50 protein-coding genes, 2 tRNA genes and 1 pseudogene (2 of these 53 only partly in view) are annotated in these 56,897 nt (G+C 71.1%); 17 read left to right on the forward strand and 36 right to left on the reverse strand.

The features are described 5' to 3' along the window. Nucleotides 1–413 carry the beginning of a 3-isopropylmalate dehydratase large subunit gene (gene leuC / locus ASH01_RS00775; protein ID WP_056770159.1) on the reverse strand. Its footprint begins 1,033 nt before the window's first position, so only the first 413 of its 1,446 coding nucleotides appear in the window; the start codon lies at nt 411–413; its stop codon lies beyond the left edge, outside the window. Nucleotides 414–566: 153 nt separating this feature from the next. On the opposite strand from leuC, the gene ASH01_RS00780 reads away from it, so the two are divergent. The 3 genes from ASH01_RS00780 (at nt 567) to fgd (ending at nt 3,578) form a co-directional block, all read left to right on the forward strand. After that, on the forward strand, nt 567–1,319 hold the full coding sequence (locus ASH01_RS00780; RefSeq protein ID WP_020142814.1) for an IclR family transcriptional regulator: 753 nt from the start codon (nt 567–569) through the stop codon (nt 1,317–1,319). A 177-nt stretch (nt 1,320–1,496) separates the two neighbouring features. Beyond that, nucleotides 1,497–2,498, forward strand: a complete 1,002-nt coding sequence (locus ASH01_RS23520) for a L,D-transpeptidase family protein (RefSeq protein ID WP_082619417.1) — start codon at nt 1,497–1,499, stop codon at nt 2,496–2,498. Nucleotides 2,499–2,570: 72 nt separating this feature from the next. After that, on the forward strand, nt 2,571–3,578 hold the full coding sequence (gene fgd / locus ASH01_RS00790) for a glucose-6-phosphate dehydrogenase (coenzyme-F420) (protein WP_056770161.1): 1,008 nt from the start codon (nt 2,571–2,573) through the stop codon (nt 3,576–3,578). Here fgd and ASH01_RS00795 read toward each other — a convergent pair. Then, the gene (locus tag ASH01_RS00795; protein ID WP_056770164.1) at nt 3,571–4,107 is read right to left on the reverse strand and encodes a DUF4188 domain-containing protein; all 537 of its coding nucleotides are present in this window, start codon (nt 4,105–4,107) and stop codon (nt 3,571–3,573) included. The genes fgd and ASH01_RS00795 overlap by 8 nt on opposite strands. A 71-nt stretch (nt 4,108–4,178) precedes the next feature. Between ASH01_RS00795 and ASH01_RS00800 the strand changes: the two genes are divergently transcribed. After that, on the forward strand, nt 4,179–4,835 hold the full coding sequence (locus ASH01_RS00800) for a MerR family transcriptional regulator (RefSeq protein ID WP_056770167.1): 657 nt from the start codon (nt 4,179–4,181) through the stop codon (nt 4,833–4,835). Between the two features lie 50 nt (nt 4,836–4,885). Continuing rightward, nucleotides 4,886–7,057 (forward strand): bifunctional lysylphosphatidylglycerol flippase/synthetase MprF, encoded by a 2,172-nt coding sequence (locus tag ASH01_RS00805; RefSeq protein ID WP_200961738.1) that lies wholly within the window; start codon nt 4,886–4,888, stop codon nt 7,055–7,057. Here ASH01_RS00805 and ASH01_RS23810 read toward each other — a convergent pair. From ASH01_RS23810 to ASH01_RS00850, 9 genes are all read right to left on the reverse strand, one after another. Continuing rightward, nucleotides 7,042–7,527, reverse strand: a complete 486-nt coding sequence (locus ASH01_RS23810) for an alpha/beta-hydrolase family protein (protein WP_056770171.1) — start codon at nt 7,525–7,527, stop codon at nt 7,042–7,044. The two genes, ASH01_RS00805 and ASH01_RS23810, sit on opposite strands and share 16 nt — an antisense overlap. Continuing rightward, nucleotides 7,527–8,768, reverse strand: coding sequence for an alpha/beta-hydrolase N-terminal domain-containing protein (locus ASH01_RS23815; RefSeq protein WP_056770174.1), 1,242 nt, complete (start codon nt 8,766–8,768; stop codon nt 7,527–7,529). The genes ASH01_RS23810 and ASH01_RS23815 overlap by 1 nt, the downstream gene beginning before the upstream one ends. A gap of 132 nt (nt 8,769–8,900) precedes the next feature. Further along, nucleotides 8,901–8,973: transfer RNA gene (locus ASH01_RS00820), tRNA-Glu, on the reverse strand. 91 nt (nt 8,974–9,064) lie between these two features. Further along, nucleotides 9,065–9,136, reverse strand: a tRNA-Gln gene (locus ASH01_RS00825). A gap of 57 nt (nt 9,137–9,193) precedes the next feature. Beyond that, complete coding sequence (locus ASH01_RS00830) at nt 9,194–9,949, reverse strand: HAD family hydrolase (RefSeq protein ID WP_056770178.1); 756 nt, start codon at nt 9,947–9,949, stop codon at nt 9,194–9,196. Nucleotides 9,950–9,962: 13 nt separating this feature from the next. Then, nucleotides 9,963–10,610, reverse strand: a complete 648-nt coding sequence (locus ASH01_RS00835) for a GNAT family N-acetyltransferase (RefSeq protein WP_056770181.1) — start codon at nt 10,608–10,610, stop codon at nt 9,963–9,965. A gap of 10 nt (nt 10,611–10,620) precedes the next feature. Then, nucleotides 10,621–12,060 (reverse strand): glutamate--tRNA ligase, encoded by a 1,440-nt coding sequence (gene gltX, locus ASH01_RS00840; protein ID WP_056772468.1) that lies wholly within the window; start codon nt 12,058–12,060, stop codon nt 10,621–10,623. 210 nt (nt 12,061–12,270) lie between these two features. Continuing rightward, nucleotides 12,271–13,050 carry a fumarylacetoacetate hydrolase family protein gene (locus ASH01_RS00845; protein WP_056770184.1) on the reverse strand — a complete coding sequence of 260 codons (780 nt, stop codon included), beginning with the start codon at nt 13,048–13,050 and terminating at the stop codon, nt 12,271–12,273. Between the two features lie 42 nt (nt 13,051–13,092). Further along, entirely contained in the window at nt 13,093–14,553 is a 1,461-nt protein-coding gene (locus tag ASH01_RS00850) for a hypothetical protein (RefSeq protein ID WP_056770187.1), read from the reverse strand. Nucleotides 14,554–14,632: 79 nt separating this feature from the next. Here ASH01_RS00850 and ASH01_RS00855 point away from each other — a divergent pair, with 79 nt between their 5' ends. From ASH01_RS00855 to ASH01_RS23530, 3 genes and pseudogenes are all read left to right on the forward strand, one after another. After that, nucleotides 14,633–15,469 (forward strand): hypothetical protein, encoded by an 837-nt coding sequence (locus tag ASH01_RS00855; RefSeq protein ID WP_056772471.1) that lies wholly within the window; start codon nt 14,633–14,635, stop codon nt 15,467–15,469. Nucleotides 15,470–15,867: 398 nt separating this feature from the next. Beyond that, a complete protein-coding gene (locus tag ASH01_RS00860) occupies nt 15,868–18,258 on the forward strand; it encodes a heavy metal translocating P-type ATPase (RefSeq protein ID WP_056770189.1) in 2,391 nt (796 codons plus the stop codon). 154 nt (nt 18,259–18,412) lie between these two features. Next, a pseudogene (locus ASH01_RS23530) lies at nt 18,413–18,665 on the forward strand (3-methyladenine DNA glycosylase); the annotation flags it as partial. On the opposite strand, the gene ASH01_RS22785 reads toward ASH01_RS23530, so the two are convergent. The 5 genes from ASH01_RS22785 to ASH01_RS00885 form a co-directional block, all read right to left on the reverse strand. After that, on the reverse strand, nt 18,593–19,057 hold the full coding sequence (locus ASH01_RS22785) for an HNH endonuclease (RefSeq protein WP_156415357.1): 465 nt from the start codon (nt 19,055–19,057) through the stop codon (nt 18,593–18,595). The pseudogene ASH01_RS23530 and the gene ASH01_RS22785 overlap by 73 nt on opposite strands. Continuing rightward, nucleotides 19,054–20,115: a DUF222 domain-containing protein gene (locus tag ASH01_RS00870; RefSeq protein WP_156415359.1), complete on the reverse strand. Its 1,062-nt coding sequence runs from the start codon at nt 20,113–20,115 to the stop codon at nt 19,054–19,056. The genes ASH01_RS22785 and ASH01_RS00870 overlap by 4 nt, the downstream gene beginning before the upstream one ends. 17 nt (nt 20,116–20,132) lie before the next feature. Then, a complete protein-coding gene (locus ASH01_RS00875; protein ID WP_056770199.1) occupies nt 20,133–21,089 on the reverse strand; it encodes an IS1595 family transposase in 957 nt (318 codons plus the stop codon). Between the two features lie 119 nt (nt 21,090–21,208). Continuing rightward, nucleotides 21,209–21,598: a VOC family protein gene (locus ASH01_RS00880; RefSeq protein ID WP_056770203.1), complete on the reverse strand. Its 390-nt coding sequence runs from the start codon at nt 21,596–21,598 to the stop codon at nt 21,209–21,211. 176 nt (nt 21,599–21,774) lie between these two features. Beyond that, nucleotides 21,775–22,350: a TetR family transcriptional regulator gene (locus ASH01_RS00885; RefSeq protein WP_056770206.1), complete on the reverse strand. Its 576-nt coding sequence runs from the start codon at nt 22,348–22,350 to the stop codon at nt 21,775–21,777. A gap of 122 nt (nt 22,351–22,472) precedes the next feature. Between ASH01_RS00885 and bioB the strand changes: the two genes are divergently transcribed. Genes bioB through bioD form a run of 4 tightly spaced genes read left to right on the forward strand, consistent with a single transcriptional unit; the run spans nt 22,473 to nt 26,874 of the window. Continuing rightward, a complete protein-coding gene (gene bioB, locus ASH01_RS00890) occupies nt 22,473–23,549 on the forward strand; it encodes a biotin synthase BioB (protein WP_056770210.1) in 1,077 nt (358 codons plus the stop codon). Further along, nucleotides 23,542–24,882, forward strand: coding sequence for an adenosylmethionine--8-amino-7-oxononanoate transaminase (gene bioA / locus ASH01_RS00895; RefSeq protein WP_056770216.1), 1,341 nt, complete (start codon nt 23,542–23,544; stop codon nt 24,880–24,882). Before bioB ends, bioA begins: the two co-directional genes overlap by 8 nt. Continuing rightward, nucleotides 24,879–26,177, forward strand: a complete 1,299-nt coding sequence (locus ASH01_RS00900; protein ID WP_056770219.1) for an 8-amino-7-oxononanoate synthase — start codon at nt 24,879–24,881, stop codon at nt 26,175–26,177. The genes bioA and ASH01_RS00900 overlap by 4 nt, the downstream gene beginning before the upstream one ends. Further along, nucleotides 26,170–26,874, forward strand: a complete 705-nt coding sequence (bioD, locus tag ASH01_RS00905; RefSeq protein WP_056770222.1) for a dethiobiotin synthase — start codon at nt 26,170–26,172, stop codon at nt 26,872–26,874. Before ASH01_RS00900 ends, bioD begins: the two co-directional genes overlap by 8 nt. Here the strand turns inward: bioD and cimA are convergent. The 13 genes from cimA to ASH01_RS00970 all read right to left on the reverse strand — a co-directional run bounded on the left by cimA (nt 26,853) and on the right by ASH01_RS00970 (nt 42,527). Then, nucleotides 26,853–28,433 (reverse strand): citramalate synthase, encoded by a 1,581-nt coding sequence (gene cimA / locus ASH01_RS00910; RefSeq protein ID WP_056824490.1) that lies wholly within the window; start codon nt 28,431–28,433, stop codon nt 26,853–26,855. The two genes, bioD and cimA, sit on opposite strands and share 22 nt — an antisense overlap. Nucleotides 28,434–28,820: 387 nt before the next feature. After that, entirely contained in the window at nt 28,821–29,534 is a 714-nt protein-coding gene (locus ASH01_RS00915; protein WP_056770227.1) for a gamma-glutamyl-gamma-aminobutyrate hydrolase family protein, read from the reverse strand. A 31-nt stretch (nt 29,535–29,565) separates the two neighbouring features. Further along, nucleotides 29,566–30,333 carry a 3-oxoacyl-ACP reductase gene (locus ASH01_RS00920; RefSeq protein WP_056770230.1) on the reverse strand — a complete coding sequence of 256 codons (768 nt, stop codon included), beginning with the start codon at nt 30,331–30,333 and terminating at the stop codon, nt 29,566–29,568. A gap of 48 nt (nt 30,334–30,381) precedes the next feature. Beyond that, complete coding sequence (locus tag ASH01_RS00925; protein WP_056770234.1) at nt 30,382–31,755, reverse strand: aldehyde dehydrogenase family protein; 1,374 nt, start codon at nt 31,753–31,755, stop codon at nt 30,382–30,384. Then, nucleotides 31,752–33,119, reverse strand: coding sequence for a glutamine synthetase family protein (locus tag ASH01_RS00930; protein ID WP_056770237.1), 1,368 nt, complete (start codon nt 33,117–33,119; stop codon nt 31,752–31,754). The genes ASH01_RS00925 and ASH01_RS00930 overlap by 4 nt, the downstream gene beginning before the upstream one ends. Before the next feature lie 19 nt (nt 33,120–33,138). Beyond that, nucleotides 33,139–33,867, reverse strand: coding sequence for a FadR/GntR family transcriptional regulator (locus ASH01_RS00935; protein ID WP_255358388.1), 729 nt, complete (start codon nt 33,865–33,867; stop codon nt 33,139–33,141). Nucleotides 33,868–33,920: 53 nt separating this feature from the next. Next, nucleotides 33,921–36,392, reverse strand: coding sequence for a GcvT family protein (locus tag ASH01_RS00940; RefSeq protein WP_056770240.1), 2,472 nt, complete (start codon nt 36,390–36,392; stop codon nt 33,921–33,923). Then, a complete protein-coding gene (locus ASH01_RS00945; protein ID WP_056770242.1) occupies nt 36,389–37,345 on the reverse strand; it encodes a choline/ethanolamine kinase family protein in 957 nt (318 codons plus the stop codon). Before ASH01_RS00945 ends, ASH01_RS00940 begins: the two co-directional genes overlap by 4 nt. Then, nucleotides 37,342–38,934 carry an amino acid permease gene (locus ASH01_RS00950; protein ID WP_056772476.1) on the reverse strand — a complete coding sequence of 531 codons (1,593 nt, stop codon included), beginning with the start codon at nt 38,932–38,934 and terminating at the stop codon, nt 37,342–37,344. The genes ASH01_RS00945 and ASH01_RS00950 overlap by 4 nt, the downstream gene beginning before the upstream one ends. A 200-nt stretch (nt 38,935–39,134) precedes the next feature. Next, nucleotides 39,135–39,953, reverse strand: a complete 819-nt coding sequence (locus ASH01_RS00955; protein ID WP_235509489.1) for an HAD family hydrolase — start codon at nt 39,951–39,953, stop codon at nt 39,135–39,137. A gap of 17 nt (nt 39,954–39,970) precedes the next feature. Next, nucleotides 39,971–41,068 carry a branched-chain amino acid aminotransferase gene (locus ASH01_RS00960; RefSeq protein WP_056770244.1) on the reverse strand — a complete coding sequence of 366 codons (1,098 nt, stop codon included), beginning with the start codon at nt 41,066–41,068 and terminating at the stop codon, nt 39,971–39,973. Nucleotides 41,069–41,247: 179 nt separating this feature from the next. Continuing rightward, nucleotides 41,248–42,312 carry a 3-isopropylmalate dehydrogenase gene (locus ASH01_RS00965; RefSeq protein ID WP_056770247.1) on the reverse strand — a complete coding sequence of 355 codons (1,065 nt, stop codon included), beginning with the start codon at nt 42,310–42,312 and terminating at the stop codon, nt 41,248–41,250. Between the two features lie 134 nt (nt 42,313–42,446). Then, nucleotides 42,447–42,527, reverse strand: coding sequence for a 3-isopropylmalate dehydrogenase (locus tag ASH01_RS00970; protein WP_081633825.1), 81 nt, complete (start codon nt 42,525–42,527; stop codon nt 42,447–42,449). A 305-nt stretch (nt 42,528–42,832) separates the two neighbouring features. On the opposite strand from ASH01_RS00970, the gene ASH01_RS00975 reads away from it, so the two are divergent. After that, nucleotides 42,833–44,152 carry an AI-2E family transporter gene (locus tag ASH01_RS00975; protein ID WP_056770250.1) on the forward strand — a complete coding sequence of 440 codons (1,320 nt, stop codon included), beginning with the start codon at nt 42,833–42,835 and terminating at the stop codon, nt 44,150–44,152. Nucleotides 44,153–44,202: 50 nt separating this feature from the next. On the opposite strand, the gene serA is transcribed toward ASH01_RS00975, so the two are convergent. Further along, on the reverse strand, nt 44,203–45,786 hold the full coding sequence (gene serA / locus ASH01_RS00980) for a phosphoglycerate dehydrogenase (protein ID WP_056770252.1): 1,584 nt from the start codon (nt 45,784–45,786) through the stop codon (nt 44,203–44,205). Between the two features lie 258 nt (nt 45,787–46,044). Between serA and ASH01_RS00985 the strand changes: the two genes are divergently transcribed. Continuing rightward, on the forward strand, nt 46,045–46,809 hold the full coding sequence (locus ASH01_RS00985; protein WP_056770254.1) for an SDR family oxidoreductase: 765 nt from the start codon (nt 46,045–46,047) through the stop codon (nt 46,807–46,809). A gap of 69 nt (nt 46,810–46,878) precedes the next feature. On the opposite strand, the gene ilvC is transcribed toward ASH01_RS00985, so the two are convergent. From ilvC to ASH01_RS01000, 3 genes are all read right to left on the reverse strand, one after another. Next, complete coding sequence (ilvC, locus tag ASH01_RS00990) at nt 46,879–47,907, reverse strand: ketol-acid reductoisomerase (RefSeq protein WP_056770258.1); 1,029 nt, start codon at nt 47,905–47,907, stop codon at nt 46,879–46,881. 78 nt (nt 47,908–47,985) lie between these two features. Next, nucleotides 47,986–48,498 (reverse strand): acetolactate synthase small subunit, encoded by a 513-nt coding sequence (ilvN, locus tag ASH01_RS00995; RefSeq protein WP_056753659.1) that lies wholly within the window; start codon nt 48,496–48,498, stop codon nt 47,986–47,988. Nucleotides 48,499–48,500: 2 nt separating this feature from the next. Further along, nucleotides 48,501–50,369: an acetolactate synthase large subunit gene (locus tag ASH01_RS01000; RefSeq protein WP_056770261.1), complete on the reverse strand. Its 1,869-nt coding sequence runs from the start codon at nt 50,367–50,369 to the stop codon at nt 48,501–48,503. Nucleotides 50,370–50,693: 324 nt separating this feature from the next. Between ASH01_RS01000 and ASH01_RS01005 the strand changes: the two genes are divergently transcribed. Next, nucleotides 50,694–51,644, forward strand: a complete 951-nt coding sequence (locus ASH01_RS01005; protein WP_056770264.1) for a GNAT family N-acetyltransferase — start codon at nt 50,694–50,696, stop codon at nt 51,642–51,644. Between the two features lie 9 nt (nt 51,645–51,653). After that, nucleotides 51,654–52,109: an SRPBCC family protein gene (locus ASH01_RS01010; protein WP_082619323.1), complete on the forward strand. Its 456-nt coding sequence runs from the start codon at nt 51,654–51,656 to the stop codon at nt 52,107–52,109. Nucleotides 52,110–52,131: 22 nt separating this feature from the next. Here the strand turns inward: ASH01_RS01010 and ASH01_RS01015 are convergent, their stop codons facing one another. After that, on the reverse strand, nt 52,132–52,950 hold the full coding sequence (locus tag ASH01_RS01015) for a phytanoyl-CoA dioxygenase family protein (protein ID WP_056770267.1): 819 nt from the start codon (nt 52,948–52,950) through the stop codon (nt 52,132–52,134). A 127-nt stretch (nt 52,951–53,077) separates the two neighbouring features. Between ASH01_RS01015 and ASH01_RS01020 the strand changes: the two genes are divergently transcribed. Next, nucleotides 53,078–53,914: a helix-turn-helix transcriptional regulator gene (locus ASH01_RS01020; protein ID WP_056770271.1), complete on the forward strand. Its 837-nt coding sequence runs from the start codon at nt 53,078–53,080 to the stop codon at nt 53,912–53,914. A gap of 120 nt (nt 53,915–54,034) precedes the next feature. On the opposite strand, the gene ASH01_RS01025 is transcribed toward ASH01_RS01020, so the two are convergent. Both ASH01_RS01025 and ilvD read right to left on the reverse strand, forming a co-directional pair. Beyond that, on the reverse strand, nt 54,035–55,228 hold the full coding sequence (locus ASH01_RS01025; protein ID WP_082619324.1) for a DDE-type integrase/transposase/recombinase: 1,194 nt from the start codon (nt 55,226–55,228) through the stop codon (nt 54,035–54,037). A 124-nt stretch (nt 55,229–55,352) separates the two neighbouring features. After that, nucleotides 55,353–56,897, reverse strand: partial view of a dihydroxy-acid dehydratase gene (ilvD, locus tag ASH01_RS01030; protein WP_056770279.1) — the 3' portion only. 156 nt of this gene lie beyond the right edge of the window; the window shows 1,545 of its 1,701 coding nt (coding positions 157–1,701); its start codon lies beyond the right edge, outside the window — the gene reads right to left on this strand; it ends in the stop codon at nt 55,353–55,355.

Consider the following 56,897-nt stretch of genomic DNA (forward strand, 5'->3'; position numbering starts at 1 on the left):
AGCGCACCGAAGGCGCCGTGCGTCGAGGTGTGGCTGTCGCCGCAGACGACGGTCATGCCCGGCTGCGTCAGGCCGAGCTGCGGGCCGACGACGTGGACGATGCCCTGGTCGGCGTCACCCATCGGATAGAGGCGGACACCGAACTCCTCGCAGTTGCGGCGGAGGGTCTCGACCTGGATCTTCGACACCGGGTCGGTGATCGGGCCGGGCGTCGTGGGGACGTTGTGGTCCTCGGTCGCGAGCGTCAGGTCGGGGCGGCGCACGGGCCGGCCGGCGAGCCGCAGCCCGTCGAAGGCCTGGGGGCTGGTCACCTCATGGAGGAGGTGGAGGTCGATGTAGAGGAGGTCGGGCTCCCCGTCGGCGCGACGTACGACGTGTGCGTCCCAGACCTTCTCGGCCAGTGTCCCTGCCATGACTTCCCTCTGACTTCCCTCCGCGGCGGCGTTCCGGTGCTCGAGCGCGTGCGCCATCGAGGACCTGGTCGCGACATCGCTCTTCGGCCAGCCTGAACCTTTTGTGGGCCCGGTGGATTGACGTCTCAGTGCCTGAGACGTCAGTATCAGTGCATGGACAACTCTTCAGGGGTCGGTGTTCTCGACAAGGCCGCCACGGTGCTCGGCGCTCTCGAGGCAGGTCCGGCCACCCTCGCCCAGCTCGTCGGAGCCACCGGGCTCGCGCGTCCGACGGCCCACCGTCTGGCCGTCGCGCTCGAGCACCACCGTCTCGTGTCGCGGGACATGCAGGGACGCTTCGTGCTCGGTCCGCGGCTCGGCGAGCTCGCCTCGGCCGCGGGCGAGGACCGTCTGCTCGCGGCAGCCGGTCCGGTGCTCGGCGCCCTGCGCGACCACACGAACGAGAGCGCGCAGCTCTTCCGCCGCCAGGGCGACCAGCGCATCTGCGTCGCCGCGGCCGAGCGGCCCGTCGGACTGCGCGACTCGATCCCGGTCGGCGCGACGCTCTCGATGCTCGCCGGCTCGGCCGCGCAGGTCCTGCTCGCCTGGGAGGAGCCCGACCGGCTCCACCGAGGCCTGCAGGGTGCAGCCTTCACGGCCACCGCGCTGTCAGGCGTGCGCCGTCGCGGGTGGGCCCAGAGCGTCGCCGAGCGCGAGGCGGGCGTCGCGTCGGTCTCGGCCCCGGTACGCGGCCCGTCGGGTCGCGTCGTCGCCGCGGTGTCCATCTCCGGGCCCATCGAGCGCCTTTCGCGCCAGCCCGGTCGGCTGCACGCTGCCACGGTCGTCGCCGGGGCCAACAAGCTGACCGAGGTGCTGCGGCGCCACCACGCCATGCAGCAGCAGCAACAGCAGCAGCACAACGCCTGACCCCATCGGCTCCCGGCCGCCTCCCGACAACGGCGTCGGGGACGGCAGGCCGTGCACAACGGATCGGTCACGATCCGGATCGACACCCCGACCCGGACAACCATTCCGGGCGTCGTCGCGTCACCCTCAGTGCAGTGCACCGACGCACGGCACGTCGCGTTCAAACAAGGGGTCACGATGCAGACAGCCACCTCACCGCTCCGGGCCACCGCCGGCCGGCGCCGCACGCTCGCGCTCGTCGGCCTCGCGACCCTCGTCGCCGCGACGACGGCCTGCAGCCCGGACCAGACGGTCGGGGCTGCCGCCACGCGCGTCGGCCAGACCGCGACGTCCGGATCGTCCGGCATACCGGCACCCACGACCGAGACCCCCACCGGCACCGCCGTCGAGACGCCGCCGGCCGCCCCGTCCACGGTCACGCCGCCGACCAGCGCTCCGCCGACGCCCACGCAGCAGACGCCGGCGCGGCCGACGCAGCCCTCGAAACCCACTCCCTCCGCGACGGCCGAGCCCGAGCCGGCACCGGTCATCATGCTCCGCGCCGGCGACACCGGCCCGAAGGTGCGCTCCCTGCAGGCACGGCTGCGACAGCTGAGCTGGTTCGACGGCGACGTCAGCGACCGCTACGGCAGCAAGACGACCGCCGCAGTCCGTGGATTCCAGGCCAAGCGCGGCTTCGACGCGACCGGCACGCTCGACGAGCGCACGTGGGACCGCCTCGTGTCGATGACGCACCGACCGACGACCGACGAGCTCGCCAACGTCAAGCCGAAGCCCGTCGAGCCCAGCCCCGCGTCCGTCTCGTGGGACGTCGACGAGCGCTGCATGACCGGTCGTGTCATGTGCGTCAGCAAGTCGACGAAGCGCCTCACCTGGGTCGTCGACGGCGTGCCGCAGTACGGCTTCGACGTGCGGTTCGGCAGCGACGAGCTGCCCACCCGCGAGGGCGTCTTCTCCGTCTACAAGAAGAAGGTCGACGTCATCTCGAACCTCTACCACACACCCATGCCGTACTCGATGTTCTTCTCCGGCGGCCAGGCCGTGCACTACTCCTCGAACTTCGCTCGCCTCGGCTACGCCGGCGCCTCGCACGGCTGCGTCAACGTCCGCAACAAGCCGCTGCTCATCCAGCTCTACGGAGAGGTGCGGATCGGCGACCAGGTCGTCGTCCACTGGTGACGGCCCGACGGCCCCTGTGCACCCCGACGTAGGCTGACGGAGGTCACTCCCCCACGGCCCGAAGGAGTCGGTGTGCTCAAAGTTGGTTGGAAGGCGTCCGCGGAGCAGTTCGGTCCGCGCGACCTCGTCACGTTGGCCACGCAGGCCGAGCAGGTCGGGCTCGACTCGGCCTTCATCTCCGACCACTTCCAGCCCTGGCGGCACCAGCAGGGCCACGCCCCCTTCGCGATGAGCTGGCTCGCGGCCGCGGGCGAGCGCACCGAGCGGATCCAGCTCGGCACGTCGGTCATGACCCCGACGTTCCGCTACAACCCGGCCGTCGTGGCGCAGGCCTTCGGCACGCTGGGAGCCCTCAACCCCGGACGCATCGTCCTCGGCATCGGCACCGGCGAAGCCCTCAACGAGGTGGCCGTCGGCGCCGCGGGCTCGCCGTGGCCGGAGTTCAAGGAGCGCTTCGCGCGGCTGCGAGAGGCCGTGACGCTCATGCGCAAGCTGTGGACCGAGGAGCGTGTCGACTTCGAGGGCGACTACTACCGGACGCACGCGGCGACGGTCTACGACCGCCCCGAACAGCCCATCCCCGTCTACGTCGCGGCCGGCGGTCCGCTCGTCGCGAGGTATGCCGGCCGGTCGGGTGACGGGTTCATCTGCACCTCCGGGAAGGGCCGCGAGCTCTACGAGGACAAGCTGCTGCCCGCCGTCGACGAGGGTCTGGTCAAGTCCGGGCGCACGCGTGACGACATCGACCGGATGATCGAGATCAAGTTCTCCTACGACCGTGACCCCGACCAGGCGCTGCACAACGTGCGCTTCTGGGCGCCCCTGTCGCTCAGCGCCGAGCAGAAGCACGGCGTCGACGACCCGGTCGAGATGGAACGCCTGGCCGACGAGCTGTCCGACGAGGAGATCGCCAAGCGTTGGATCGTCACGAGCGACCCGGGCGAGGCCGTCGACGCGGTGCGCCAGTACGTCGACTGGGGTTTCAACCACGTCGTCTTCCACGCGCCCGGCCACGACCAGGGCCGGTTCCTCGAGCAGTTCTCGGCCGACGTGCTGCCCGGCCTGCGCGAGCTCAGCTGACGACGCTCTCCGGGGCGGCGCTGCCGGCGGCGACCTCGCTCCGGCCGATCCGGGCGTGCCGTCGACGGCTGCGGTCCTCGGTCAGGCCGAAGGCCTTGCCGAGCCCGGTCGGCGGCATCCCGACGTAGAGGCTCTCGTGCCCACCGGCCGGGACGGCATACGTCTCGTGCCAGATGCCGACGGCGCCGGTCGCCCTTCGGCTCCGACGGTAGAAGGCCGTCCAGGCCGGACGGTGGCGTCGCTCGGGGTCGTGGGCGTAGGCGTACACCGACTCGACGTCCCGCCAGTACTGCACGAGGGTGGGCCCTCCCGCGCCGAGAAGCGTGCGGGCCTCGAGGAAACCGAGGTCGGGCCCGTCCCCGCGTGCAGCGGCGGCCTTGGCCGCATACAGCTCGCTGATCATGCCCGGCATCGCGGCGAACACCGGACCCCAGAGGTCGGGGCGCCACGGGTGGTTGACCCGCATGCCGATGAGGAAGACGGCGAGCTCGCCGTCGTGGGTGTGGCTCGTGTGGACGAAACCGCTCATGAAACGCCTCTCGGATAGTGGTGCTATCCAAGTTTGGACAGTCATACTATCCAAAGTCAAGGGAGGACTTCATGCGCATCTCCGAGCTCGCCGAAGCCACCGGCGTCAGCATCCCCACGCTCAAGTACTACCTGCGGGAAGGGCTGCTCCATGCCGGCGTGGCCCAGGGCGTCACCCGCGCCTCCTACGACGAGAGCCACGTCGAGCGGGTCCGCCTCGTGCGCACCCTCGTCGACGTGGGCCGGCTCTCGATCGACCGGGTACGCGAGGTCGTCCATGCCCTCGACGAGCCACCCGCAAGCCGGCACGAGCTCCTCGGGGTCGCGCACGAGGCCCTGCGCCCCCACGTCACCCCGGGGGCCGCAGGGGACGTCACGCCCGAGTCGCTCGAGCGGGTGCGCGCCCTCGGGCCGCCGGGCTGTGAGCACTCGCCGGCCGGGCTCCAGCTCGCCCAGGCGCTCACGGCCGCTGCTGCCGGAGGGTGGAGCGTCGACGACGCGACGCTCGACACGTGGCAACGGGCCATGCTCTCGGTCGCCGAGACCGACGTCGCGCCTGCTCTGGCCACCGCCCCGCCCCAGGAGGCCCTGCGCTACGCCATCGTCGGCACCGTCCTGACCGACCCGGTGCTGCTCGCCCTGAGACGTGTGGGGCAGGAGTCGGTCAGTGCCCGACGGCTCGGCGGCCCCGGGACGACGGCCACCCCCTCCGCGAGCACCGCGCACTAGCATCGCAACAGGTCCACCGCGGACCGGAGACCCGGGAAGGGGCCGCGCGCGTGACGACAGCTTCGAACGACCCCGACGACGCACCGGACCCCGGTCCGACGGCCCGGGCGACCGCCCTCGCCCGCCGCCTGCCCTTCACGATCGTCGTCGTCGGCACCATGCTCGTGCTGGCACTGGCGACCGGCACGCTGTGGAACGCGCTCGAGGACCGGGACCTCGTCAACCACGTCGCGTACGGTCTCCCGGCTCTCCAGGACGGCCGTTGGTGGACACCGGTCACCGGCGCCTTCTTCGCCCTCACCCCGTCGCAGTACCTCCCCGTGGCCGGCGGAGCCCTGCTCATGGTCGGCTGGTCGGAGTGGCGTCTGGGCACCCGTCGGGTCGCGGTCGCCGCGACGTCGACGCACCTGGCCGGCGTCCTGCTGGCCTCGCTGTTCCTGCTCGTCGTCGACGGCACCGGCTGGGAGTGGGCCGCCCGGCTCGCGGCAGAGCTGGATGCAGGGTTCAGCGCCGGTGCCCTCGGAGCGGTGGCCGCGGCGAGCGCAACCCTCACCCCGCCGTGGCGCGGGCGGCTCAGAGCGGTCCTGTCCCTCTACGCCGTCGTCGCACTCCTCTACGTCGGACGTCTCTGGGACCTCGAGCACGCCATCGGCATCTCGGTCGGGCTCGCGCTCGGGCCGGTCCTGCTCGGCCGCCGACCGTCGCTCGCGCTGCCTCGCTTCAGCCGGCACGAGTGGCGGGTCGTGTCGTCAGCCTTCTACCTCGTCAGCGCGCTGGTCCAGATCCTGCTCTACTTCACGCCGTCGGACGGGCCGCTCGGGGCGACCTCCGACGACACGGACGCCTTCAGCGTCCTCATCAGCGCAGCCATCTCGCTCCTGCTCGCCGACGGCCTGCGGCGCGGCTCGCGTCGGGTGTGGTTCCTCGCCGGCGGGCTCGCGACCCTCTCCCTGCTGGCCCAGTCCCTGCTCATCGTCGTCGAGGTCGTGGCACCCGACCAGCTCAACGGCGACGGACAGGTCGCGACCTCGATCCCCGAGCTCGTCGTCACCGTGGTCATCACGCTGCTCCAGCTCGCCGTCCTCGTGCTCGGGCGGTCGGCCTTCCAGGCGCGGTCACGACGGAAGCGGCGCAGGGAGCTCGCGACCGGGGCGAGCGACCGGGAGACCGCAGTGGCACTCCTCAAGGAGCACGGTGGGTCGACGATGGCGTGGATGGGCACCTGGCCCGACAACCACTGGTACGTCCACCGCGACCCGTCGGGTGCACCGGTCGGCTACGTCGCCTTCCAGGTGCACCGGGGCACGGCCATCGCCCTCGGCGACCCCGTCGGTGCGGACGCCGCGACGCGCGCTGACGTGCTCCAGGGTTTCGTCGACGAGCAGGAGACGCACGGGCTCATGGTGTGCTTCTTCTCCGTCACGCAGGAGGTGGCCGACTGGGGGCGTGCCCACGGCCGGCGCGACGTGCTCGTGGCCGAGGAGGCGATCATCGACCTGCCCGACCTCGAGTTCAAGGGCAAGTCCTGGCAGAGCGTCCGCACGGCCCTCAACCGCGCGACGAAGGACGGGATCACCTACCGCGAGGGGCAGCTCGCCGAGATGCCCCGCGGCCTGCTGACCCAGGTGCGCGCCATCTCCGAGCTCTGGGTCTCGGACAAGGGGCTGCCCGAGATGGGCTTCACGCTCGGGGGCGTCGACGAGGCCCTCGACCCCGACACGCGCGTCGGCCTGGCCGTCGACGCCGACCTGACGGTCCACGGCGTGACCTCGTGGCTGCCCGTCCACTCCGCCGGCGGCGAGGTCCGCGGGTGGACGCTCGACGTCATGCGGCGCCTCCCGGACGGCTTCCGGCCGGTGACCGAGTTCCTCATCGCGAGCGCCTGCCTGTCCTTCCGTGAGCAGGGTGCGTCGTTCGTGTCGCTCTCAGGAGCGCCGCTCGCGCACTCCGGCGATGGGACGGCCGAGCGGGCCGCGCTCGAGCGACTGCTCGACCAGCTCGGAGAGGCCATGGAACCCCTGTACGGCTTCCGGTCGCTCGACAGCTTCAAGCAGAAGTTCCGCCCCCGGCACGAGCCGGTCTACCTCGTCTTCGCCGACGAGGCCGCCCTGCCGCGCATCGGACTCGCCCTGACCTCGGCGTACCTCCCCGGCGCCTCCCTGCGTGACCTCGCCCGCGCCGGGCTCCAGTCACGCAGGGACGAGGCTCAGGTGTCCTTGTAGGGCCGCTTCTCGAGGACGGACGCCAGCGCCGCCGTCCTGTCGGGTGTCCAGCCGGGCGGGTTCGTCACGGCGACCCACGACTCGAGGTTGGACGTGGCCGAGTAGAGGTGCCCGTAGCCCATCGGGATGCTGCCCGCGCCCGGCAGGTCGAGCAGCACCTGCCACATCGTCACGAGGGGGAACCAGCCCATCCGCGCCGACACGTCCGGCCCACGCTCGCCGTCCTTGAGCCACTCGGGCGAGCTGAAGGCCATGCTCGGCGAGAAGAAGACGATGGGGTCGCTCGCGTGCTGGAGGTAGACGAGCCGCGTCGGACCCCAGGTCGAGCCCCCGCGGTCCAGGCCGTTCTGCTCCGCGGTGAAACGCACCGTACGGCCCTGCTCGTAGACCGGCAGGTATGCCGGGCTGTCGGGCTGACGCTGGGCCGTGAGCCGGGCGTGGAGGTCGTTGACGAACGGCGGCCCCGACATCAGGGCGCCGTCGATCGGCTCGTTGATGACGTTGATCGAGGGCGGATGCTCTCGACGCCGAACGAGCCGAGGGAGAGCCCGTAGAGGTAGAGCTTCGGCCGGCTCGCCTCGGGCAGCGTCGACCAGTACTGGTCGATGGTGTCGAAGACGACGCGGGAGGTCTCGCGGACGGCGTCCTGGTCGGCGAGGAGCGAGATCCACGACGGCAGGTAGGAGTACTGGACGCCCGCGATGGCGGTGTCACCGTTCCAGAGGAACTCGAGGGGGTCGGTGCCGTTCTGGTCGAGGAAGCCGGTGCCGGTCGTCGTGGCGACGACGAGGATCTTGCGGTCGAAGGCGCCGGTTCGCTTCAGCTCGGCGAGGACGACGTCGGCGCGCCCCTGCACGGTCTCGGCGGAGCGGAGACCGGCATAGACCCGGATCGGCTCCTTCGCGCCGCCGCCGTTCGCGGCGTCGAGCTCGGCGACGGTCGGTCCACCACCGACGAAGTAGCGTCCCTGGCGCCCGAGCAGGTCCCAGGTGGAGAGCGACTGCGGGCTGCCGGAGCGCTCGGGGACCTGCGGACGGTTCATGTCCTCGGCGATGAGCGTGTCACGTGGCGCGAAGGTGTTGTTGGCCACGGCGAAGAAGCCGTTGACGAGGACGCCGGTGAGCAGCGACCAGATCAGGGCGAGCAGGACCGCCGAGCCGACGACGACCGCCACACGGCGGGGCAGGCGGCGCCCGAGCCAGCGGAAGACGGTGCGGAAGAGCAGGCGCAGGCTCCGGGCGACGACGAGGATGAGGACGGCGAGGAGCACCGTGAGGCCGATGACGACGGGCCACTGGGTCGGCGACGCCGGCTCCATCCCGTAGAGCGTGCGGATCTCGTTCTGCCAGCCGACCTGGCGCCAGCCGGTGAAGACCGCAGCCCAGAGGCCGAGGCCCACGAAGATCGCCACGAGGATGCGTCGCGCCCGGCCAGGCACGCTCGGGATCCCGAGGTAGCGCCAGAGCGCCTGGGTGCCCGCGCCGATGCCGTAGCCGATCATCACGGTGACACCCGAGGCGATGCCTTGCACCATCGCGCCACGAGGCAAGAGCGAGGGCAGCAGCGACAGCGCAAAGAACCACGCCGCCACGGTGAGGCCGACGCCGGAGAACGTCGTGTCGAAGACCCGGCGGGGAGTGCCCAGCGCCGGGCGCCAGGAACGGCGGCGGGCGGTGACCTCCGGAGGGGCGACGGCGGTCGTCGCGGTCATGCGGCGGCTCCTTGCTCGGCGTGCCTATGACGAGCGTCAGCATAGGGTGCCTCGACCGTGGGCCACCCTGACATGCAAGAAGACCCCGGTCCATGTGGACCGGGGTCTTCTTGTGCCCTCTCGAGCATCACGTAGCCCCGACGGGATTCGAACCCGCGCTACCGCCTTGAGAGGGCGGCGTGCTAGGCCGCTACACAACGGGGCCGTGAGCGGTGCCGAGCGGACTCGGCACGAGAAGAAACCTTACCGTGAAGGCTGGATTTCTCCGAATCGGCTCACGTTGCCGTGAACCAGAGCTGGGGTACCAGGACTCGAACCTAGAATGACGGAACCAGAAACCGTAGTGTTGCCAATTACACCATACCCCAAGGGGTTTCACTCCGAGCCTGCCTCGCGGCCGGTACGGGGTGAACCGAATGGGAATACTACCGGTCCGTGAGCGGTGACCCAAATCGGCGGTCGAGCGCGGCCGCGACCTCGTCCAGACCGCGCACGGTGGCGACCAGCTCGGTCGTCCCGAGACCCCCTCGATCGAGCCAGACGGCACGCAGGCCGGCAGCCTGGGCCCCGAGCACGTCCCACTCGATGCTGTCGCCGATGCAGACCACCCGGTGGGGCTCGGCACCGACGAGCCGGCACGCCTCGAGGTAGACGCGCGGGTCGGGCTTGCCGAAGCCGAGGGTGTCGGTCGTCACGACGACCTCGAAGCGCTCGGCGAGGTCGAGGGCCTCGAGCTTGACGCGGGTCGGCGCGTGCGCGGAGTTCGTCAGCAGCGCGACGGGAAGTCCCTCCTGCTCGGCGGCGGACAGCAGTCCCGGCACGTCGGGGAAGAGCCGCTGGGCGCTGCGGAAGGCCGGGGCGTACGCGTCCTCGAAGGACCGGTGGGCGCCGTCGGGAACCTCGAGGCCGAACGCCACGGCCACCTCGGCGAGCCGACCCGACCGCATCGTGTCGAACGGGACGTCGCCGGAGGCGTAGCGCGGGAACCAGCGCTCCGGGTCGTCGTAGTAGCGCTGCGCCATGGCACGGTGGTCGAGGCCCGAGCGGTGCGGCCAGATCGCGGCGGCCGCCTCGGTCCCGGCGGCGACCATCGCCTCCTCCGTGTCGACGATGGTGTCGTCGACGTCGAGCAGCACGGCGCGCACGCCGTCGAGGACGGCGGCGAGGCTGGGCGGGTTCACGAGTGGACTCCTGTCACGGGTCGAGGCCGAAGAGGGGCAGGGCCGGGTCGACACCCTCGACGACGACGTGCCGCGACCGGCCCGAGGCGTCCCACGTCTTCACGTCGAGGCGCACGTGCTGCAGCGTCTGCCCCGAGTGCTCGAGCACCGAACGGTGGGTGTCGTGGTAGCCGAGGGAGCGTGAGACGCCGAGCGACGGCGCGTTGTCGACCACGGCCGAGCTGATCGCCGCCTCGGCCCTCAACGGGCCGAAGGCGAGAGCGAGCACCGCGGCCCGCATCTGCCGTCCGAGCCCCCTCCCCCGCGCTCCGGCGACGAGCCAGGACGAGGAGTCGACGGTGCGGTCGGAGCGCCAGTCGGGCCCCTCGAGCCACTGGGCGCCCACGACGGCGCCCGCCGAACGGACGACGAAGGGCAGCGCCCAGTCGTCGGGCGACCACATCCCGAGGGCGCGCCAGTAACCCTGCGCTAGGACGGCCCGACGGTTCGCCGGGACGTCGAGGCCGGCATACGTCGTCGCGTGCGGGTTGAGCTCGAGGTCGTCGGGCAGCAGGGCCCACAACGTCGGCAGGTCCGCCTCGGTCATGACCGTCAGGTCGAGGTCGGCCGTGTGCAGGCGGATGCCGTGCAGCGGCCAGGACCAGCCCCCCACGCCCTCCACCCCGATGTCCTCAGAGCGAGTCGCGCAGCGACCGGAGGCGGCTCAGGGTCGAGGTCTTGCCGAGGATCTCCATCGACTCGAAGAGCGGCGGCGAGATGCGGGCGCCCGAGACGGCCGTGCGCAGCGGGCCGAAGGCGAGGCGTGGCTTGATGCCGAGCCCGTCGACGATCGCGGCGCGCAGCGCCTCCTCGATGCCCGCGGCGTTCCACGGGCTTCCCGTGCCGAGGACGCCGATGCCGTGGTCGTCGATGTCGCCGAGCACCTTGAGCGCCGCGTCGAGCACGGCCGGCGCGTCGTCCTTGAGCTGGGCACGCGCGTCCTCGTCGATGACGAGCTGGTCGTCGGCGACGAAGAACGGACGCACGAGCGCCGGCGCCTCGGTGAGCAGGGCCATGCGGGTCTGGATCAGCTCCGCGACGGACTTGAGGCGCGCCAGCTCACCGAGCGACTGCGTCTCGCCGAGCACGCCGTCGGCGACGAGGTAGGGCAGCAGCCGGCTCGCGAACTCGCCCACCTCGAGCGACCGGATGTGGACGCCGTTGAGCCAGTCGAGCTTCTTGAGGTCGAAGATCGGGCCGATCGGGTTGACCTTGGCCCAGTCGAACGTGCGGCTGAACTCGTCGAAGGTGAAGACCTCGACGTCGGCACCCTCGGCGTCCTGCTGCGGCGGGTAGGCCAGCAGCGCAAGGAAGTTCACGAGCGCCTCGGGCAGGTAGCCCTGCTCCCGGAACCACGTGAGACGGGCGGCGGGGTTCTTGCGCTTGGAGATCTTGGACTTGTCGGTGTTGCGCAGCAACGGCATGTGCGCGAACGTCGGCGGCTCGAGCCCGAGCCAGCGGTAGAGCAGGACGTGCTTCGGCGTCGAGCTGATCCACTCCTCGCCGCGCACGACGTGGGTGATGCCCATGAGATGGTCGTCGACGACGACAGCGAGGTGGTAGGTCGGGAACCCGTCGGCCTTGAGGATCACCTGGTCGTCGGGGCGCGGCGCCGACACCTTGCCGCGGATGACGTCGTCGAAGACGAGCGGCACGTCGTCGGGCACGAGCATGCGCACGACCGGCGTCTCGCTGAAGCCGGGCAGCGCGGCGCGCTCCTCACGCGTCTTGCCGACGCACAGACGGTCGTAGCCGGTCGGCTGCTTCGTCTTCTGCTGGATCTCGCGCATCTGGTCGAGACGCTCCTTGGAGCACCAGCAGTAGTACGCGTGGCCGTCCTCGAGGAGGCGCTCGACGTAGGGGCGGTACGTGTCGAGACGCTCGGACTGGCGGTACGGCGCGAAGGGCCCACCGATGTCCGGGCCCTCGTCCCAGTGCAGCCCGAGCCACGCGAGGGTGTCGTAGAGCTGGGCCTCGGAGTCCTCACGGAAGCGCGCGCGGTCGGTGTCCTCGACGCGCAGGACGAACTGGCCGCCCTGCTGCCGGGTGAAGGCGAGGTTGAAGAGCGACATGTAGGCCGTGCCGACGTGCGGGTCACCGGTCGGGCTCGGGGCGACGCGAGTGCGCACCGGACCGGAGCCGTCCGAGGTCGAGACGCGGACGCGCTCCTCGGTGCGGATCTCGACGTGCTCGCCGGCGTCGCTGGCGGGGGAAGACGGCATACCTGTGCTGGTGGTGTTGTCGCTCATGGTGCGACCCAGCCTAGTGGGAGCCCGAAAGGGTCAGCGACGCACGAAGGTGTTGGTCAGCGACCCGATGCCCGCGATCTCGACGGTGACCTGCTGACCCGCCTCGACGAGCCCGACGCCGGCCGGCGTGCCGGTGAGGATGACGTCACCGGGCAGCAGCGTGAAGGCCGCCGAGGCGTACTCGATGATCGTCGCGATGTCGTGGATCATGTCGGCGGTCGTGCCGTCCTGCTTCACGTCGCCGTCGAGCGTCGTGACGATCGCGAGGTCGGCGGGGTCGAGCTCGGTCTCGACCCACGGGCCGAGGGGGCAGCTCGTGTCGAAGCCCTTGGCGCGGGCCCACTGGCCGTCGCTGCGCTGCCAGTCCCGGGCCGTGACGTCGTTGGCGATGGTGTAGCCGTAGATGCACTCGGCCGCGTCCTTTGCCTTGACGCCCTTGGTGATGGTCTTGATGACGACCGCGAGCTCGCCCTCGTAGGAGATCTCGCTGCTGCCGGCCGGGAGCACGACGGGGTCGAACGGACCGACGACGGCGGTGTTGGGCTTGAAGAACATCATCGGCTCGGCCGGCGCCTCGCCGCCCATCTCCTTGGCGTGGTCGGCGTAGTTCTTGCCGATCGCGACGATCTTGGAGCGCGGGATGACGGGTGCGAGCAGGCGCACGTCGTCGAGCATGACGGGCGGCTGTCCGCTCGGCTGGAGGCCGATGTAGAGCGGGTCGCCGGACAGAGGCGTGATCACCTCGCTGCCGGGGTCGCCCTGGACGATGCCGTATGCCGGGTCGTCCCCGGTCGTGAACCTCGCGATGCGCACGCGCCCACCCTACGACGGGTGACGATCCCTCGCGGAGACCGGTCAGCGCGGCCAGACTATGGTGACGTCCGCCGGCGACCCGGGCTGTCCGCTGGGGCGGGTCCGGTACTCCGGCACGCCGACGCACGTCCAGAGCAGACCGGCCACGTCCGTCCCGAGGAGGTGTGCGAGGTCGGAGTCGCGGAAGGTCATGCCCGACGCGGCCGCGCCCAACGCGTACGCCATGAGGTGCAGGCGGCCCTCGGCGACGCCGGCAAGCAGCTGCGCCTCGCGATAGGCGTGGTCGTCGAGGTCGTCCAGTGGCGCGCCGCTCATGGCGACGAAGGCGGCGTCGCGGGCGAGGCCCTGCTCGAGGGCGGCCGCGAAGAGCTCGTCGCGGACGGACCGCTCGTCGAGAGGGCGCACCGGCGACGCGAGGTCGGGCCACCGGTGGATGCCGGTGGGCACGTCGTCGACGCCGCTGACGCCGAGCCAGTGCGGGACGTCGATGCCGCGCAGCGAGGCGCTCATGGCGTCGACGAGCACGTGGCGCGGAAGCGACCGGTCGGGGTGGAGCCGGCGGATCGACCCCTTGCTGACGACGACGGCATCGGTGCTGGGTCCGCCCTCGGCGGTGAGCGCGACCGGAGCCCCGCGCTCGAGCTCGGCGCCGAGGCGGCGCTGCTCCCCCGCACGTTGGGCGGCCGTCACGAGCGGGAACTCGAGACCGTCGGCGTCGTGGTGGCCCGACATCGGGTCGCCCGTCAGGTGCACGGCCGGGTCGCCGGGACCGAGGGCCACGAGGGCGACCGGGAACTCGTGCACGCGGTCGGCGCCGACGAGGGCGGCCACCTCGGCATCGGGGAAGGTCGTGAAGAGCCGTGCTGTCAGGCCTGCCGCGTCGGCGAGGGCGAGCGTCTGGGCCAGCATGGTGCCGGCGTCCCAGTAGATGTGGCGGAAGCCGCGCTCGCGGTAGCGCCAGCCGGTGCGCCACGGCACCCCCGTCACGACGACGGTCACGGCGTCGCCCGACGGCGCGGGGCCGAGGACGACGAGGGCGTGGGCCTCGGGGTCGTACCAGTGCAGGCCCGGCTCGAGCCCCTCGACGCCCGCCCCGCGCGGCACGGCGACGTAGAGCTCGAGCGGGAAGCGCGCCCCGGCCGAGCCGGCCGCGCGGAAGAGCATGACCCCGCCGTCGGGGCGCGTCGTGCGCCGGGTGACGCCCGACGACAGGAAGAGCAGACGGGCCAGGCCGGGGAGGTCGAGACGGCTCGGCGCAACCGTCGCCGTGCCGGCGAGCACAGCGGTGGCCGCCGCCGACGACGCGGGGAGGTCGGGCGGCAGGAGGACTCGTCGCAGGTCGTCGTCGTAGCGCTTGTAGGACCGGGGCCGCCGCGTCACGTCGTTGGGCACGAGGTCCTGCACGAGCCGATCGTCATCGGGGACCTCGGTCCACTCCCGCTCCGGGGTGTAGGAGGTCAGCCGGTGCAGCAGGTGGGTGGGTCGCTCCGCGTCCGGTGCCATGAGGCCATCCTGCCCTCGGGTCGCGGGTGCGCGGTGGGGTTCGGGGCCGCGACTCGCCTACCCTCGTGGGGTGCAGGTGATGAGCGAGCCGGAGTGGCGCGAGCGGACGGCGGCGCACGAGGCGCGTGTCGACACAGCGACCTCAGCGCACCTGGCTCGCCGACGCGACCACCGCAAGCACCCGGTCGAGGACTTCCTCTTCACCTACTACGCGTTCAAGCCAGCACAGCTGCGCCGCTGGCACCCCGGGGCCGGCACGTCCCTCGTGGGGGCAGCGCACGCGCCGCAGGTCGACTGGCGCTTCTACGAGGTCGACAGCGACGTCGTCGGGGTGGACGTCGAGGCCTTCACGGCCGCCCGCGGCGACACGCTGCGCTTCGTCCGCGAGCTGCTCGTGGGCACGGCAGGTCGACCGGCGCGGTTCGGCTGCTTCGGGCTGCACGAGTGGGCCATGGTCTACCGGCTCGACCCGACCGACGTGCGGCACGCGGGATGGCCGCTGCGGCTCGGCGGCGCCGGGACCGACGCCGTGGTCGAGAGCCACCAGGTCGCCTGCTCGCACTTCGACGCGTACCGCTTCTTCACCCCCGAGGCCGCTCCACTCAACGTGTTGACGCCGACCCGTGAGAGCCAGACGGCCCTCGAGCAGCCGGGGTGCCTCCACGCCGGGATGGACCTCTACAAGTGGGCCCACAAGCTCGTGCCCGCCGTGTCGAGCGACCTCGTCATGGACTGCTTCGAGCTGGCCCGCGACATCCGCACCCTCGACATGCGGGCGGCGCGGATCGAGACCGCCGAGGGAAAGGCGGAGTATGCCGCCGCGCAGCGCGGCTTCTCGGTCCGCGGTCAGGCGCTGCGCACCCGCCTCGTCGACGCCATCGAGCTCACGCTTCAGATCTCCCGAACCTCGAGCTGAACGCAAGCGCGGCAAGTCAGGACGTTTCATTCAGTCCGCGGGCGGCCTTCGAGAACTCGACCCGTGGCGTACTCCACCCATTGGCCGCGGCCGACTTCGGGACATGTAGCTCCGGCCGCTTGGCGAGTGGCCCACGCGACGGCTGGGTAGCGCCGTCCGTCGAGTGCTGCGTCCACATCGAGGTCTTGTTGTACGTGCCCATCGGCGAACAGGGCGTCACAACGGATTCGACGCCTCGTCGGGGCCAGAACAGTTCGCTCCATCGGGGCGGTGGCTCGTATGGCCGTCGCCCGCTCCGGTGTCGGGCCCGCCCGTCTCAACTCCGGCGAGGGGACCGCTGGGCGCCCCAAGGCTCATCACACCCTTGCGCATATACCCCATGGGGGTATCATGGAGACATGGACACGCACAGCGAGCACTCGATCTCCCCGACGGGCTCGTTGGTGCAGGACCCCGTCTGCGGCATGGACGTCGACCCCGCTACCAGCGAGCACCACCTCGAGCGGGACGGCCACGACTACTACTTCTGCTCCCCCGGCTGCCGCGCGAGGTTCGAGGCGCGCCCGGACGCCTACCTGACCGGCCCGGTGGGACATGCAGGCTCCGGTCACGACCATCGAGAGCACGACCATCACGACCGTGAGGACCCCGCCGGCACCGCAGCGGCCCCCAGCGACGTCACCGAGTGGACCTGCCCGATGCACCCCGAGATCCGTCAGCCCGGCCCGGGCACCTGCCCGATCTGCGGGATGGCCCTCGAGCCCGTCACCGTGACCGCGGACAGCGGCCCCAACCCCGAGCTCGCCGACATGACCCGCCGGTTCACAGTCGCGGTCGCCCTCACCCTCCCGGTGCTCGTCCTCTCGATGGGGCGCGAGCTCATCCCAGCCCTGCACGACGCCATCCCCGCTTCCGTGGCCACCTGGGGGCAGCTCGTCCTTGCGACCCCCGTCGTGCTCTGGGCCGGATGGCCGTTCTTCGAGCGCGGCTGGACCTCCGTCCGGACGATGAAGCTGAACATGTTCACCCTCATTGCGATGGGCACCGGCGTCGCGTGGCTGTTCAGCGTGGTCGCCACCGTCGCACCGCAGCTGTTCCCCGAGTCCTTCCGGATGGACGGGACGGTCGCCGTCTACTTCGAGGCCGCCGCCGTCATCACCACCCTCGTCCTGCTCGGGCAGGTCCTCGAGCTACGCGCCCGAGAGAGCACCTCCGGCGCCATCCGCGCCCTGCTCGACCTCACCCCCAAGACCGCACACCGGATCGACCCCGACGGGACCGAGGCCGACGTCAGCCTCGAGCAGGTCCAGGTCGGAGACCTGCTGCGCGTCCGGCCCGGCGAGTCCGTCCCCGTCGACGGAGCCGTCCAGGACGGCCGCTCGACCCTGGACGAGTCCATGGTCACCGGCGAGTCCATGCCCGTCACCAAGCGGGCCGGTGACTCCGTCATCGGCGGCACCGTCAACCAGACCGGGTCGATCGTCATGCGTGCCGACAACGTCGGCCGGGACACGATGCTCGCCCGCATCGTCCAGATGGTCGCCGACGCGCAACGCTCCCGCGCCCCCATCCAGCGGCTCGCCGACAGGGTGTCGGCCGTGTTCGTGCCCGTCGTCATCGCCGCGGCACTGGTCGCGTTCATCGTGTGGGCGACCGTCGGGCCTGAGCCCCGCCTGGCGCACGCCCTCGTCATCGCCGTCAGCGTGCTCATCATCGCCTGCCCCTGCGCCCTGGGGCTCGCGACGCCAGTCTCGATCATGGTCGGCGTCGGCCGCGGCGCCTCCCTCGGCGTCCTCATCAAGAACGCCGAAGCACTCGAGCGGATGGAGACGGTCGACACCCTGGTCGTTGACAAGACCGGCACCCTGACCCAGGGCCGCCCCTCGGTCACCCACGTCGCCGCCGCCGACGGCACGGACCAGGACGAGCTCCTCCGGCTCGCCGCCGGCGTCGAACGCGCCAGCGAGCACCCCCTCGGGATGGCCATCGTCCGCGCCGCCACCGACGCCGGGCTGAGCATTCCTGACGTAGCCGACTTCGACGCGCCCGTCGGCAAGGGCGTCACCGGCACCGTCGACGGAAGACGCGTCCTCGTGGGCAGTCAACGGTTCCTCGCCGGGCATGACGTCGACACAGCCAGCAAGGACGCCGACGCGGACCGGCTGCGCGCCGACGGCGCCAGCGCCGTCTACGTCGCGATCGACAGTCGCGTGGCCGGCGTGCTCGCCATCGCCGACCCGGTCAAGGACACCACCGCCGCCGCGTTGAAGGAGCTACGCGCGGACGGCATTGACGTCGTCATGCTCACCGGCGACAACCAGGTCACCGCGAACGCCGTCGCCCGCAGCCTCGGCATCGACCGCGTCGAGGCCGAGGTCCTGCCCGACCACAAGAGCGACGTCGTCCAGGCGCTGCGCGCCGAAGGCCGCGTCGTCGCGATGGCTGGTGACGGCGTCAACGACGCACCCGCCCTGACCGCGGCCGATGTCGGCATCGCCATGAGCACCGGCACCGACGTCGCCATCGAGAGCGCCGGAGTGACCCTTCTCAAGGGCGACCTCACCGGCATCGTCCGCTCCCGGGCGCTGTCCAAGGCCACCATGTCGAACATCCGCCAGAACCTCGTGTTCGCCTTCATCTACAACGCCGCCGGCATCCCCCTCGCCGCCGGCGTCCTCTACCCGAGCTTCGGGCTCCTTCTCTCCCCGATGATCGCCGCAGCGGCGATGGCCCTGTCCTCCGTCAGCGTCATCAGCAACGCCCTCCGGCTCCGCACGCAAGCGCTGTAGCGGCCTCGCCGAAGGGCTAGCCGCGAACGCTCTAGCCTCTCGCTTGGCAATCATGAGAGACGTCGGAGCACCCGCGAGTCCACGGCTAGGGCGTCCGCTCTTCGGCATGCGGACGGGACCTACCCACAGCTGTTGATCCGATCCTCGCGCATAGATGGACGCCTACACGTGGGCCCACAAGCTCGTGCCCGCCGTGTCGAGCGACCTCGTCATGGACTGCTTCGAGCTGGCCCGCGACATCCGCACCCTCGACATGCGGGCGGCGCGTGCGGATCGAGACCGCCGAGGGAAAGGCGGAGTATGCCGCCGCGCAGCGCGGCTTCTCAGTCCGCGGTCAGGCGCTGCGCACCCGCCTCGTCGACGCCATCGACGTCGTCACCTCAGCCGAGACCGCGCGCCGGCCCTGACCGGGGAGCAGGGGTGGCGCGTGGGAGGTGTAGGTGTGCCCGGTCGGGGTGGTGATGCGCACCGTGTGGGGTGCGCCGGGTTGTCGGGTGAGGATGGTCGCGGCGGTGAAGCCGGGGAGCTGTTTGGTGTGGTTGCAGCGCACGCAGAGGCCCTGGCCGTTGGTGTCGTTGGTGGGTCCGCCATCCGCATGGTCGTGGATGTGGTCGAGGTGTCGGGCAGGGGCATCGCACCAGGGGGTGCGGCAGATGCCGGTGTCGCGGGTCAGGAGGTAGCGCCGCAGTCCTGCCTCGAAGGTGCGGCGGGTGGAGTCCATCGCGACGAGGGTGCCGGTGGCCGGGTGGGTGTAGAGCCGCCGCAGCCACACCGTCGCGGGGGCTGAGCGTTCGTTCACCGGGTCACTGGACCGGGTGAGCAGCGTGCGGGCCCAGACGGCAGGGACGGTGCGTAGCCGGGGATCTGCGCGGGCGTGGTGTTGCCGGCGAGCAGGGCCCGGTCGGTCATGACGAGCTGGACCTCGACGGGGACCGCGTCGGCGGCAGTCTGCCCGGTGAGCCGGGTGACGAACGTGTCGGCCATGACCTGGCCCTTGCCCCGCTCGTCGCCGCCGGCGCGGGCGGTATCGGCGGCCGCAGTGAGGGCGGCGTGCGCGGCAACGGCCTGCGCGACGGGGAGCAGAGCGGTGACGTAGGCCATCGTGTCAGGGGCGGGGCGGATCGTGACCCGCCGCTCGGCCTTCGCCTTCGCCGCCCGGGCCACGACCGAGGCAGCGTCGACGCGGTACGCGGCGGCGCGGACCCGACGGGCGAGCTCGCGGTCGCCCAGGGCACCGACCTGCTCGCCGACGTCCCGGGCGTCACCGGCGTCACCCACTGGCCCGACGACCTCGGCGTCGACGAGGGTGCGCTGCTCGCTCGTCAGGGTCGCGGTCTCGGTGATGATGATCTGCGCGCGCCACTCGCTGACCTCACCCGCCTCAAGCGCGGCCAGCGTGTGCGGCATCTCCGTGGTCAGGGCGAGCGCCAGCCGCACGTGCTGCGCGTCGCGGACGGGTGACTCGCGCCGGGCCAGGGCGACCTGCGCCGCGACCCCCGTCAGACCCGACGAACCTCGCCTGCGCGACCGGGTCGATGGCTGCCCGGTCGCCGCACCCTCGTCGTCGACCGACGCGGCGCGGGCCTGCCCCCGCGCGGCGCGCCACCCGTCGAAGTGCCCGGCGTCGGAGCACTCCCGCGCCCGGTCGAGCCAGGCCTGTGCGACCTGCGCCTGGGACTCGACGAGGGCCGCTGTCACCCGCACCTGGGCCGCCCCCACCGCGGACTTGACACGCTCGAGGACCGCGAGCTGGTCGACCCGCTCCTGGTCCGAGTCACCGTCGGACCCGACTCGCGACAGCGCCGACACGAGAGCCTCCAGGCCCTCCGCCGTCACCATCGCCACACCTTCGAACACGTGTTCTGCATATCTGCTTAGGTGAAGTCCGGTATGCCGGTTTCTGGCTTGAGCAGGCCCTTCAGCGGGTGCGGGTCGGTGTCGACGGCTTGCTCGAGCAGCCGATAGAAGAGCAGTCCTCGTGACTTCGCGTTGCGGCGGTTGAACCGGAAGGTGTACTCGTCGAGGTAGTAGGGCAGGTGTGCCTCCTCGACGCGGAAGTGCAGGGTGCCGATCAGCCAGCGCTTGAGCAGTGAGGCCACCAGGTGCACTCCGGGCAGCACGCTGGCCTTGTCGGGCGCGGAGTAGCCGAGGGTGAACTCGTGGGTGTAGCCGAGGTCGGCGAGCCGGCGCAGGGTGCGGGCGCCGTCGGTGCGGATCGTTGATCCGGGCTCGATGACCCGGGTGGCGAAGTCGACCAGCTCGGTGGTTCCGGGCTGGGTGGCGACGCCGAGCCGGACTCGGCCCAGGCGGCGGGTTTCGTTGTGTTCTATGGCGATCATGACCGCGACCTTGTCGCCGTAGCCGCCCGTCCGGCCGCGGGTGACGCCGCCGATCATCGTCTCGTCGAGCTCCACGATCCCGGACAGCTTGTCCCGCTCCGGGCGGACCATCGCCCGGCGCAGCTTGTGCATCCAGGCCCACGCCGTCTCGTAGGAGCCGAACCCGAGGAGCCGTTGCAGGCCGAGTGCGGACATCCCGTTCTTCTGCGAGGTCAGGAACCAGATCGCCGCGAACCAGGTCGACAACGGCGTCCGCGTCCGGTCGAAGATCGTTCCCGCGGTGACCGACGTGCGCCGCCCGCAGGCCCGGCACATCCACAGCCCGGCACCGGTGCGCCAGAACTCAGTGGCTTCGCACTTCGGGCACACGAATCCGTCGGGCCAGCGCAGTCCGGCCAGGTAGTCCAGGCAGGACTGGTCGTCCGGGAACCACTCCAGCAGCTGCTGGTAGGTGGACGGGTAGTCCACTTCCCGAACCGGATTCGCGGTCATCCACAGATCCTACTTCACCCAAGCAGATATGCAGAACACGTGTTCGATTCTACCCGCGTCGCACGTTCCCGACTAGACCTGTCCACAGCCGATTCGGCTCGCGCAGAGCGAAATCCGCGTCAGTCGGAGTCGTCGACGTAGAGGCAGAACGGATGGCCGGCAGGGTCGAGCAGCACCCGCACGTCCTGCTGGGGCTGGAGCTCAGCGAGCTCCGCCCCGACCTCGACGGCGTATGCCACGGCCGCGTCGAGATCGTCCACCTCGAGGTCGAGGTGGAGCATCATGATCGGCTTCCCCGGCTCACTGGGCCAGACCGGTCGCACGTAGTTCGGCTCGGTCTGGAACGAGAGGTTGTAGCCGTGGGTCTCCGAGGGTGCGAGCGTCGCCCAGCCCGGGGTGTCCTTGTAGAGCGTCCAGCCGAGCAGGCGCTCGTAGAAGTGCGCCAGGGCGGACGCGTCGGGAGCGTCGAGCACGACGCCGAACCAGTGCTTCGTCGTTCGTAACGGCATCGCACCAGCATGCCAAGACCGGGTGTCGGGCAGGGGCGTGGAGAAAAAGTCATGTGCGGCGTATCAGGCGCGACCGCGCGTGCTCTGAAGGGTGTCGGCGAAGGTCCAGGCACGCGCGTCGACGATCTCCACCCTTTCAGGGGGTCGTGCTGGGCGGGGCCTGGACCGCCCAGCACTTACGACGTCCGGAGCGCCTGGCCTGAGCCCGCGAGACCCCGGACGATGACGGCGAGTCCGACCTCGAAGGCCTTGGCCTCGGCCGTCGCGTCCGGCGCCGGCAGGTCGGGGTCGACCGATGCCGCGAGTGCTCGATCCTGCTGCCCCGCGACGGATCCCAGGATGTGGTGCACGACGAGTGCCGCCACCTCGTCGCGCTCGGACGCTGGTGCGCCGGTGTCGTGGACGAGCCGGGCGAGCTCGCGGAGCGCCCGCGCGGCACCCGGCTCGACGGCATACGCGAGCCCGACCACGTCGGCAGCATCCGGCACCTGCACGAGCGCGTCGCGGACGTCGACGGCCAGGCCCACGAGCGCCTCGGCCGGCGGGCGGTCGCCCGTCGGCAGTGGGATCTCGGCGAGGAGCACGTCAGCCACCTCGACGAGCAGCTCCTGCTTGTTCGCCACGTGCCAGTAGAGGGCGCCGGGCGCGACGCCGAGCTCGCGGGCGAGACGACGCATCGACAGGTCACCGAGCCCGTAGCGCCGCAGCAGGTCGACGGCGGTCGCCACGACCTGCTCCCGACTGAGTGCCACACGCTCCCCTGCCCTCGGCATGCGGGTCCGGCGGACCCGCGTTGACAGCCGAGCCTAGCGACTCGGCATACTGAACACCGTTCAAGTTGAACACCGTTCAACGCCGCGCGCAAGGAGCCCGCATGACCCGCCGATTCGACGATCTCGCCGATGCCGTCCTCGCCGGCACCCCCGCGAGCACCGACGACGCCCTCGACGTCCTGCGCGCCACCGACGAGGAGCTGCTGGCCGTCGTCGCGGCCGCAGCACGCCTGCGCCGCAAGCACTTCGGCAACACCGTCAAGGTCAACTACCTCGTCAACCTCAAGTCGGGCCTCTGCCCCGAGGACTGCCACTACTGCTCCCAGCGACTCGGCTCGCAGGCGGACATCCTCAAGTACACCTGGCTGAAGCCCGACGAGGCCATCGAGCAAGCGGCCGCCGGACTGCGCGGCGGCGCGACCCGGATCTGCATGGTCTCCAGCGGACGCGGCCCCACCGACCGCGACGTCGAGCGCGTGGCCGGGATGGTCGGCGCGCTCAAGCAGGAGCACCCTGACGTCGAGGTCTGCGCCTGCCTCGGGCTGCTCAAGGACGGGCAGGCCGAGCGGCTGCGAGAGGCCGGCGTCGACGCCTACAACCACAACATCAACACGGCCGAGTCGCACCACGACGACATCGTCACGAGCCACACGTACGCGGACCGCGTCGACACCGTGACCAAGGCCAAGGACGCCGGCCTGTCACCGTGCTCGGGCCTCATCGCCGGCCTCGGCGAGACCGACGAGCAGCTCGTCGAGGCCCTCTTCGCCCTCCGCGACCTCGGGTCGGACTCGATCCCCGTCAACTTCCTCATGCCCTTCGACGGCACGCCGCTCGAGGGCACGTGGGAGCTCACGCCCGGACGCTGCCTGCGCATCCTCGCGATGGCGCGGATCGTGAACCCCGACAAGGAGATCCGCATCGCCGGAGGTCGCGAGATGCATCTCCGCTCACTCCAGGGCCTGGCCCTCCACGTCGCCAACTCGATCTTCCTCGGCGACTACCTGACGTCCGAGGGGCAGGCCGCCGAGGCCGACCTCGAGCTGATCCGCGACCACGGCTTCGTCGTCCTCGGCGCCGACGGGCCCACGTCTGTCCCGAGCTGCGTCCCGGTCGCCACGCACGACCCGGCGAAGCGGCGTCGGGGGGCCGGCACGGACCTTCCCGCCAATGCCTGAAGCATCGGGATCGCCGCTCGCCGCCCGTGACCGCGGGCTCGTCTGGCACCCCTATGCCCCGCTCGACGGACCCGAGCCGTATGCCGTCGAGGGCGCCTCGGGCGTGCGGCTGTCCCTCACGGCCCCCGACGGCGAGCAGTTCGAGGTCGTCGACGCGATGGCCTCCTGGTGGTGCGCCGTCCACGGGTACCGCAACCCGGTCCTGGACGCCGCGGCCCACGAGCAGGTCGACCGTTTCAGCCACGTCATGTTCGGCGGACTGACGCACGAGCCCGCGGTCCGGCTCGCCGAGCGCCTCACGACGATGGCCCCCGGCCCGATGGCCCACGTCTTCTTCGCCGACTCCGGCTCGGTCTCGGTCGAGGTCGCCCTCAAGCTGGCCCTGCAGTACCAGGCCGCGCGCGGACGCCCCGACCGCCAGCGTTTCCTCACCGTGCGCGGTGGCTACCACGGTGACACCTTCGCCGCGATGAGCGTGTGCGACCCCGTCGACGGCATGCACTCGGCCTTCCCGGGCGCCCTGGCCCGGCAGGTCTTCGCCCCGAGGCCACCGGCCGCACGCCTCGTCACCACGCCCACCGGTGAGGACCACTGGGAGACGGACCGCTCCGCTCTCGACGTCTGGACAGCCGAGGTGCGCGACCTCGCGCAGACCCACACCGACGAGCTCGCCGCCGTCGTCGTGGAACCGGTCCTCCAGGGGGCCGGCGGCATGCACGTCTACCACCCCGACTGCCTCCGGGTGCTGCGCGAGGTCGCCGACGACCACGGCCTGCTCCTCGTCGTCGACGAGATCGCGACCGGCTTCGGTCGCACTGGTCGCCTCTTCGCCTCGGAGTGGGCCGACGTCGCCCCCGACGTGATCTGCGTCGGCAAGGCTCTGACTGGTGGATACCTCTCTCTCGCAGCGGTGCTCATGACACGCGAGGTCGGCGAAGCGATCACCCGATCGGCGTTCCGAGCCCTCCTGCACGGCCCGACCTTCATGGCCAACCCGCTCGCCTGCGCCGTGGCCAGTGCCTCCGTCGAGCTCGTCGAGGCCACGTGGAAGGACCACGTCCCCCGCGTCGGACGCCTGCTCGCCGAGCACCTCTCTCCCGCGGCGTCACTCCCCCACGTCGCCGACGTGCGCACCCTCGGAGCCGTCGGCGTCGTGCAGCTGACGTCGCCCGTCGACGTCGCCCGCGTCACCCGCGCGGCACTGCGGCGTGGCGTCTGGGTGCGCCCCTTCCGGGACCTCGTCTACACGATGCCGCCCTACGTCTGCACGGATGACGACGTCCGTGTCATCGCCGAAGGGGTCGTCGGCGCCGTTGCAGAGGTCCACGGATGAGCACCTGGGACGCGTGGCTGGCGGAGCGCTCCGACCTGCGGGCCGAGCGCAGCACCGAGCGCTTCGACCCCGTCCTGCGTCTGGGCGGTCCGCGGCGCGGGTCGCGTGACCCGCTCGACCTCGCCTCCAACGACTACCTCGGCCTGTCCCGCGACGACCGTGTCGTGGCGGCCGCCCACGAGGCGCTGGAGCGCTACGGAGCCTCGGCGACGGCGAGCCGGCTCGTCAGCGGCACCCTTCCCGTCCACCGTGATCTCGAGGCCGCCCTGTGCCGCCTCACGGGCCAGGCGAGCGCGCTCGCCTTCTCGACGGGGTATGCCGCCAACCTCGGGGTGCTGACCGCGCTGAGTGGGCGGGGTGCCGAGATCCTTCTCGACGCCCACGCGCACGCCTCCCTCCACGACGCCGCCCGGATGTCCCGGGTCCCCTACGCCACGTTCGCCCACAACGACGCCGCAGCCCTCGACCGCGAGCTCGCAGCGCGGCCCGATCGGCGGGTCCTCGTCGCCGTCGAGTCGATCTACTCCGTCCTCGGCGATGCCGCGCCCCTGCGCGCGCTCGTGGAGGTCTGCCACCGTCACGGCGCGCTGCTCGTCGTCGACGAGGCGCACGGCATCGGGGTGGCCGGTCACGGCCGCGGCCTCGTCCACGAGCTCGGCCTCGTCGGGGCCCGCGACGTCGTCGTGACCCTGACCCTGTCGAAGGCGCTGGGATCCCAGGGCGGTGCGGTGCTCGGCCCGACCACGGTGCGCCACCACCTCGTCAACACCGCGCGCAGCTTCATCTTCGACACGGGACTCGCGCCCGCGTCGGCCGCCGCAGCCTGCGCCGCCGCGGGCCTCGTCGCGGACGAACCGAGCCTGACGGCTGCGGTCCGCGCCAACGCCGGCACCATCGCGGCGATCTGTGGCATCGACCAGGCGGCCGGAGCCGTCCAGTCGCTGCCGATGCCGTCGCCCGAGAGCGCCGTCGCCGCGGCCCTCGACCTGCGCGCCCGGGGTGTCCTCGTCGGCTGCTTCCGGCCACCGAGCGTGCCCGACGGCGTGTCCCGCCTCCGTGTCACGGCCCGTGCCGACCTGTCCGGCGACGACCTCTACGCGGCCGCCCGACTCGTGGCCCGGGCGGCCGCGATTCACGGCGGGGCTCCCGACCCCGCTACCGTCGAGGGGCCACGGGCAGGGGACGCTCCCTCCCCCGTCCGTGGCCTCCCGTCGGTCGCGGCCGTCGAGGGTGTGCAACCACCGGCACCACCCTCGCCACTCGGGTCCATCCCACCGCACGGCGACGATGACTGAGGCGCACCTTCCCCGCGTCGTCCTCGTCACGGGCACCGACACCGACGTGGGCAAGACCGTCGTCACGGCGGCCGTCGTCGCCACGGCACGAGCCGCGGGGCTCAGCGTCACGGCCTACAAACCCACGCAGACCGGGGTGGCACCCGGCGAGCCGGGAGACATGGCCGAGGTGGAGCGCCTGACGGGCGTGGCGGTCGTCGAGGGCGTACGCCTTCGGGCGCCCATGGCGCCGAGGCCGGCGGCCGCGCTCGAGGGCGCCGACCTGCCCACCCTGGCCGACCACGTGGCCCGCGTCGCGGACCTGGCCGTACGCCACGACCTCGTCGTCGTCGAGGGCGCGGGCGGTCTGCTCGTCGAGCTCACCGACGCCGGGGAGACGCTGGCCGACCTCGCGAACGTCCTGCCCGACAGCGGCGTGCTCGTCGTGGCCCGCAGTGCGCTGGGCACCCTCAACCACACCATGTTGACGCGAGAAGCCTTGTTCCACAGAGGAGTCCGGCCACTCGGCATCGTCATCGGCGCGTGGCCCGAGCACCCCGACCTCATCGAGACGACGAACCGCGACTACCTCGGCGCGCTCCCCGAGGGCCTGGTCGGCGCCGTGCCGCTCGGTGCCCCGCGCCACGACGCGGCGACCTTCGCCGCCGACGCTCCCGGCTGGCTGCCGGGGCTTGCTCAGCGCCTCGGGACACCCTGACGCAGCAGACCGTGCACGATGCCGTCGGTGAGGGCACGCCACGACGCGGCGAGGATCGAGCCGGCCACACCGATGGTGTCCCACGACGTCTCTCCGTCGGAGGTCTCGATGAGCACGCGCGTCACGGCGTCGGTGCCGTGCGAGGCGTCGAGGATGCGCACCTTGAAGTCGATGAGCTCGATCTTCTCGATCTCCGGGTAGGCGCGAGCCAGGGCTTCCCGCAGGGCGTGGTCGAGCGCGTTGACGGGACCGTTGCCCTCGCCCGTCGCGATGAGGCGGGCACCGTCGGCGCGCAGCTTGACGGTCGCCTCGGACGTCGCGTCCCCCTCGCCCGAGGAGTCGGTGATGACCCGCCACGACTCGACCTCGAAGTAGTCGGTGCAGCCCGGCTCGAGCGCCTCGCGGAGCATCAGCTCGACGGTCGCGTCTGCGGCGTCGAAGGTCCAGCCGCGCAGCTCGAGGTCCTTGACCTCGGCGAGCACGGCGGCGACGACGTCGGGGCGGTCGGACAGGTCGAGGCCGGCCTCACGGGCCTTGAGCTCGATGCTCGCCCGCCCGGCCATGTCGGAGACGAGGGTGCGCATGCCGTTGCCGACGAGCGACGGGTCCATGTGCTGGTAGAGGTCGGGGTCGACCTTGAGCGCGCTCGCGTGGAGACCGGCCTTGTGCGCGAAGGCGCTGGCGCCCACGTAGGGCTGGCGGCTGTAGGCGGGGACGTTGGTCACCTCGCTGATGGCGTGCGCGATGTGCATGGCCCGGCGGAACGCGTCGGGCTCCATGGCGTCGAGCCCCAGCTTGAACTGGAGGTTGGCGGCGACCGTGAGCAGGTCGGCGTTGCCGGTGCGCTCGCCGTAGCCGTTGACGGTGCCCTGGACGTGGGTCGCCCCGGCCCGGACGGCCGCGACGGAGTTGGCGGCCGCGCAGCCGGTGTCGTTGTGGCAGTGGGCGCCGACGCGGGCGCCGGTCGAGGCGATGACGTCGGCGACGACCTCCTCGACCTGGTGCGGGAGCATGCCCCCGTTGGTGTCGCAGAGCACGACGACCTCGGCGCCGGCCTCGTGCGCGGTGCGCACGACCGAGAGGGCGTAGTCGCGGTCGAGGTGCCAGCCGTCGAAGAAGTGCTCGCAGTCGAGGAAGACGCGGCGACCCTGGCCGACGAGGTGGCCGACCGTGTCGCGGACCATCTCGAGGTTCTCCTCGAGCGTCGTGCGCAGGGCCCGCTCGACGTGGCCGGTGTGGGACTTGGCGACGAGGCACACGACCGACGCCTCGGAGTCGACGAGGGCACGCACGAGGGGGTCCTCCGCCGCGACCCCGCCGGCGCGACGGGTGGCCCCGAAGGCGGCGAGGGTCGCGTGACGCAGGTCGAGCTCGGTGCGGGCCCGCTCGAAGAACTCCGTGTCCTTCGGGTTGGCTCCGGGCCAGCCGCCCTCGATGAAGTCGACCCCGAGATCGTCGAGCAGCCCGGCGATGGCCAGCTTGTCCGACACCGAGAGGTTGAGCCCCTCCTGCTGGGCGCCGTCGCGCAGGGTGGTGTCGTAGACGTGCAGCGCTTCCATGGCCTTCATTGTCCTCGATCTCGGGGGTTCGGCCGACCGCCTGTCCAGGGGCGGGCGACGCGGGTGTGGGAGGCGTCCCGGTCTCTTCTCGTGGTCGCGGCGGCCGGGGTGGTGGCCTACGCGGTGTCTCCCTCGGGGTGGTTCGGGAAACAAAAAGACCCCCCAGGGTTGGGAGGTCTGCGCGACGAGGGGTGCTCGTCGCGCTATTCGATAATGAGGGTGCGGGTGGGCACGGGTCGCTTCATCACACGCTCACGGTAGGGCTCGCGAAACATCCGCGAAACACCGCGTCCGGATCGTGGGACCGCCGTCCCACTCCGCGGTTCGAGGTGATCCCGCCACACGCCCGGGGTCCGACCTCACCTCGACCGGGCGGGACGGCATCCGTCATCGGCTGGTGGAGGCGGCCTCGACGAGGGCCCGGAAGAGGCGCGGGTCCGTGCCGACCTCCGGGTGCCACTGGACCGCGAGCCGGAAGAAGGCGTCCGGGTCCTCCATCGCCTCCAGCGTGCCGTCGTCGGCCCACGCCGAGGCCTCGTAGCCCGGATGGGTCAGGACGGACTGGTGGTGGTAGCTCGGCACGTCGGCCTCGTCGCCGAGGATCTCGGCCAGCCGGGTCCCCGCGACGGTGCGTACTGCGTGGTTGCCGTACGTCGCCGGCGCCGGTGAGTGCTCGTCGTGGCCGACGCGGTCGGGCACGTGCTGCTCGAGCAGCCCACCGGCCGCGACCGCCATGACCTGCATCCCCCGGCAGATGCCGAGGAGCGGCACGTCGGTTCCCGCCGTCGCCCGGGCGATGGCGAGCTCCGTCGAGTCACGGTCGGGACGCGAGGCCTGGACGGAGGCGTGCCGTTCGTCCGCGTAGAGCTCGGGCGCCACGTCGACCCCACCGGCGAGGATGACGCCGTCGAGGCGCGCGACGATCTCGAGCGCCGTCCCGTCGTCGAAGTCCGGGCGCGGCGGGATGACGATCGCGATCCCGCCCGCCTCCTCGACCTGTCGGACGTAGCGGTGCGGCACGAGGGCTCCGGGCACGTCGACCCAGCGACCCCACGACGCGCGTTCGACGTAGGCGGTGATCCCGATGACCGGACGACCCATGACGACCTCCTGCTCCAGCCTCCCACTCGCCTCAGAGCGGCGTGACGTATGCGCCCGAGATGCCGCCGTCGACGAGGAAGGTCGACGCCGTGATGAAGCTGGACTCGTCGGAGGCGAGGAAGAGCACGGCGTTGGCCATCTCCTCCGGCTCGCCGAAACGGCCCATCGGGACGTGGACGAGCCGCCGTGCGGCACGCTCCTCGTCCTTGGCGAAGAGCTCCTGGAGGAGGGGGGTGTTGACCGGACCGGGGCACAGCGCGTTGACGCGGACCCCTTCCCGGGCGAACTGCACGCCGAGCTCACGGGACATCGAGAGCACGCCGCCCTTGCTCGCGCTGTAGGAGATCTGCGACGTCGCCGCGCCCATGACGGCGACGAACGAGGCCGTGTTGATGATCGAGCCCTTGCCCTGCTCGAGCATGTAGGGCAGGGCTGCCTTGCAGCAGAGGTAGACCGACGTGAGGTTGACCTCCTGCACCTTGCGCCAGGCGTCGAGGTCGGTGTCGAGGATGGAGTCGTCCTCGGGCGGGCTGATGCCGGCGTTGTTGAACGCGATGTCGACCGAGCCGTACGTCTCCTTGGCCGTGCGGAAGAGCGCGTCGACGTCCTCCTTGCTCACGACGTCGACCCGCACGAAGGTGCCGCCGACCTCCTCGGCGATGCGGGTGCCGTTCGCCTCGTCGAGGTCGCCGATGACGACCTTCGCGCCCTCCTCGGCGAACCGCCGCACGGTCGCGAGACCGATGCCCGAGCACCCGCCCGTGATGACCGCGACCTTGCCGTCGAGCCTGCCTGCCATGTGGATTCCCTTCCAGCCCAGTGGATCTGCGTGTTGGTATGTCGACCGTCAGTCGGTCGAGATGAAGACGTTCTTGACCTCGGAGAACGCGTCGAGCGCGTCGGGGCCGAGCTCACGCCCGATCCCGCTCTGCTTGAAGCCGCCGAACGGCGTCGAGTAGCGGACGCTGCTGTGCGAGTTGACGGAGAGGTTGCCGGCCTCGACGCCACGCGCGACCCGCAGGCCACGACCGATGTCGCGGGTCCAGATGGACCCCGAGAGGCCGTATGCCGTGTCGTTGGCCTTGGCGACCGCGTCGGCCTCGTCGTCGAACGGCATGACCGCGACGACGGGCCCGAAGACCTCCTCCTGCCAGACCCGGTCGGTCGTCGAGCGCGGCAGGACGACCGTCGCGGGGTACCAGTAGCCGCTGCCCTCGGGGGCCTCCCCGCGGAAGGCGACGTCGACGTCCTCGGTGGCCTCCTCGACGTAGGAGCGCACCGTGTCGCGCTGCCCGGAGCTGATGAGCGGGCCCATCTCCGCTGCCTCGTCGCGAGGGTCGGTGACGACGACGCCCCGCACCGCCGTCTCGAAGTGCTCCATGAAGGTGTCGAAGGCGCTGCGCTCGACGAGGATGCGGCTGCGCGCGCAGCAGTCCTGGCCGGCGTTGTCGAAGACGCCGTAGGGGGCTCGCGCCGCGGCGAGCTCGAGGTCGGAGTCGGCGAAGACGATGTTGGCGCTCTTGCCGCCGAGCTCGAGGGTCACGCGCTTGACCTGGTCGGCGGCCCCGCGCATGATCCGCTGGCCCACGACCGTGGAGCCGGTGAAGCAGACCTTGCGCACGTCGGGGTGCGTGACGAAGCGCTCCCCCACGACCGTGCCCTTGCCGGGGACGACGGTGAAGACCCCCTCGGGGATCCCGGCCTCGAGGGCCAGCTCACCGAGGCGGACGGCGGTCAGCGGGGTCAGCTCGGCGGGCTTGAGCACGACCGTGTTGCCGGCGGCGAGAGCCGGTGCGAAGCCCCAGCCGGCGATCGGCATGGGGAAGTTCCACGGGACGATGATGCCGACGACACCGAGCGGCTCGCGGAACGTGACGTCGATGCCGCCGGCGACGGGGATCTGCCGACCGAAGTGCCGCTCAGGCGCCCCCGAGTAGTACGCGAGGACGTCGCGGACGTTGCCCGCCTCCCAGCGTGCGTTGCCGATGGTGTGGCCGGCGTTCTCGACCTCGAGCAGGGCGAGCTCCTCCTGGTGCTCGCCGACGAGGTCCGAGAAGCGGCGCAGGAGCAGCGACCGGTCGGCGGGGCTCACCGCGCGCCACGCGGGGCTCGCGGCCGAGGCGCGGGCGATCGCGGCGTCGGTCTGCTCGAGCGAGGCGAGCTCGACGGTGCGGACCACCTCCTCGGTGGCCGGGTTGATGACGTCGTGCGTGGTGGTCACAGTCGCTCGAATCCTCTCCTGCGCTCCCAGTCGGTGACGGCGGCGTTGAAGGCCGTGATCTCGACGTCGGCGGCGTTGACGTAGTGGTCGACGACCTCGTCCCCGAAGGCCGCTCGGGCCATGGTCGACCCGGCGAGCAGGTCACGGGCCTCCTGGAGCGTCGAGGGCACGCGTGGCTTGTCCGACGTGTAGGCGTTGCCCTCGAGCGCCGGCTCGAGCTCGAGCTCGTGCTCGATGCCGTGGAGACCACCGGCGAGCATGGCCGCGACGGCGAGGTAGGGGTTGAGGTCGCCGCCACCGATGCGGTTCTCGACGCGGAGGCCGGCGCCGTGGCCGACGACGCGGAGTGCGCACGTGCGGTTGTCGCGGCCCCACGCCACCGTCGTCGGGGCGAAGCTTGCCGACGCGAATCGCTTGTAGGAGTTGATGTTCGGTGCGTAGAAGTAGGTCAGCTCCTGCTGGGTCGCGAGGATGCCGGCGAGGAAGTGCTCGAACATCGCGCTGTGCCCGTGCTCGCGCTCCTCGTCGACGAAGACGGTCTCTCCGTCGAGGCCGCGCAGCGACAGGTGGATGTGGCACGAGCTGCCCTCGCGCTGGTCGAACTTGGCCATGAACGTCAGCGACTGGCCGTGGTGGGCCGCGATCTCCTTGGCGGCGTTGCGGTAGACGACGTGGTTGTCGCACGTGCGCACGGCTTCGTCGAAGAGGAAGCCGATCTCGTGCTGGCCGTAGTTGCACTCGCCCTTGGCGCTCTCGACGACGGCGCCGGCGGCATACATCTCGTTGCGGATCTCGCGCAGCAGCGGCTCGACGCGGTCACCGCCGAGGATCGAGTAGTCGACGTTGTAGCGGTTCGCCGGGGTCAGGCCCGTGTAGTTCGCGTCCCAGGCCTGCTCGTAGGACTCCTGGAAGACGATGAACTCGAGCTCGGTGCCGCAGTGCGCGGCCATGCCGAGCCCGGCGGCCCGGTCGACCTGGGCCTTGAGCACCGACCGGGGCGACTGCGCCACGGCGCCGCTGCCGTCGAGCCACGTCAGGTCGCACTGCACGGTTGCCGAGTGACGGCTGCCGGGCGTGCGCCGCAGGGTGTCGAGGTCGAGGTCGAAGAACATGTCGCCGTAGCCGCGCTCCCACGAGGAGATGGCGTAGCCGTCGACGGTGTTCATGTCGACGTCGACGGCCAGGAGGTAGTTGCAGCCCTCGGTGCCGTCCTCGAGCACGTGGTCGAGGAAGTAGTGGCCGTGCAGACGCTTGCCCTGCAGCCGCCCCTGCATGTCGGTGAAGGCGACGACGACGGTGTCGATGTCTCCGGACTCGATCTCCTCGCGGAGCCGGTCGAGCGTGAGCGTGGGTGTGGGCGCCATGTCGTGCCTTCCTGTCGTCTCAGCCGATGAGGCCACGGAGCAGCGCGGAGGTGGCGTCGCAGTGCTCCTCCATGACCGCCCGGGCTCGTTCCGCGTTCCCGCCGAGGATGGCCCCGACGATCTGGTGGTGCTGGGCGTTCGAGTGCTCGATGTTGCGCCGGAGCACGGGGATCGCCATGAGCATGTCGTGCAGGGCCGCCTGCGACCGCGTCACGGCGTCGATGAGCATCGGCGACCCGGAGAGGGTCGCGACGGCCAGGTGCAGCCGCGAGTCGGCAACCCGGTGTGCGGCAGGGTCGGGAGCGTCGTCGACCTCGACGAGGCTGTCGGCGAGCCACGCCCGTTGGTCGCCGGCGAGGGACTGGGTGGCTGCGAGCCAGGCGGCGCCGGGCTCGACGACGCGGCGGAAGGTCAGGGCGTCGCGCATGGCCGCGCCGCTGCGCACGAAGGCGCCGGAGGTGCTCGAGGGCAGCTCGGCCGACTCGGTGACCCAGGTGCCCCCGCCACGTCCGCGTCGGGTCGTCACGAGGCCCGAGTCGCGCAGGGCGGCGATCGCCTCGCGCAGCGTGTTGCGGCTGACACCGAGCCGTTCGGCGAGCTCGCGCTCGGGCGGGAGCTGCTCGCCGCGGGCGAAGACGCCGAGCCGGATGGCCGTCGCGAGCTGTTCGACGGTGCCCTCGAAGACGTTGCCGGTGGCGGGGCGCAGCACGACGTCCGGCAGGGACGGCTGTCGTTCGGCTGCGCTCACGTGTCGATCCAATACCGTCACCTCCACCTCGTCAATGGTCTGAGAAAGAACCATTAGGGCGTGTCGGACCCAGCCTGCCGGAGTCGCAACCCCTGCGGGTCGAGCGGCGCCCGCAGCCCGACCGAGAGCGGGTGCCGCTCGCCGGCCAGGTCGATCACCCACTCCCCCGTGCGTACCCATTCCGCCGTGGCCCCGCCCGTCCCACGGTCCCCCACGAGCGCCAGGCCGACGCCGGCCCCCACGGTCGCCCCCCACGCCGCGCTCGTCACCTGACCGACGGGTCGACCGTCCCTCAGGACGAGCTCACCGCCCCACGGGTAGGCCGCCGGGTCCCCCAGGACGAACGACACGACCCGTCGCGGCGGGGTCACGGCCTTCGCGGCCTCGACGGCTCGCCGCCCGAGGAAGTCGACGTCCGTGCCGAGCTTGCAGGCGAAGGTCAACCCCGCCGCCACGGGCCCGGTCTCGGTCGTCAGGTCGCGCCCGAACGCGCGGTAGCCCTTCTCGAGCCGCAGCGCCTCGATGGCGTAGTAGCCGGCAGGCCGCACGCCGACGTCGGCGCCCGCACGGAAGAGGTCGTCGTAGACGCCGACGGCGAGCTCGGTCGGCACGTAGAGCTCCCACCCGAGCTCACCGACGTACGTGATCCGCGTCGCCCGCACGACGGCCGACCCGAGACGCACCTCGCGGCTCGTGCCGAACGGGAAGGAGGCGTCGTCGAAGGAGTCGTCCGACAGCGCCGACAGCAGGTCGGCCGAGCGCGGTCCCATGACGCCGAGGACGGCATACGCACTCGTGACGTCGACGACGTCTGCGTCGGCACCGACGGGCACGTGCCGCCTGAGCCAGTCGAGGTCGCGCACGGTGGTGGCCGCGCTGCTGACGACGAGGAACTCGCGGTCGGCGGTCCGGGTCACGGTCACGTCGGACTCGTAGGTGCCCGCACCGTTGAGGATGCCCGTGTAGACGGTGCGACCCAAGGGGACGGCGACGTCGGCGGTGCAGATCCACTGCAGCGCTCGCTCGGCGTCCGCGCCGACGACGAGGTACTTCGAGAAGGACGTCTGGTCGAAGACGGCCACGGCGTCGCGCGTCGCCCGCTGCTCGTCGACGCACCAGTCGACCCAGGTCGGCCTATCCCACGAGTAGTCGAGACGTGGCGACTGGCTTTGTGGCGCAAAGACATTGGCGCGCTCCCAGTGGTTACGCGTCCCGAGCACCGCCCCCTGGGCGACGAGCCGGTCGTGCACCGGCGAGAGCCGCTGCGCGCGGCCCGTCTCGGGCTCGCGGTTGGGCCACGGCACGGCGTAGTGCAGGCCCAGCACCTCGACGACGCGCTCACGGAGCCAGGCATGGTTGCCGGCGAGCGGCGAGAAGCGACGGATGTCGGCGCTCACCAGGTCGAGTGTCGGACCGCCCTCGACCACCCACTCGGCGAGCGCGCGTCCGGCACCACCCGCGCTCGCGATCCCCACCGAGTTGAAACCCGCCCCGACGAAGAAGCCCGGCAGCTCGGGCGCCTCACCGACGATGAACTGGTTGTCGGGCGTGAAGCTCTCGGGGCCGTTGTAGAACTTGCGGATCCCGGTCTCGGCGAGCACCGGCAGGCGGTGGATCGCGCTCTCCATGAGCACCTCGAAGTGCTCCCAGTCCTCGTCGAGGAGCGCGAACTCGAAGGGGTACGGGATCCGGTCGGGCGACACCCACGGCTTGGCCTCGGGCTCGAAGCCGCCGACGAGGAGGCCCCCGACCTCCTCCTTGACGTAGGTCCAGCCGTCGGGGTCGCGCAGCACGGGCAGGTCCCGGTGCACGCCCTCGATCGGCTCGGTCACGACATAGAAGTGCTCGGCCGAGTGGAGCGGGACGTTGACCCCGGCCATCGCGCCGACGGCCCGCGCCCACTGACCGGCGCAGTTGACGACGACGTCGGCCTCGACGTCTCCGTGGTCGGTGCGCACCCCTGCGGCCCGTCCGTCACGCGTCAGCACGTCCGTGACGCGGACCCGCTCGGCGATGCGCACCCCGAGCTGCCGGGCCCCCTTGGCGAGGGCCTGGGTGAGGTCGGTCGAGTTGGTCTTGCCGTCACCGGGGAGCCAGATGGCGCCGACGACGTCGTCGACCCGGATGAGCGGGTAGCGCTCGCGCGCCTGGTCGGGCGTCAGCAGCTCGCAGTCGAGGTCGTATGCCGCCGCGCTGGCCGCCGTGCGCCGCAGCGCGACCAGACGCTCCGGGGTGCGGGCCACGGTCAGGCCGCCGCAGACCCGGTAGCCGGTGCCGAGGCCGGTCTCGGCCTCGAGGCGCGAGTAGAGGTCGGTCGAGTACTGCACGAGCCGGGTCCCGGCCTCGCTCGCCCGCAGCTGCCCGACGAGTCCGGCGGCGTGCCACGTCGTCCCGCACGAGAGGCTGCCCTGCTCGACGAGGAGCACGTCGGTGCGGCCGAGATGGGCCAGGTGGTAGGCCACGCTGGCGCCGATGACGCCGCCCCCGATGACGACGATCTCTGCGCGAGAGGGAAGTTCGGTCATGAGGCTCCTTCGGGATCGTCACCGACGGCGGCGGCGACGAGCGTGTCGAGACGCAGACTCGTCAGCAGGGACGCCGCCGGCTCGAAGCGCTCGGTCGTGAAGGCCCAGAAGTCGGCGTCGAGGTCGGAGACGCCGTGCTGGATCGCGCCCCAGAGGGTCCACGCGTACTGCCCGGCCAGTCCCCAGAGCTCGGCCCGCGCCAGCAGTCGGTCGCTGACCCTGTGGTGGTAGGCGTCGACCAGCTCGACGAGGAGGTCGTGGCCCAGCCGCGACTCGTTGACGAGGTTGCCGAGCTCGAACGCCGCCTCGTTGGTGCCGGAGTACTCGTAGTCGATGATCCGCACCTCCCCGCCGTCGTCGAGGAAGTTCGCGGCGAGCAGGTCGTTGTGGCACGGCACGAGCGGGTCGGGGTGGACCCGCAGCGCCTGCTCGACGCGGGCCGCTGCGGCCTCGAGCCGCCAGTAGCCCTCGGGGACCCGCAGGCCGCGCTCCCGGACGATGGCGGCATACGACCTCTGGATGTCGAACATGTCGAACCGCGAGGCGAACGGCGGCCCGGCGTGCAGGCGGCGCAGGGACGCTGCGATGCGGGGCAGGTTGGCACCCACGTCCGCGGCGGCATACGTGCGCCCCGGGAGGAACTCGACGACGAGGATGCCGGCCGCGGGCACGTAGTCGACGACCGGGGCACCCACCCCGGCCTCGGCCGCGGCGATCGAGTTGAGCCACTCGTGCTCGTGGTCGACGGCGAGCAGGGCGCTCGTCGGCGACGACACCCGCACGACGACGTCGAGGTCGCCGGTCCGCACGCGGTAGTTGTGGTTCGTCAGGCCACCCGGGAGCTCCGTCACCTCGCTCGGCTGTCCGGCGCGGGACAGCCGAGCGAGGGCGGTGGCGAGCTGGTCGGCCGGACCGGGAGCAGGGTCCGGCCGGGCCCGCGGCTCCGTGGTCACTCGCTGAACGCGTCGACGACCTCGGGGTCGATGTTGGTCTTCGGGCCCTTGAACCAGTGACGTGCCGAGACCCGCCACCAGATGGCGAGCACGAGCAGGGAACCGAGCGTGAGGATCGGGGCGTAGTTGACGAACTTCCACTCGAAGCCGTCGGTGAAGGGCACACCGCCGGGCACGAACGGCAGGATGAAGTAGATCGAGATGATCGCGATCTCGATGACGGCCACGAGGTTCATCCACTTGTACTTCGGCCCATTGGTCCACGAGCCGGGCACGAACGCGTCGCCCATCTTCCAGCGGAGCCAGATCGGGATGAGGAAGGCCAGGTAGAGGCCGATGACGGCGACCGAGACGACCGCGTAGAAGGCGGTCGGCACGATGAGCGGCGCCTCCTCGGTGCCGATGTTGACCTCGACGAGGGCGGGCAGCGTGATCATCGCGCTGACGACGCCGACGAGCATGACGGCGTTGGCCGGCACCTTCGCCCCCGTCAGCGTCGACCACAGGCGCGAGCCGGGCACGGCACCGTCGCGGCTGAAGGCGAACGTCATGCGCGAGGCGCTCGTCATGCACGAGGTCGTGCAGAAGAACTGCCCGACCGCCGAGATCGTGAGGATCGCGGCCGCCCACTTCGAGTCCATGGCGTGCGTGAAGATGTAGGCCACGCCGCCGCCGCCGACGCCGGCGTTGTCCGGCTTGCCGTCGGCACCGTTGGGGATCGCGAAGAGGAAGCAGAGAAGCAGGATCCAGCCGCCGATGGCGGAGTAGAAGATCGAGCGCCAGATCCCTTGTGCCGCAGCCTTGGACGCGGCCGAGGTCTCCTCCGACAGGTGCGCGGAGGCGTCGAAGCCGGTGATCGTGTACTGCGTCAGCAGCAGGCCGAACGGGACGATGAGGAGCCAGTAGGTGGGCGAGCTCGTCGAGCCGTCTGCGTAGCCGGAGTTGTTGAACCTCTCCGTGAAGACGTAGGAGAAGCTCTGGTGGTTGTCGGGCACGACGATGAGGATGAGGATGATGACGGAGGCCCCGACGACGTGCCACCACACGGAGACGTTGTTCATGACGGCCATGAGGTGGCCGCTGAAGATGTTGAGCACCGCGGCCGCGACGAGCACGACGAGGAAGATCCAGAAGACGCGCGTCAGCGAGTAGCCGTCGGCGTAGCCCTTGGACCACGTGCTGAGGGCCAGGTCGATGAAGGTGGCGCAGCCGTAGGCGACGGACGCGGTGACGGCGACGAGGCCGATGAGGTTGAGCCAGCCGGTGAAGAAGCCGGCACGGGCGCCGCCCATCTTGTTGGCCCACCAGTAGATCCCGCCGGACGTGGGGTAGGCCGAGACGAGCTCGGACATCGTCAGACCGATGACGAGGATGAAGGCGGCCACGATCGGCCAGCCCCACGAGATCGCGATCGGGCCGCCGTTGTTGAAGCCCTGGCCGAACGTCGTGAAGCAGCCGGCGAGGATCGAGATGATGGAGAAGGAGATCGCGAAGTTCGAGAAACCCGACCACGAGCGGTCGAGCTCCTGCTTGTAGCCGAGTTCCGCCAGACGGCGTTCGTCGTCGGAGAGACCAGTTGCCTGAGCCATGCCCTGCACTCCCATCTTCGGTATGAAGTTGGACCGATGCTAGCGCCGCACATCGCAGCCGAACAGACCTCGGAGGGACCTCTTCTGTGCTGGGACAGGCCGTTTTCCGACGCGTTTCGGTGCGGTTACCGGGCCAATGGAGCCACAACAGACCATTCGGACAGCACCGCCGGGCATTCGAAGCCGGCGTGCCGCCGGGGTCAGAGCCAGAGCGCCCACACCAGGGTGCGCGCGACGCCGTCCTCGTCGTTGGACGCGCACGTGCGGGTCGCAGCGGCGAGGGCGTCCGGGTGGGCGTTCGCGACGGCCCACCCGACTCCGGCCCACTCGAGCATCGGGATGTCGTTGGGCATGTCACCGAAGGCCCACACGTCAGCGGGGTGGATGCCGGCGCGGGCGCACCACCGCACGAGGCCCGCTGCCTTCGTCACGCCCGGGGCCGAGATCTCGGCGAGCCCCCCGGTGCCCGAGTGCTGCACGAGGGCGCGGTCGCCGAGCACCTCGGCCACGCGCGGGATGACCTCGTCCTCGGGCAGGTGCTCGGTGCGAGCGAGCAGCTTGCCCACGACGGCGTCGGGCGGGAGATCCTCGATGGGGGCCGGCACGAGGTCACCCGGCACCCAGCGGGGGTGCAGCTCGGGGTAGTTCGGCTCGGTGTGCACACCGCCGCTCAGCTCGGCGCTGAAGCCGATGCCCGGCACCGCGGCCCGCAGGTCCGCGACGATCTCGAGCAGCAGTGCACGGTCGAGCGGGTAGGACGCGACGACGGTCCGCGTGCGCACGTCGTAGTCGAAGGCGCCGTTGGCGCTGATGACCGTGCCGTCCCCGCCGACGGCGTCGGCGAGCGGGTCGAGCCACCGGGGCGGACGCGCCGTCACGAAGACGACGCCGATGCCGGCGGACTCGGCCGCGCGCAGCGCAGCGCTCGTGCGTGGGGAGATCAGCCCGTCGGAGCGCAGCAGCGTCCCGTCGAGGTCGGTGGCGACGAGGCGCGGCCGCCGCAACGGCGCGTCACCCACGGACGCCACTCCCCGACTCAGACGAGCCGGGTCAGCCAGCCGTGCGAATCCTCCGCGCGGCCGTACTGGATGTCGAGGAGCTTGGCGCGGATGGCCTCGGCGTAGCGGTCCTCGTGGCCCTCACGACGGTGGTCGACGGAGCCGCCGTCCCAGCGCAGCTCGCCGACGGGGGTGACGACGGCCGCGGTGCCGCACGCGAAGATCTCGACGATGTCGCCGCTGGCCGCGCCCTCCTTCCACTCCTCGATCGGGATGCGCCGCTCCTCGGGCTCGAGGTCGAGCTCCTTGGCGATCTCGAGGATCGAGCTGCGGGTCACGCCCTCGAGGATCGTGCCGGTCAGCTCCGGCGTGATGATGCGGCCGTCCTTGGTCACGAGGAAGAGGTTCATGCCCCCGAGCTCCTCGATGTACGTGTGCGTCGAGGAGTCGAGGAAGACGGCCTGGTCGCAGCCGTGCTCGATGCCCTCGAGCTGGCCGGCGAGCGAGCTGGCGTAGTTGCCGCCGCACTTCGCCGCGCCGGTGCCGCCCTCGCCCGCACGGGCGTAGTCGGTGGAGATCCACAGCGTGACGGGCTTGAGACCGCCGGAGAAGTAGGCGCCGGCCGGGGAGGCGATGACGGAGTAGGTGACCTGCTGGGCCGGACGCACGCCCAGGAAGGCCTCGGAGGCGAACATGAACGGGCGCAGGTAGAGGCTCTTCTCCCCGGCGTCTCCGGCGGGGACCCACGCCTGGTCGACGCCGACGAGCTGGCGGAGCGACTCGATGAAGTCGGCCTCGGGCAGCTCCGGCAGCGCGAGGCGGCGAGCCGACCGGGCGAAGCGGGCGGCGTTGGCCTCGGGGCGGAACGTCCAGATCGACCCGTCGGCGTGACGGTAGGCCTTCATGCCCTCGAAGATCTCCTGGGCGTAGTGCAGCACCGCCGCCGCCGGGTCGAGCTGGAAGGGACCGTACGGCTTGACCTGCGCGTCGCCCCAGCCGCCCTCGGCGGTCCACGTCGCGACGACCATGTGGTCGGTGAAGGTCTTGCCGAAGCCGGGGTTCTCGAGGACCTCGGCGATGCGCTCGGGCGACGTGACGTCGTCGCGGCGCCTGACCTCGAAGGACAGCTGGGACATGACAAACCTCCAGGAGCAAAATCAACGGTGATCCGGTTGTCAGGCTATCGCCCACATCGTGAGACGACGAAGTCGGGCACCGCCCACGGGCTCCGGTCCGGACCGCGCGGCGCACCACGCGCCCGACACCGCCACCCGCGGGCGAGGCCCAGTCGGGCGTATGCCGTGTGGCGTCGCTGTCAGAGGCGCGCGACCACGGCGTCGCCCACGGCCGTCGTGCTGCGTACGGCGTCACCACGCTCAGCCAGGTCGGCGGCGACGGCCGCGTCCACCCGGCCCGCCTCGGCATCGAGGCCGAGGTGCGCGAGGAGCATGCCGACCGAGAGGATGGCGGCGGTCGGGTCGGCCTTGGACTGACCGGCGATGTCGGGGGCCGAGCCGTGGACGGGCTCGAACATGCTCGGGGTCGTGCGCGCGGGGTTGATGTTGCCCGACGCGGCGAGCCCGATGCCGCCGGCGATCGCCGCGGCGATGTCGGTGAGGATGTCGCCGAAGAGGTTGTCGGTGACGATGACGTCGAAGCGGCCGGGGTCGGTCGCCATGAAGATCGTCGCGGCGTCGACGTGCTGGTAGGCGGTCTCGACGTCGGGGAACTCGGCTCCGACCTCCTCGACGGTGCGGCGCCAGAGGTGGCCGGCATACGTGAGGACGTTGTGCTTGTGCACGAGGGTCAGGTGGCGACGCGGGCGCGCTTGGGCGCGGGAGAAGGCGTCGCGGACGACACGCTCGACCCCGAAGCGGGTGTTGACGCTGACCTCGGTCGCGATCTCGGCCGGGGTCCCGACGCGCAGCGCGCCGCCGTTGCCGGTGTAGGGCCCCTCGGTGCCCTCGCGGACGACGACGAAGTCGATGCCGTCGGGGGCGACGCGCGCGACGTCGAGCGGGCTCGCCACTCCGGGAAAGAGCTTGGCGGGGCGCAGGTTGACGTAGTGGTCGAGGGCGAAGCGCAGCGGCAGCAGCACGCCGCGCTCGAGGACGCCGCTCGGGACGCTCGGGTCGCCGATCGCACCGAGGAGGATCGCGTCGTGGCCGCGCAGCTCCTCGAGGACGGAGTCGGGCAGCGTCTCGCCGGTGTCGTGCCAGCGGCGGGCGCCGAGGTCGTACTCGGTCGTCGCGAACTTCGGACCGCTCTCGCCGGTGACCGCGTCGAGGACCTTGAGTCCCTCCGCGACCACCTCGGGCCCGATGCCGTCACCGCCGATCACGGCGATGGAGTAGGCGTCCTTGACCTGCGTCTGTGCCATGTCGTCAGCCTAGAACCCGTCTTGTGATGTGGAATCTGCGTCTCAGTTATTGAACCGACGACGGCCCCCGCCCGGGAGGGCAGGGGCCGTCGTCACGGTGTCGCGGCTCGGCCGCGGACGTCGTCGGGTCTGGCTCAGTCTTCGGTGTGACCCTGGTCGCGCAGGTCCATCGACTCCTGCAGGGCCTGACGGGCAGCCTTGGCGTCTTCGCTCATGGTGATCACGTCTTTCGAGTTGCGTGCGGTGTGGTGGTCTCAGGTGGCTCCAGCCCGGGTGGGCGAACCGGTCAGCAGAGGGGTGCGCGGGATCTCCGCGGCGAGGTGCTGACTACCTGGACTCGCCGCGGCGGGGAATAAGTACGACCTGCCGCGTCATGCATTTCACGGTACGCCGGGCTACCCATGGGTAAAGGGGGTTTCCACTGGATGAGACGCGGTGTCCGCCATTCGTCAGGGCTGGGGGCCGCGGCGCGGTGCCGCGCATCCCCCGCTCCCCCTGCTCGGAGCCGTAGGCTCGCCGCGTGAGCGCCGACCACCCCGACGCGCCTGCCGAACCCTCCACCGGCACCGCTCGCCACCACGCCGACCACCCGGACCACCGGGCCGCTGCCACTCGCACCCGGCACACCAGCCACGCCGTCCCGGGCGTGCCGTTCGACGACGAGGCGCGATGGATCGCCATCACGCCGGGCAACGCCCGTCGCATCATCGTCACGGTGTTCGTCGCCGTCGTCCTGCTCTCCGTGGCGACGTGGGCCTTCCACGCGATGGGCAGCTTCCTCTTCCTGCTGCTGCTCGCTTGGCTGCTGTCGATCGCGATGGAGCCGGTCGTGCTGTGGCTGAGCCAGCGCGGCATGAAGCGGGGCCTCGCCACGGGGATGACGATGCTGGGGATGCTCCTGCTCTTCGCCGGGCTCGCCGAGCTCTTCGGACAGGTCTTCGTGTCGCAGCTCTCACAGCTCGGGTCACAGCTGCCCGGCGCGATCACCTCGGCGATCGACTGGGTCAACTCCACCTTCGGCACCCAGTTCGACATCGAGCAGATCCAGACTGCCCTGAGCCTGACGCCCGACAAGCTCGGTGAGCTCGCGGGCAAGTACGGCGGCGGCATCATCGGGGTCTTCGGCTCCGTCATCACCTTCCTCTTCGACGCCCTGACGATCCTCGTCTTCGCCTACTACTTCTCGGCCGACAGCCCGCGGCTGCGCCAGACGATCGGCTCGTGGCTCCCCCAGCGCTACCAGCGCGTCTTCATCACGGTCTGGACGATCTCGGTCGAGAAGACCGGCGGCTACGTCGTGTCCAAGCTCGTCCTGGCCTCGCTCTCGGCCGTCTTCCACGTCGCCTTCTTCTGGTTCATCGACGTGCCGTTCTGGCTGCCCCTCGGCATCTTCGCCGGCATCGTCGGCCAGTTCATCCCGACGATCGGCACGTACATCGGCGTGGCCCTGCCAGCCCTCTTCGCCCTCCTCGACAAGCCGATCAACGCCCTGTGGATCGCGGTGTTCGCGACCGTCTACCAGCAGCTCGAGAACTACGTCTTCACGCCGCGCATCAGCCGCCGCACCATGGACGTGCACCCGGCCGTCGCCCTCGGTTCGGTCATCGCCGGCGCCGCGCTCTTCGGCCCGATCGGTGCCCTCATCGGCATCCCCATCGCGGCGGTCGCCCTCGCGATCGTCGACACGTTCAGCAAGCGGCACGAGCTCGTCCCTGAGCTCGCCGGCCTCGAGCCGGCCGACGACAAGGACGACGAGGACGGCGAGGACGAGGACAGCGAGGACGAGCGGGACGCCGAGAGTCCCCAGCGCGTCGAGACGGACGCCGGCCGGCGGACCTGACCGGCGGAGCTGACCGGGCGACGTGTCCGGCAGACCTGTCCGGCCGCGGCTCAGTCCTGCAAGCCGATGACCGAGAAGGTCTTGGCCTCGATGACCTCGGAGAGCTCGGCGGCCATGGCTGCGGGCACGGCGCTGTCGACGTTGAGCACCCCGATGGCCCGGTCGTCCTGGCGTGAGACCTGCATGCCGCCGATGTTGATGCCCGCGTCGCCGAGGATCCGACCGACCGCGCCGATGACACCCGGACGGTCGGAGTACTCGAAGACGAGCATGTGGTCCGAGAGCGGGACCTCGAGGTCGTAGCCGTTGACGCCGACGAGCTTCTCGACCATCTTCGGGCCGGTCAGCGTGCCCGAGACCGAGACGACCGACCCGTCGGCGAGGGTCCCGCGCAGCGTCGTGACGTTGCGGAAGTCACCGGAGTCGGGGTCCGTGACGAGCCGCACGACGCAGCCGCGCTGCTCGGCGAGGACCGGGGCGTTGACGTAGGTGACGGCGTCCTCGACGACGTCGGTGAACAGTCCCTTGAGGGCGACGAGCTTCCACACGCTGACGTCGTGGGCGGTGATCTCGCCGCGGACGTCCACGTCGAGCTGGGCCGGCACGCTGCCGGACACCGCGGTGAAGATGCGGCCGAGCTTCTCGACGAGCGGGATGCCCGGGCGGACCTCCTCGGCGATGAAGCCGCTGCTGACGTTGACGGCGTCCGGGACGAGCTCTCCCCCGAGCGCGAGACGCACCGACCGGGCGACGGCGATGCCGGCCTTCTCCTGGGCCTCCTCGGTCGAGGCGCCGAGGTGCGGCGTGACGACGACGGACTCGTGCTCGAAGAGCGGTGACTCGGTGGTCGGTTCGGTGGCGAAGACGTCGATGCCGGCGCCGGCGACGCGGCCCTCGGCGATCGCGCGTGCCAGGGCGGCCTCGTCGACGATGCCGCCACGGGCAGCGTTGACGATGCGGACCGAGGGCTTGACCTTCGCAAGAGCCTCCTCCCCGATGAGGCCGAGCGTCTCGGGCGTCTTGGGCAGGTGGATGGTGATGAAGTCGGACTGGGCGAGCAGCTCGTCGAGGCCCACGAGCTGGGCCCCGAGCTGTCCGGCCTTGGCCGGCGACGCGTAGGGGTCGTAGGCGAGGATCCTCATGCCGAAGCCCTTGAGGCGCTCGGCGACGAGGGCGCCGATGCGGCCGAGGCCGACGACCCCGACGGTCTTGTCGAGCAGCTCCACACCGGAGTACTTGCTGCGCTTCCACGCCCCCCCCTTGAGAGCCTGGTTGGCCGGCGCGATGTTGCGGGCCGTCGCAAGGAGCAGGGCCACGGCGAGCTCGGCGGCGGACGTGATGTTGGACGTCGGCGCGTTGACGACCATGACCCCGGCCTGTGTCGCCGACTGGACGTCGACGTTGTCGAGGCCGACACCGGCGCGGGCGATGACCTTGAGCTGCTTCGCGGCAGCGATGGCCTCGGCGTCCATCCTCGTGGCCGAGCGGATGAGGATCGCGTCGACGTCGGCGAGCGCCGGGAGGAGTGCCTCGCGGTCGGCCCCGTCGACCGAACGCACCTCGAAGTCCGGTCCCAGTGCCTCGATCGTGGCGGGCGACAGCTCTTCGGCGATGAGGACAACGGGTTTGGTCACAGAGGAACCCTTCCGGACGGGCGGGGCCCTACGCACGACAGGGGGCGCGGGCCGTCGGCGGCACCGCGATGTGCCGTCGGCGAGTCTAGGCCGTCGTTCGCGCAGAATCACGGGATGTAACCACAATGTGAACACGGGTCCGAGGGGTGTTCGGGGTATCAGTTCATGGAACACCGATCCCGTATGCCGGACGCTTCGACACCACGCACCACGCGCGAGGCATTGCGCCGGCACGGGCGGGCACGACAGGGTGGGGTCATGCGCATCGTCGTGACAGGTGGCGCCGGGGACCTCGGCTCGCGGGTCGTCCGCGAGGTCGTGGCCCGCGGACACCAGGCGGTGCCGGCCAGTCGGAGGACCGGCGTGGACCTGACGACCGGCGAGGGTCTCGAGGCCGTCCTGGCGGGCGCGGCTGCCGTCGTCCACTGCGCCGACGACACGTCCCGCGGCGACACCGTCACGGTCTACGGGACGCGCCGGCTGGCCGATGCGGCTGCCGAGCACGGCGTACACCTCGTACACATCTCGATCGTCGGCATCGACGAGCACCCCTTGGCCTACTACCGCCGCAAGCTGCGCGCCGAGCAGGGCATCGAGGATGCAGGTGGTGCCGCCTCGGTGTTGCGCGCCACCCAGTTCCATTCCCTCGCTGCGTTCTTCGCCCGCAAGCTGAGTGCAGGTCCGATCACGGTGACCATCGGCGACATGGCCCTCCAGCCCGTCGACACGGACTTCGTGGCCACGCGCCTGGCCGACCTTGCGCTGGGAGCGCGCCCCACGGCATACGCCAGGGCGACGGACGTCGCGGGTCCCGATGTGCTCACGGTTCGCGAGGTCGCCACCCTGCTGCGTGCGCACCGGGGCGCCTCCGCCCCGAAGGTCGTGCGCCTACCGCCCGTCGGCGGGCTCCTCAAGGCGTTCGCCGAGCGACGCAACGTCCCGTTCCCCGGCGACGCGGACACCGGCGGCCAGGCCTTCGCCGACTGGCTCGCCCTCCAGCCGCAGCGGCTCAGCGGCCGCTGACAGGTCGCGGCACGCGAACGGCCGGCATCCCCACGAACGGGACACCGGCCGCCGAGCCGTGCGGACGGGTCAGCGCGCGGCGCTGCCCTCGACGTAGTCGGAGTCGGTCTGCTTGACCCACGCCATGAGCTTGCGCAGCTCGCGGCCCGTGCCCTCGATCGGGTGCTGGGCACCCTTCTCTCGCAGCGCCTTGAACTCCGGTGCGCCGGCGTCCTGGTCGTCGATGAAGCGCTTGGCGAAGGTGCCGTTCTGGATGTCGCCGAGCACCGCCTTCATGTTCTCCTTGACGCTCGGGTCGATGACGCGCGGACCCGACACGTAGTCGCCGTACTCGGCGGTGTCGGAGACCGACCAGCGCTGCTTGGCGATGCCGCCCTCGATCATGAGGTCGACGATGAGCTTGAGCTCGTGGAGGCACTCGAAGTAGGCGACCTCGGGCTGGTAGCCGGCCTCGACGAGGGTCTCGAAGCCGTACATGACGAGCTGGCTCGCGCCACCGCACAGGACGGCCTGCTCGCCGAACAGGTCGGTCTCGGTCTCCTCGGTGAACGTCGTCTTGATGCCGCCGGCACGCAGGCCGCCGATCGCCTTGCCGTAGGCCTTGGCGAGGTCCCAGGCGGTGCCCGACGCGTCCTGCTCGACGGCGAGGAGCACGGGCACCCCACGGCCGTCGGCGAACTCGCGGCGCACGATGTGGCCCGGTCCCTTGGGGGCGACCATGAGCACGTCGGCGTCGGCCTCGGGCTTGATGTAGCCGAAGCGGATGTTGAAGCCGTGGCCGAAGAGGAGCGCGGCGCCGTCCTTGAGGTTGGGCTGGATGTCGTTGGCGTAGACCGTCCGCTGCACCTGGTCGGGCGTGAGGATGACGACGAGGTCGGCCTCCTTGACCGCGTCGGCGACCGACGTGACCGTCAGGCCCTCGGCCTCGGCCTTGGCCTTGCTCTTGCTGCCCTCGGCGAGGCCGACGCGCACGTCGACGCCGGAGTCGCGAAGGTTGAGTGCGTGGGCGTGGCCCTGGCTGCCGTAGCCGATGACGGCGACCTTCTTGCCCTGGATGATCGACAGGTCGGCGTCGTCGTCGTAGAACATCTCGGCCATGGTGGCCTTCTCCTTCGGTTGCGGTGTGCAGTGGGTCTGGTGGTGCGGTGGGTGGAGCCCGGCCGGGTGGAGCCGGGGTCAGGCGCTGCGCAGGCTGCGGTCGGTGATCGATCGGGAGCCGCGACCGACGGCGACCATGCCGGACTGGACGAGCTCCTTGATGCCGAACGGCTCGAGGACGTCGAGCAGGGCTCGGAGCTTGTCGGAGGTGCCGGTGGCCTCGATGACGATCGCGTCGGTCGTCACGTCGACGACCTTGGCCTTGAAGAGCTGAATCGTGTCGATGACCTGGCTGCGGGTCGCCGGGTCGGCACGGACCTTGACGAGCAGGATCTCGCGCTGCACCGAGGCGTGCGGATCGAGCTCGACGACCTTGAGCACCTCGATGAGCTTGTTGAGCTGCTTCGTCACCTGCTCGAGCGCCGCGCCCTCGACCTCGACGACGACCGTGATGCGGGAGATGTCGGGCAGCTCGGTCGGGCCGACGGCGAGGGAGTTGATGTTGAAGCCGCGTCGGGAGAAGAGCGCCGCCACGCGGGTCAGGACGCCGGGCTTGTCCTCGACGAGGACCGACAGGGTGTGCTTGCTCATGCTCAGTCCTCCCGCTCCCAGACCGGCGCCTCGTGGCGTGCGGCCTGGATCATGTCGTTGCTGACGCCGGCCGGCACCATCGGCCACACCATGGCGTCGCGGTGCACGATGAAGTCGATGACGACCGGGCGGTCGTTGGTCTCGAGCGCCAGCTTGATGACGGCGTCGACCTCCTCGGGCGTCTCGGCCCGCAGGCCGAGGCAGCCGTACGCGTCGGCGAGCTTGACGAAGTCGGGCACCCTCTGGGTCGTCGGCTGCAGGTCGGTGTTGGAGTAGCGCTCGTTGTAGAAGAGCGTCTGCCACTGGCGGACCATGCCGAGCGAGCTGTTGTTGATGATCGCGACCTTGATCGGGATGTTGTTGATGACGCAGGTGGCGAGCTCCTGGTTCGTCATCTGGAAACAGCCGTCACCGTCGATGGCCCAGACCGTGCGCTCGGGCTCGGCGACCTTGGCGCCCATGGCTGCCGGGACCGAGAAGCCCATCGTGCCGAGGCCACCGGAGTTGATCCACGCGTTGGGGCGTTCGTACTTGACGAACTGCGCGGCCCACATCTGGTGCTGGCCGACACCCGCGACGTAGGTCGCCTCCGGTCCGGTGAGGGCCCCGATGCGCTCGATGACGTACTGCGGCGAGAGCGTGCCGTCCTCACTGTCGGTCCAGCCGAGGGGGAAGGTCCGCTTCCAGTCGGCGACGCGCTCGCGCCACTCGGCGTAGTCCCAGGCGTCGGTGTCGTCGCCCGCCGTCGCCCGGTCGAGCGTGATCTGCTCGATGAGGTCCTTGATGACCTCGCCCACGTCACCGACGATCGGCACGTCGGCGATGCGGTTCTTGGAGATCTCGGCGGGGTCGATGTCGGCGTGGATCACCTTGGCGTGCGGGGCGAACGTCGAGAGCTGGCCGGTGACCCGGTCGTCGAAACGCGCGCCGAGCGTGATGAGCAGGTCGGACTTCTGCAGGCCCGTCACCGCGGCGACCGTGCCGTGCATGCCGGGCATGCCGAGGTTGAGCGGCTCGCTGTCGGGCACCGTGCCACGCGCCATGAGGGTCGTGACGACGGGGATGCCGGTCAGCTCGACGAGCCGGCGCAGCGCCTCGCTCGCGCGGGCTCGCACGACACCGCCCCCGACGTAGAGGACGGGCCGCTTGGCCGCAGCCATGAGGCGCGACGCCTCGCGGATCTGCTTGCCGTGCGGACGGAGCACCGGGCGGTAGCCCGGCAGGTCGATCTGCGGCGGCCAGCTGAAGGTCGTCGTCGCCTGGAGCGCGTCCTTGCTGATGTCGACGAGGACCGGACCCGGCCGGCCCGTGCTCGCGACGTGGAACGCCTCAGCGATCGCCTGCGGGATCTTCGCCGGGTCGGTCACGAGGTAGTTGTGCTTCGTGATCGGCATCGTGATGCCGCGGATGTCGGCCTCCTGGAAGGCGTCCGTACCGATGGCGGCGCTCGCGACCTGACCGGTGATCGCGACGATGGGCACGGAGTCCATGTGCGCGTCGGCGAGCGGCGTCACGAGGTTCGTCGCGCCGGGGCCCGACGTCGCCATGCAGACGCCGACCTTGCCGGTCGCCGACGCATACCCCTCGGCCGCGTGGCCGGCACCCTGCTCGTGGCGCACGAGGATGTGACGGACCTTCTTGGAGTCGAGCATCGGGTCGTAGGCGGGCAGGATCGCGCCGCCGGGGATGCCGAAGACGGTGTCGCAGCCGATGGCCTCGAGGGAGAGTACGAGCGCCTGCGCCCCGGTGACCTCACGGGCCGGCGTGACGGGCCCGACGGGCTCGACGGGCTTGGCCTCCGCCGCGGGTCGGGGACGGGCCAGGGAGGCCACGTCGGCGGGCGAGGGCGCCTGCTTCGTCGTGTCGCTCACGATCTCTTCCTTGTCTCGAGCACTGCGTGGTGATGCCGGTTCGGGCTGACTCCAGCCACAAAAAAACCCTTCGGTCCCGCGGTGGGACGGAAGGGGGCGCGCTGACCGTTCGAGCTGGTCGGCGCGCTAGGGAAGTACGAGGAGTCGGGCCACGTGACAACCGTCCTACCAAGCCCCAGCGGTGTCAATCGACCATCTCGGGCGTCTCAACATGTGACCTCGTGATCTCACCCACTGTCACGCCGGCGGTCGGGGCGCCGGCGCTGTCCCCGGTCCGCGAAAGTCGGTTGTCGCCGGCGCGACCGGCTCGGGACACTGACCGGCATGACGAGCGCCGTGCCCCTCCAGCTGCCGCCTGCTGCGGCCCACCTCGCCGACCGACCGCTGTCGCGGGACGACGCGGCTGCCGTCACCGCCCTCATGGCGGCCTGCGAGCTGCACGACGTCGGAGAGGTGCTCATCGAGGAGGCCGACATCGTCGGCGACTGGCAGCGTCCCGCCTTCGACCTCGCCACGCAGTCCGTGGGCGTGCTCGACGGAGACCGGCTCGTCGCGTACGCGGAGGTCTACAAGGGTCGCTGGGCCGACGCGGCCGTCGCACCGACCCACCGCGGTCTGGGCCTGGGGACGGCCCTGTCTCGCTGGACGCGAGCCGTCGGCGCGCGTGACGGCGGCACCGTCGTCGGCCAGCCGGTGCCCGGCGACTCGGCCGGTGAGCGCCTCCTCTCGGCTCTCGGCTATCGCACCCTGTGGACGTCGTGGGTGCTCGAGCTGCCGGCCGGGCAGGCGATCGAGCCACAGCCCGTCCCGGAGGGGTATGCCGTCCGCGAGCCGCGCGACGAGGACGACCTCCGCGCGACGTGGACGGTCAACGAGGACGCCTTCCTCGAGTGGTCCGAACGCGAGCGCTCGACCTTCGAGGAGTGGACGGCCACCGTCTCGCGACGACCGGGCTACGAACCGTGGCAGCTGCGGCTCATGGTCGACGCGTCCGACACCGTCGTCGGCATGGCCTTCGTCGTCGTGTCGAGCGGCTGCGCCTACGTCGACAAGCTCGCGGTGCGCCGCGACGAGCGCGGCAGGGGTCTGGCCAGGGCGCTGCTCGTCGACGCCTTCGAGGTCGCCCGCACGCACGGCGGCGAGCGGTCCGAGCTGTCGACCGATTCCCGCACCGGCGCCCTCGGTCTCTATGAGAAGGTCGGCATGCAGGTCACGTCGGTGTGGCGCCACTGGGCGGCCGACGTGGCACCGGACCCGGGGGCCGCACCAGCCTGAGGAGACGCCGTGGAGCAGCACACGAGCATCGACATCGACGCGCCGGTTGCCCGCGTCTGGGCCGTGATGCGCGACGTCGAGCGCTGGCCCGAGTGGACCGCGTCGGTGCGGTCGGTGACGCTGCTCGACGACGGGCTGCGGGTCGGGGCGCGGGCCCGCATCGACCAGCCGCGGATCCCGACGACGGCCTGGACCGTCACCGGCCTCACCGAGGGGCATGACTTCACGTGGGAGGCGAGCGGTCCCGGCACGTTGACGACGGGTCGCCACGGCGTCGAGGCGACGGGCCGCGGCACGTGCCGGGCGACGCTCTCGATCACCCAGTCGGGCGTGCTCGGCTCGGTCGTCGGGCGTGGTTACCGTTCGCTCACCGACCGCTACCTCGCGATGGAGGCCGCGGGTCTCAAGGCGCGCGCCGAGTCGCCGGAGCTGACGGAGTCGCCGACACCCGGCGAGGGCTCCTAGCCTCGCGGCGACGCGTCCCGGGTCAGCGGGGCAGCGCAGGGTTCGCGTCCGAGGCCGCGACGTCGCCCGGTGCGAGCCCGGGCAGCCATGAGGTGAGGTCGTCGGCCTGCGCCGAGTTGGCCGGTTCGAGCACCGTCAGTCCGTCGGCGAACCAGATGACGGTCATGACCTCGCGCATCCGGTCCGAGGAGTTGCCGAGGGCCTTGTGCACCGTCCAGCCCGAGTGGAAGGACGCGTCGCCGGCACGCATCGCGACCGGTTCGTCGACGACGAGGCCGCGCTCCGTGAGCAGCCGGTCGAAGTGCTCCTCCGACGCGTCGGAGATGCCGATGTCGCTGAGCGGCCCGTCGACGTGGCTGCCGGAGGCGAAGGCGAGCCCGCCGTGGGCGGGGGGGATGTCGACGAGCGGCATCCACATGGTCAGGCACCGGGAGCCGTCCAGCGGCCAGTACATCGCGTCCTGGTGCCACGGCGTGTAGCCCCCGCCGGGCTCCTTGAAGAGCGCCTGGTCGTGGTAGAGCCGCACCCGGGGGACGCCGAGCAGGTGGGCCGCCACGTCGGCGAAGCGGGAGGCCATGACGAAGCGCGCCACGTCCTCGTCGTGCCGCCAGAGGTTCATCACCTGGAGGAACGCCATGCCGTAGCTGTCGCGCTCGGCGAGGGGCCGGGTCTCGGTGCTGAGGCGCTCGACGGCCGCCGCGACGGGCACGCGGTACGCCGCCACCTCCTCCTGCGTGGCCACCTGGGCCAGGCGCACGTGGCCGTTCGAGCGGTAGGCCGCGACGTCGACGTCTGACACGGGGTATGCCGTGGTGAGCGCGGGCAGCAGGTCGGTGGGCATGTGGTGGCTCGTCCTCCGTGGATCGTGAACGACCCGAGCGGTCGTCGCAGGTCCCAGCACACCAGTCGTACTCGGACCCGACCCGGAACGTCGTGGTCACAGGGGAACGATCTGGTTCGATGACCTCATGGACGAGCGGCCGGCGCACGGCGAGAGCGCTCGACGCGTGCCGTCGGGCCGACTCGGCGAGGTGCTCGTGGCCGGACGCCTCACCGGCGGCAGCGGCCTACCGGTGGGGACGACCCGGCGACACCCGACGTGGGGCCTGACCTTCGTCACCGCGGGCACGGGCCGCTACCGCGACGCGGGGCGCGACGAGTCCCTCGGCGCGGGCTCCCTCGTCGTCGTGCACCCCGGCCTTCCGCACTGGTACGGCGCCGACCGCGACGGCTGGGACGAGGTCTTCGTCGTCTTCGACGGGGTCGCGTTCGAGCTGGCCCGGCGACGTGGTGCGCTCACGCCCGACCACCCCCTCGTGCACGGTCTGCCGGTCGCCAGGTGGCGCCACCGGTTCGCGGCCTTCGGCGAGCGGACCCGCCCGACGACCGTCGCGGGCCGGGACGCCGAGGCCCTCGACCTGCTCACGGCCCTGCTCGAGGCGATCGCGACCGCAGGTGCGGGCAGGGATCCTCGCGGACCCGCGGGGCTCGGCTGGCTCGATCGGTCCCTCGAGCTGCTCGACCGCGACCTCGCCGAGTCGCTGGACCTGCCGTCCGTGGCCGCGGAGGTCGGGATGGCCTACGAGACGTGGCGCCGACGGTTCCGGTCCGAGACCGGCACGAGCCCCTACGCCCACCGCGCCTCACGACGGCTCGAGGCTGCGACCGACCTGCTCGTGCACACCGGGCTCGGCGTCCGGGACATCGCTGCGGCAACCGGATTCAGCGACGAGCGGCACCTCATCCGCCGGTTCCGCGAGCGCACCGGGATGACGCCCCGCGCCTTCCGCGACGCGGAACGCTGACCCGGCCAGACGGCATACGCCATCGACCGCCCAGCCTGGGTCGAGGTGATGGCGACACCCAGCCGGGCGTTGTCCTGTGAAGGGACATCCCTGTCAAGGATGAAGGGACATGCGTGACAGTCAGGGTTTGGTGACTCGGTGGTAGGTCCGGCTGCCGGGGTGGTGGTCGATGCGGGTTTCGGGGTCCAGCCGCACATGCGCGATGAGCTGGTCGTCGTGGAACAGGACAGCGTGGTCGAGGTCGATGAGGTAGTCGATCTTGGCGCCTGCCCAAGCGGTCCCGAACGCTATCCGGGCGCCAGGCAGCTCGAAGTATCCGGTGCGGGGCAGGGTGATCGTGTGCAGGAACTGTCGCGGCTTGAGCTGGTCGGGGTCCGGTTCGGCTTTCGGGCTGGCGGTATAGCGCGCTGAGGGTGGGACCCCGCCGATGCCTTGGTGGGGTCGCTGCGTGGTGAACACGACGTCATAGACCTCCAGCAGACGTTGCAGCTGCGGCAGGTCCTTGGCTCGAGGGCGCGCCGCCAGCCATCGTTCCAAGGTCTGCCACTCGCGTTCCTTCTTGCCGTTGGTGCGAGGCCGGCCCGGGCTGGAGTTGACCATCGCGACCCCGATCCGGTGCAGTCGGGCCTCGAACTCGGTGTAGCCGCCGCCCTTGACCAGTCGGGCGGTGAACGCGGTCGAGTTGTCGCACTGCACGACGGCGGGCTTGCCGTAGCGGTTGATGCCCGCGACCAGGCACGCCCACGTGTCGGTCGCGTTCTCGCTGGTTGCAGCCCGGGAGGCCATGATCGCCCGGGAGTGATCGTCCTGGAAGCGCAGCACGACCGCTCTGCCTGCGGCCAGGTCGGTCACGTGACCGTCCAGCTGCCACACCCCGTTGGGTTTCATCGCTTCGAACCGACGGTAGCTGGACTTGGGCCGCTTGGTCGGGGTCGCAGTGGTCCGCCCGTGAGCGGCCAGGATCTTGTGACAGGTCCGAGCCGAGGGCACGGCGGCCCCTGCGCCGAGCAGCCAGTCGTGCACTGACTGGGCTCCGGCGTCCCAGCCCTGGTCCAGGAGCCGGTCGTGCTCGTCCAGGATCGCCTGCAACACCTCAGGTGAGGTAGCGGTCGGGGACCGGACCGGTCGACGCGACCGGGGCAGCAATCCCTCGATCCCGTCCTTGGCCATCCGCTTCCGGTAGGCGTAGTACCGCTCCCGGGAGATGCCCAGTTCTTTGCACACGGCCGTCACCGTTGCACCACCGGCATCCCGCAGCACCGCGTGGGCAGCCATTGCCAACCGAACTTCCATCGAGATCTCCCCGCCAGCCATGCAGCCACCATGGACCGCAGACCAGACGACTGTCAGGGATGTCCCTTCACACCGCTGTCAGGGATGTCCCTTCAAAAGACAACACCCAGCCGGGCGTCGCCATCACCTCGAACCCGAGCGAGGGTCAGCCGCAGACGGCGCCGCGGCTGGCGCTGCCGACGAGCTTGCGGTACTTCGCGAGCACACCGCGGGTGTACTTCGGCTCGGGGTGCGTGACGCCTTCAGCTCGGCGACGCTCCATCTCGTCCTCGTCGACGAGCACGTCGAGCGTGCCGTTGGCGACGTCGAGGCGGATCGTGTCGCCGTCGTGCACGAAGGCGATGGGCCCGTCGTCGACGGCCTCGGGGGCGACGTGGCCGACGCAGAGGCCGGTCGTGCCGCCGGAGAAGCGACCGTCGGTGAGCAGGAGGACGTCCTTGCCCAGGCCCGCGCCCTTGATGGCGCCCGTGACGGCGAGCATCTCGCGCATCCCGGGACCACCCTTGGGGCCCTCGTAGCGGATGACGACGACGTCGTTCTTCTGCAGCGAGCCCTGCTCGACGGCGTCCATCGCGGCGCGCTCGCCGTCGAAGACGCGGGCGGTGCCCTCGAAGACGGACTCGTCGAAGCCGGCCGACTTCACGACGGCGCCCTCGGGCGCCAGCGAGCCGGTGAGGATCGTCAGGCCACCGGTCTGGTGGATCGGCGTCGCCATCTCGCGGATGACCCGGCCGTCGATGTGCGGCGGGTTGATGTCGTCGAGGTTCTCGGCCATCGTCTTGCCCGTCACCGTGAGGCAGTCGCCGTCGAGCAGCCCGGCCTCGAGCAGCGTCTTCATGACGACGGGGATGCCGCCGATGTGGTCGATGTCCTTCATGACGAAGCTGCCGAACGGCTTGACGTCGGCCAGGTGCGGCACCTTCGCACCGATGCGCCGGAAGTCCTCGATCGTCAGGTCCACCTCGGCTTCGTGCGCGATGGCCAGCAGGTGGAGCACGGCGTTGGTCGAGCCGCCGAAGGCCATGACGACGGCGATGGCGTTCTCGAAGGCCGGCTTCGTCATGATGTCGCGCGCGGTGATGCCCTTGCGGAGCAGCTCGACGACGGCCTCGCCCGACTTGCGGGCGTACATGTCGCGGCGCCGGTCGGTGGCGGGCGGCGCGGCCGAGCCGGGGATCGACATGCCGATGGCCTCGGCCACGGCGGCCATCGTGTTGGCGGTGTAGAAGCCGCCGCAGGCGCCCTCCCCCGGGCAGATGGCGCGCTCGATCGCGTCGACGTCCTCGAGCGACATCTTCCCGGCGTTGCACGCACCGACGGCCTCGAAGGCGTCGATGATCGTGACCTCCTTCTCGGTGCCGTCGGAGAGCTTGGCGATGCCCGGCAAAATCGTGCCGGCGTAGAGGAAGACCGACGCGAGGTCGAGACGGGCTGCAGCCATGAGCATGCCCGGGAGCGACTTGTCGCAACCCGCGAGCAGCACTGACCCGTCGAGGCGCTCGGCATTCATGACCGTCTCGACGGAGTCGGCGATGATCTCGCGGGAGACGAGGCTGAAGTGCATGCCCTCGTGGCCCATCGAGATGCCGTCGGAGACGGAGATCGTGCCGAACTCGAGCGGGTAGCCACCACCGGCGTGCACGCCGTCCTTGACCGCCTTGGCGAGCCGGTCGAGCGACAGGTTGCACGG

It is taken from the genome of Terrabacter sp. Soil811 (genome assembly GCF_001429655.1).
GTDB lineage: Bacteria > Actinomycetota > Actinomycetes > Actinomycetales > Dermatophilaceae > Terrabacter.

Bases quoted from the DNA above. Each gene is read 5' to 3' on its own strand.
- ASH01_RS00780 (WP_020142814.1), top strand. From the start codon at position 567: ATGGACAACTCTTCAGGGGTCGGTGTTCTCGACAAGGCCGCCACGGTG.
- ASH01_RS23520 (WP_082619417.1), top strand. From the start codon at position 1,497: ATGCAGACAGCCACCTCACCGCTCCGGGCCACCGCCGGCCGGCGCCGC.
- ASH01_RS00795 (WP_056770164.1), bottom strand. From the start codon at position 4,107: ATGAGCGGTTTCGTCCACACGAGCCACACCCACGACGGCGAGCTCGCC.
- ASH01_RS00800 (WP_056770167.1), top strand. From the start codon at position 4,179: ATGCGCATCTCCGAGCTCGCCGAAGCCACCGGCGTCAGCATCCCCACG.
- ASH01_RS23810 (WP_056770171.1), bottom strand. From the start codon at position 7,527: ATGTCGGGGCCGCCGTTCGTCAACGACCTCCACGCCCGGCTCACGGCC.
- ASH01_RS23815 (WP_056770174.1), bottom strand. From the start codon at position 8,768: ATGACCGCGACGACCGCCGTCGCCCCTCCGGAGGTCACCGCCCGCCGC.
- gltX (WP_056772468.1), bottom strand. From the start codon at position 12,060: ATGTCGCTCTTCAACCTCGCCTTCACCCGGCAGCAGGGCGGCCAGTTC.
- ASH01_RS00850 (WP_056770187.1), bottom strand. From the start codon at position 14,553: ATGGCACCGGACGCGGAGCGACCCACCCACCTGCTGCACCGGCTGACC.
- ASH01_RS00855 (WP_056772471.1), top strand. From the start codon at position 14,633: ATGAGCGAGCCGGAGTGGCGCGAGCGGACGGCGGCGCACGAGGCGCGT.
- ASH01_RS00860 (WP_056770189.1), top strand. From the start codon at position 15,868: ATGGACACGCACAGCGAGCACTCGATCTCCCCGACGGGCTCGTTGGTG.
- ASH01_RS00875 (WP_056770199.1), bottom strand. From the start codon at position 21,089: ATGACCGCGAATCCGGTTCGGGAAGTGGACTACCCGTCCACCTACCAG.
- ASH01_RS00880 (WP_056770203.1), bottom strand. From the start codon at position 21,598: ATGCCGTTACGAACGACGAAGCACTGGTTCGGCGTCGTGCTCGACGCT.
- bioB (WP_056770210.1), top strand. From the start codon at position 22,473: ATGACCCGCCGATTCGACGATCTCGCCGATGCCGTCCTCGCCGGCACC.
- bioA (WP_056770216.1), top strand. From the start codon at position 23,542: ATGCCTGAAGCATCGGGATCGCCGCTCGCCGCCCGTGACCGCGGGCTC.
- ASH01_RS00900 (WP_056770219.1), top strand. From the start codon at position 24,879: ATGAGCACCTGGGACGCGTGGCTGGCGGAGCGCTCCGACCTGCGGGCC.
- bioD (WP_056770222.1), top strand. From the start codon at position 26,170: ATGACTGAGGCGCACCTTCCCCGCGTCGTCCTCGTCACGGGCACCGAC.
- cimA (WP_056824490.1), bottom strand. From the start codon at position 28,433: ATGGAAGCGCTGCACGTCTACGACACCACCCTGCGCGACGGCGCCCAG.
- ASH01_RS00915 (WP_056770227.1), bottom strand. From the start codon at position 29,534: ATGGGTCGTCCGGTCATCGGGATCACCGCCTACGTCGAACGCGCGTCG.
- ASH01_RS00920 (WP_056770230.1), bottom strand. From the start codon at position 30,333: ATGGCAGGCAGGCTCGACGGCAAGGTCGCGGTCATCACGGGCGGGTGC.
- ASH01_RS00930 (WP_056770237.1), bottom strand. From the start codon at position 33,119: ATGGCGCCCACACCCACGCTCACGCTCGACCGGCTCCGCGAGGAGATC.
- ASH01_RS00940 (WP_056770240.1), bottom strand. From the start codon at position 36,392: ATGACCGAACTTCCCTCTCGCGCAGAGATCGTCGTCATCGGGGGCGGC.
- ASH01_RS00950 (WP_056772476.1), bottom strand. From the start codon at position 38,934: ATGGCTCAGGCAACTGGTCTCTCCGACGACGAACGCCGTCTGGCGGAA.
- ASH01_RS00960 (WP_056770244.1), bottom strand. From the start codon at position 41,068: ATGTCCCAGCTGTCCTTCGAGGTCAGGCGCCGCGACGACGTCACGTCG.
- ASH01_RS00965 (WP_056770247.1), bottom strand. From the start codon at position 42,312: ATGGCACAGACGCAGGTCAAGGACGCCTACTCCATCGCCGTGATCGGC.
- ASH01_RS00970 (WP_081633825.1), bottom strand. From the start codon at position 42,527: ATGAGCGAAGACGCCAAGGCTGCCCGTCAGGCCCTGCAGGAGTCGATG.
- ASH01_RS00985 (WP_056770254.1), top strand. From the start codon at position 46,045: ATGCGCATCGTCGTGACAGGTGGCGCCGGGGACCTCGGCTCGCGGGTC.
- ilvC (WP_056770258.1), bottom strand. From the start codon at position 47,907: ATGGCCGAGATGTTCTACGACGACGACGCCGACCTGTCGATCATCCAG.
- ilvN (WP_056753659.1), bottom strand. From the start codon at position 48,498: ATGAGCAAGCACACCCTGTCGGTCCTCGTCGAGGACAAGCCCGGCGTC.
- ASH01_RS01005 (WP_056770264.1), top strand. From the start codon at position 50,694: ATGACGAGCGCCGTGCCCCTCCAGCTGCCGCCTGCTGCGGCCCACCTC.
- ASH01_RS01015 (WP_056770267.1), bottom strand. From the start codon at position 52,950: ATGCCCACCGACCTGCTGCCCGCGCTCACCACGGCATACCCCGTGTCA.
- ASH01_RS01020 (WP_056770271.1), top strand. From the start codon at position 53,078: ATGGACGAGCGGCCGGCGCACGGCGAGAGCGCTCGACGCGTGCCGTCG.
- ASH01_RS01025 (WP_082619324.1), bottom strand. From the start codon at position 55,228: ATGGCTGGCGGGGAGATCTCGATGGAAGTTCGGTTGGCAATGGCTGCC.